The following is a 56,056-nucleotide window of genomic DNA, read 5'->3' as shown; positions in this document are numbered from 1 at the left end:
TGGCGGCCCTCCGCGCGCGGGGCATGCGGCGCATCCTCACCGAGGGCGGACCGACGCTGCTGGACTCGCTGATGCAGCGCGACATGCTCGACGAGCTGTGCCTGACGATCGCGCCCTGCCTGGTCGGCGGCCAGGCGCCGCGCATCGCGACCGGCCCGGGCCAGCTGCTCACCCGGATGCGGTGCGCCCACGTCCTGACCGACGACGCCGGCTACCTTTACACCCGCTACGTCAGGGCCTAGCTACTGTGGTCGGCATGAGTCGGCCGTCCACGTGCGCCACGATCCTGGTTGCGCTGACCGCGTTGCTGGCAGGCTGCGTCCCGGGCCTGGCCGCCGATCCGCGGTTCGCCACCAATTCCGGTGCGCGGCCGCAGGGGGCGGCGACCTCGAAGCCGGCGCCCAGCGGCCCGCCCGCGATCGCCGCACCAAAGAACGACCTGGCGTGGCACGACTGCACCTCACGGGTGTTCGCCGACGCGGCGGTCCCCGCCGCCGCGGGCGTCCAGCTGGATTGCGCGACCTACGACGCCGACCTGGATCCGGTCAACGGAGGGGGCGGCAGCCTCAGCATCGGCGTTGTGCGCGCCCGCTCCAACCAGACACCCCAGGACGCCGGGCCGCTGGTGTTCACCACCGGCTCCGATCTGCCGTCCTCGACGCAATTGCCGGTCTGGCTGTCACGGGCGGGCGGCGGCGTGCTCGCCACCCACCCCATCGTGTCCGTCGACCGCCGGGGCATCGGGATGTCGAGCCCCATCGACTGCCGCGACAAATTCGACCGGCAGCAGATGCGCGACCAGTCGCAGTTCCAGAGCGGCGACGACCCGGTGGCCAACCTGTCCGAGGTCTCCAACACCGCCACCACCAACTGTGGCGACGCCGTCGGGATCGGGCCGAACGCGTCCTCCTACGACGACGCGCACGCCGCGTCCGACATCGAGCGGTTGCGCACCGTGTGGGACGTGCCGGCCCTTGCGCTGATCGGCATCGGCAACGGCGCGCAGGTGGCGCTGGCCTACGCGGGCTCGCGGCCGGACAAGGTGGCCCGCTTGATCCTCGACTCGCCGGTTGCGTTGGGCACCAACGCCGAGGCCGCCGCCGAGCAACGCGTCAAGGGCCAGCAGGCCGCCCTCGACGCCTTCGCCGCGCAGTGCATCGCGGTGAACTGCGCGCTCGGTGCGGACCCGAAGGGCGCCGTCAGCGCACTGCTGGCCGACGCCCGCGCGGGCAAGGGGCCCGGTGGCGCGTCGGTTGCCCAGGTGGCCAACGCCATCACCGTCGCGCTCGGCTATCCCGCCGGCGGCCGCGTCAACGCCACCACCAACCTGGCCAACGCGCTCGCGGCCGCCCGCTCCGGCGACGCCAACGCGCTGAACAATTTGATCAACCACGCCAACGCCATCCAGGACTCCGACGGCCAGTTCGTCAACGTGTGTAGCGACGCGGTCAATCGCCCGACGCCGGACCGGGTGCGCGAACTCGTCGTCGCCTGGGGCAAGCTCTACCCCGACTTCGGCACCGTCGCCGCGCTCAGCATGGTCAAGTGCGTGCACTGGCCCACCGGCTCGCCGCCGCCCACACCCAAGACACTCAAGGTCGACGTGCTGCTGCTCGGTGTGCAGAGCGATCCGATCGTCGGGACCGACGGCGTCGCGGCGACCGCGGCCAGCATCATCAACGCCAGCGCCGCCAGCAAGCGGGTCATGTGGCAGGGCATCGGCCACGGCGCCAGCATCTTCTCCGGCTGCGCCGTTCCGCCGCTGATCGGCTACCTCAACAGCGGCAAATTGCCCAACACCGACACGTACTGCCCGGCCTGACGCTGCTTTCCGGCGTCCGTGGGCGCCGGTGTACGGTGCGCTGGTGACGGCAGCTGAATCGACCCGAACCGGCTTGCGTGAGCGGACCCTGGCCGCCTTTGGTCCCCGCACCGGCCCGCTGAGCACACCGACCGTCCTGCGGATGGCGCTGTGGCCGGTGGCCATCATGTCGGTGTTGCACCGCAGCATCATCCTCACCCTCAACGGCAACATCACCGACGACTTCAAACCGGTGTACCGCGCGGTCCTCAACTTCCGGCACGGCTGGGACATCTACAACGAGCACTTCGACTACGTCGACCCGCACTACCTGTATCCACCCGGCGGCACGCTGTTGATGGCGCCGTTCGGATACCTGCCCTTCACCCCGTCGCGCTACCTGTTCATCCTGATCAACACCGTGGCCATTTTGATCGCCTGGTACCTGCTGCTGCGGATGTTCAAATTCACGCTGGCTTCGGTGGCCGCTCCCGCCCTGCTGCTGGCCATGTTCTGCACCGAAAGCGTGACCAGCACCCTGGTGTTCACGAACATCAACGGCTGTGTGCTCCTGGCGGAGGTCCTGTTCTTTCGCTGGCTGCTGGACGGCAGGGTCGGGCGCCAGTGGTGGGCCGGCTTGGTGATCGGGCTGACGCTCACGCTCAAACCCGTGCTGGGCCCGCTGCTGTTGCTGCCGCTGCTGAATCGGCAGTGGCGGACGCTGGTGCCGGCCATCGCGGTCCCCGTCGTCGTCAATGTGGCCGCATGGCCGTTGGTGAGCGATCCCATGGACTTCGTCACGAAAACGGTGCCCTACTTCCTGGGCACCCGGGACTATTTCAACAGCTCCGTCGAGGGCAACGGCGTGTACTTCGGCCTGCCCACCTGGCTGATCGTGTTCATGCGAATCCTGTCCACGCTGCTGATGATCGGTGCGATGTGGCTGTTGTACCGCTACTACCGCACCCGAGACCCGTTGTTCTGGTTCACCAGCTCCTCGGGTGTGTTGCTGCTGTGGTCGTTCCTGGTGTCGTCGCTGGCCCAGGGCTACTACTCGATGATGCTGTTCCCGTTCTTGATGACGGTGGTGCTGCGGAATTCGCTGATCCGCAACTGGCCGGCGTGGCTAGGGATCTATGGCTTCATGGCGCTGGACGACTGGCTGATCTACAAGTACATGAGATACGGCCGCGCCTTGCATTACCTGAAGATCACCTACGGCTGGTCGCTGCTGCTGATCGTCGCGTTCACCGTGCTGCTCTTCCGCTACCTGGACGCCAGGGCCGAGAACCGGCTGGACGACGGCCTCGATCCCGCGTGGCTGACGCCCGAGCGCGAGCGAGCTAGCGTGGAGGCATGACCTCCCCCGACGTGTCGCAGCCCAAGGTGCAACTGAGCGACGACGAGTGGCGCAAGAAGCTCAGCCCCGAAGAATTTCACGTGCTGCGCCGAGCCGGCACCGAGCGGCCCTTCGTCGGTGAATACACCGACACCAAAACCGAAGGCGTGTACCAGTGCCGGGCCTGCGGCGCCGAATTGTTCCGCAGCACCGAGAAATTCGAATCGCATTGCGGTTGGCCGTCGTTTTTCGACCCGGCCAGATCCGACGCCGTGATTCTGCGGCCCGACCATTCGATGGGCACGACGCGCACCGAGGTGCTGTGCGCAAACTGCCACAGCCACCTGGGGCACGTATTCGCCGGTGAGGGCTATCCGACGCCGACGGATCAGCGCTACTGCATCAACTCGGTTTCGCTGCGGCTGGTGCCGGCGGGCGGCTGAGGGCGGCTGGTTTTTCGTCCGCGACACTTAACCAGTTGCGACGACACGCCGAAGTCGATCGCAACGCTTTACATCTCGCGGCAACCTCGACGGATGAGTGCGTCGCGCACGCGCCGCACGACGTCTTCGGGTTTGTCCTCGGCGATCACCCGGACGACGATCCAGCCGAGCTCTTCAAGCTTGCGTACCCGCCACTGGTCTCGGGCGTACTGGCGACGGTCGGCGCGGTGATGATCACCGTCATACTCGGCGGCCACTTTGTATCTCTCCCAAGCCATATCGAGCACACCAACCGTTCGCCAGTTCTCGTTCACGGGTATCTGCGTCTCGGGTGCGGGCAGTCCGGCATCGACCAGCAACAGGCGCAGCCAGGTCTCCTTGGGTGACGCGGCGCCGGGATCGATGAGCGGGAGCGCCGCGCGTAGGCGTCGCAGGCCCCGCGCGCGCGGGTGCCGCTTGGCCAGCAGCGACACCTGCTCGACGTCAAACGGCGTCGCGCGCATCAGCGCGTCGATCCGTGCCACCGCCTCGCCCCTGGGCAGCCGCCTGGCCAGGTCGTAGGCCGTTCTCGCCAAAGTGGTCACCGGCAATCCCGCGATGCGGGTGATCTCGTCCGGCTCAACTCGCTGATTGCGGGTGATCACGCCGGCCGGAGCATGCGGGTTACGCCAGATCAACTCGATGGGTTCGTCGTCGTCGATCCAATTCGAGCCGTGCAACTTCGCCGCGGCCAGTCCGGCGATCACGGCGCGCCGGCCCGACCACAGCCATGCCGCAACACATCGCGTTCGCAATGGCGGTGTGGCGTCGCCCGACAGATAGACGTCGGGGTAGATCGCACGGTGCTGGGTTCGCAGCTGATACGGGCTCAGGCTTCCCCGGCGCACAGCCTCGCTGCCTCTGAACACGTCTTCCACGCAATGAAGACGCGCTTGCCCGCTGCGGGGATCCACCAGACTTAAGCCAGCGCGACACGCGTCGGCGTGTCGTCGCAGCGGTGTAAGTGTCGTGACAAGCAGTGGGGCGCCGGGCGCCCGTCAGTCCACCCGGGTGGCGTGCACTTCCCAGAACGGGGCGTGTGCCCGGTCGCCCTCGAGCCACGGCTCGATCACCCGGAAGCGCTCCAGCAATTTCTCCGCCTGATCGGCCAGGTCCGGGTTGCGCTGGGCCATCGCCTCGATGGACTCGACGCTGACGTTGACCCGGTAGGTGGTCGTGCCCAGGTAGGTGATCTCCCAGCCGCCGTCCGGAAGCACGTCGCGAAAGTCGTTCTCCGACAACGACCTCAGCATCTTGAAGCCGTTGACGTTGTGTTCGCCGAACTCGAACATGTACAGCCGGGCGCCCGGCTTGGTGGCGCGGTGCAGTGCCTGCACATAGGACCTGCGCAGCTCGGCCTCGGTGCTGAAGGTGTGGTAAAACGCGCAATCGACCACCGTATCGAACCGGCCGTCGAAACCGTCCAGCTTCGTCGCGTCGGCCAGCTCGAAATTGACCGACACACCGGCTTTTTCGGCGTTCTGCCGGGCCCGCTCGATGGCTCCCGCCGAGCCGTCGATGCCGGTCGCCGAATATCCCTTGGACGCGTAGTAGATGGCGTGGTGGCCCGGACCGGTGCCCGGGTCGAGCACCTCGCCCTTGATCGCGCCCAGCGCGACGAGCTGCTGAACCACCGGCTGCGGGCCGCCGATGTCCCACGGTGTGGCGGCCGGCAGGCCGTGCCGCGTCCGCTGGTCGCGGTACATCTCCTCGAAGCGGGTGGGATCGGTCGGATCGAAAGGCGTTGTCATGGCAGGGCATTCACCAGCTGCTCGACCGCAACCCGGGGGCCGGTGAAGAACGGCGTCTCCTCGCGGGTGTGCCGGCGGGCGTCGGTGGCACGCAGTTCGCGCATCAGGTCGACGATGCGGTGCAGTTCGGGAGCCTCGAAGGCCAGCAGCCATTCGTAGTCGCCGAGCGCGAACGCCGGGACAGTGTTGGCGCGGACGTCCTTGTACTCACGCGCGGCCATGCCGTGTTCGGCGAGCATGCGGCGGCGTTCCTCGTCGGGCAGCAGATACCACTCGTAGGACCGCACAAAGGGATACACGCAGATGTAGGCGCCGGGTTCCTCGCCGGCCAGGAACGCCGGGATGTGGCTCTTGTTGAACTCGGCCGGCCGATGCAACGCCACGCTGCTCCACACCGGCGAACTGGCCCGCCCCAGCGCGGTGGTGCGCCGGAAGTCGGCGTAGGTGGCCTGCAGCGCCTCGACGCGTTCGGCGTGGGTCCAGATCATGAAGTCGGCGTCGGCGCGCAGGCCCGCGACGTCGTAGAGGCCGCGCACCACGACGCCGCGCTCCTCCTGCTGCTTGAAGAACGTCGACGCCTCATCGATGACGTCCTCGCGCTGGTCACCGAGCTCACCCGGCTCAACGGAGAACACCGAGAACATCAGGTAGCGGATCGTGGAGTTGAGCGAGTCGTAGTCGAGCTTGGCCATGGAACCTATCGTGCCACCTGCGCGTCCAAGTCTCCGATGGCCCTGATCACACGCTCGACCGCTCGACCGGCCGCGCCGACGCAGGCCGGGACGCCGATGCCGTCGAGGTAACTGCCGGCCACCTCGAGCGTCGGCGGCAGGCCGGCGCGCACCTCGGCGACCAGGTCGCCGTGGCCGGGCCCATATTGCGGCATCGCGTCGATCCAGCGCTGGATGCGGACGTCGACGGGGTCGATGGTCAGCCCGAACACCGTGGTCAGGTCGCCCAACGCCCACGTCAGCAGCTCGTCGTCGGACGTGTCGGCCGCCACGCGGTCGCCGAACCGGCCGAACGACAGCCGCAGCAGCTGCGCATCGCCTCGGACGCCCCACTTGCGCGACGACAGCGTGATGGCCTTGGCCCGCAACCGCTCACCGGTGGCCACCAGCACGCCCGAACACTCCGGGAACGCGGTATCGCCCGGCACGGCCAGCGCCATCACCACCGACGAGGCGCTGGTGATGCGCCTGGCCGCGGCGGCGCTGCGCGGGGCGATCCCGGCCAGCAGGCGGGCACACTCCCCCGCCGGCGCGGCCAGGATCACCGCGCCGGCGGCCCAGCGAGCGCCGGTGTCGTCGACCACCAACCAGCCGGCGCCGGCGCGCTCGAGCCGCGACACCGCGGCACGCACCCAGCGCGGCCGGGCGCGCGCGACCAGCTCATCGATCAGCACTCGGTAGCCGCCCTCCAGGGACCCGAACACGGGCGCGCCGGAGGCCGGCGGCAGCGCCTGCCCGACGGCGTCGGTCAGGCTGGTGGCGCCGCGGTCCAGTGCGGCCGCCACCGTCGGGGCGGCCGCACGCAGGCCGATGGTGGCCGCCGAGCCCGCATACACCCCGCTCAGCAGGGGATCCACCGACCGGGACACCACCTGGTCGCCGAATCGCTCACCCACCAGGTCGGCGACGGCGGGGTCGCTGCCCGGTTCCCACACCATCGGACGGGCGGGTTCGGCCTCGATGCGGGCCACCGTGGCCGCGTCGACCAGTCCCGCCACCGACGTCGCCGACGACGGGATCCCGACCACGGTGCCGGCCGGCAGCGGGCGCAACCCTTGCCCGCTGTAGACCAGCGGCCGCGCGCCGGTCGAAACCCGCTGGCGCTCGGACAGATTCAGCTCGGCCAGCAGGGCCGGCAGCTCGGGGCGACGCAGCACAAAAGCCTCCGCGCCCAGATCTATCGGCACCCCGCCGACCAGCTCGGTGCGCAGGACCCCGCCGAGCCTGTCTCCCGGATCGACCAGCGTGATCGTCGCGCCGTCGCCGACGGCCATGCGGAGCCGATAGGCCGCCGTCAGGCCCGAAACTCCGCCCCCCACAACACAATACGAGAGGGGACTCATAGGGAGTGGACCAGCGACACCAGATCGGTCAGCACGCCGGGATCCGTTTCGGGCAACACGCCGTGGCCGAGGTTGAAGACATGACCGGCGGCGCCCGCGTCGATCGCGCGGCGGCCGTCGTCCACGACGGCGCGTGCCGCACGTTCCACCACCGGCCAGCCCGCCAACACCACCACCGGATCGAGGTTGCCCTGCAACGCCGTACCGGGTTGTACGCGAGCGGCCGCGTCGGCCAGCGACGTTCGCCAATCCACGCCCACCACGTTCGCACCGACCGACGACATGGCGCCCAGCAGTTCGGCCGTGCCGACCCCGAAGTGGGTCATCGGCACGCCGTAGTCGGCGAGCGCGGCGAACACCCGGGCGCTGTGCGGCTGAACGTAGGTGCGGTAATTCGCCAGGGACAGCGTCCCGGCCCACGAGTCGAACACCTGGATGGCGTCCACCCCGGCCTCCAGCTGCACCCGCAGGAAGCCCACGGTGATGGCGGTCAGCTTCTCCATCAGCGCATGCCAGGTGTCGGGCTCGGAAAGCATCATCGCCTTGGTGCGTGCGTGGTGGCGACTGGGGCCGCCCTCGATCAGATAGGACGCCAAGGTGAACGGCGCACCCGCGAAGCCGATCAGCGGCACGTCGCCGAGCGCGGACACCAGCAGCGACACCGCGTCGGAGATCGGCTGAACACGTTGCCGCTCAAGGGGTTTGATGGCAGCTACGTCGGCTGCGGTGCGCACCGGCGAGTCGATCACCGGCCCGACCCCGGCGACGATGTCCAGGTCGATGCCCGCACCGAGCAGCGGCACCACGATGTCGGAGAACAAGATCGCCGCATCGACGTCGTGGCGGCGCACCGGCTGCAGGGTGATCTCGCAGACCAACTCGGCGTCGAAGCAGGCCGACAGCATGTCGGTCTGGGCCCGCAGCGCCCGGTATTCGGGCAGCGAACGGCCGGCCTGGCGCATGAACCACACCGGCACCCGGTTGGGTTTGCGGCCGGTCACGGCCGCGAGATACGGCGACTCGGGAAGGTCGCGGCGAGTACTCATCAGCCTCAATGCTGCCATGGCCGAAGGACACCGGACGCCGCTGCGTACTATCAACGACCGCAACCGTTTGAACGTCAGGAGCATCGGATGCCAGTGAGTCAGCCCCCAGCGAGTTACGACGAGTTTCCCAGCCTGCGCTGCGAGCTCGGCGAGAACGGCGTGCTGACGCTGGTTCTCGACTCCCCAGGGCTGAATTCGGTGGGGCCGCAGATGCACCGCGACCTCGCCGACATCTGGCCGGTGATCGACCGCGATCCCGCCGTGCGCGCGGTCCTGGTGCGCGGTGAAGGCAAGGCCTTCTCCTCCGGCGGCAGCTTCGACCTGATCGACGAGACCATCAACGACTACGAGGGTCGGCTCCGCATCATGCGCGAGGCCCGCGACCTGGTGCACAACATGATCAACTGCGACACCCCCGTCGTGTCGGCGATCCGGGGGCCGGCGGTGGGCGCGGGTCTGGTGGTGGCCCTGCTCGCCGACATCTCGGTGGCGGGCCGCACCGCGAAGCTGATCGACGGGCACACCAAGCTCGGCGTGGCGGCCGGTGACCACGCCGCCATCTGCTGGCCGCTGCTGGTCGGCATGGCCAAGGCCAAGTACTACCTGCTGACCTGCGAGACGCTGCTGGGCGAGGAAGCCGAGCGGATCGGGCTGGTGTCGGTCTGCGTCGACGATGACGACGTGCTGACCACCGCCACCCGCATCGCCGAAAACCTGGCGCAGGGCGCGCAGCACGCGATCCGGTGGACCAAGCGCAGCCTCAACCACTGGTACCGCATGATGGGCCCCACCTTCGAGACCTCGGTGGGCCTGGAATTCCTCAGTTTCAGCGGCCCGGACGTGCAGGAAGGCCTGGCCGCCCACCGCGAGAAACGCCAGGCGCGTTTCACCCGCTGACCGCGCCTGAGCTGCACATATAGCTTTGGTGGAGACCTGGTAACGGCTTGGTCGCGGCGGGTTTGAAACCCGGCGCGCCTGTCGCGGCGTGTCGGGCAGTAGGTCTACCGTCGATCCCTGTGACCCGTGCCGTGACGACGCAGAACGGTCGGGATGAACAGGAGCGGCGCCAAGTGACCTCATCCGAACCGGCCCCATTCCGCGAAGCGGTAGCGGCGATGAACGCCGTCGTCGTGCGGCCGGAGATCGAGTTGGGTCCCATCCGGCCGCCGCAACGCTTGGCTCCCCACAGCTACGCCCTGGGCGCCGAGGTCAAACATCCCGATCGCGACATCATTCCGGAGCGGTCCGACGGCGATGCCTTCGGACGGCTGATCCTGCTGTACGACCCCGAAGGGGCCGACGCGTGGGACGGCACCATTCGCATGGTCGCCTACATCCAGGCCGACCTTGACCCCAGTGAGGCGGTCGACCCGCTGCTGCCCGAAGTAGCGTGGAGCTGGCTAGTCGAGGCACTGGAGTCACGTATGGAACAAGTCGTCGCCCTGGGCGGCACCGTCACCGCCACCACATCGGTGCGCTACGGAGACATCTCCGGGCCGCCACGCGCCCACCAGCTCGAGCTGCGCGCGTCCTGGACCGCGACGTCGCCCGCGGTCGGAGGGCATGTCGAGGCGTTCTGCGAGGTATTGGAACACGCGGCGGGCCTGCCACCCGCGGGAGTCACCGACCTGAGCTCGCGGTCACGCGCCTAGCATGGCCGAACCGTCGGCCGACGGGCCGGGCAGCAGCGCGCCCGGCGACGTGAGCGCCGACCCCGCCCCGCTGCCACATCCGGCCGAAGGCGTCCCGCCCGTCTCGGTGAGCGTCCGCGAGATCGAGGCCGCCGCGCAGCGACTGGACCGCGGGCACGGCCCCTTCGCGGTGGACGCCGAGCGGGCCTCGGGCTTTCGCTACTCCAACCGCGCCTACCTGATCCAGATCCGGCGGGCCGGTTCCGGCACGGTGCTGATCGATCCGGTGAGCCACGGCGCCGACCCGCTGCAGGCCCTGCGGCCGGTGGCCGAGGTGCTGGGCACCGACGAGTGGATCCTGCACTCCGCCGATCAGGACCTGCCGTGTCTGGCGGAGGTGGGCATGCGGCCGCCGGCGCTGTATGACACCGAACTGGCCGGCCGGCTGGCCGGGTTCGAACGGGTGAACCTGGCGACCATGGTCGAGCGGCTGCTGGGCGTCGGGCTGGCCAAGGGCCACGGCGCGGCCGACTGGTCCAAGCGTCCCCTGCCCGCCGAATGGCTCAACTACGCCGCCCTGGATGTGGAACTGCTCATCGAACTGCGCGCGGCGATGGCCGGCGTCCTGGCCGAGCAGGGCAAAACCGATTGGGCCGCACAGGAATTCGACTACCTGCGCGACGCGGGTCTGAAGGATCCGGGTGCCGCGGTGCGACCGGACCGGTGGCGGCGAACGTCGGGCATCCATCGGGTGCGCGATCAGCGTGGTCTGGCCGCCGTCCGAGAATTGTGGTTGACCCGCGACCGGATCGCGCAGCGCCGCGACATCGCGCCGCGCCGCATCCTGCCCGACTCGGCCATCATCGATGCCGCCCTGGCCAACCCGACGACCGTCGAGGAGCTCGTCGCCTTGCCCGTGTTCGGTGGGCGCAACCAGCGGCGCAGCGCCGCGACGTGGTTGGCGGCGCTGGACGAGGCCCGGCGAACCAAGAACCCCCCGGCCGAAAGCGAACCGCCCAATGGGCCGCCGCCGCCGGCGCGGTGGAGCAGGCGCAAGCCGGAGGCCGCGGCCCGGTTGGAGGCCGCCCGCAAGGCGCTGTCGGAGGTCTCCGAGCGGGTCCACGTCCCCACCGAGAACCTGGTGTCGCCGGACCTGGTGCGACGGCTGTGCTGGGACTGGACGCCCGCGCCCGACCCGTTCGACGCCGTCGAGACGTTCCTGCGCGCCGGCCAGGCCCGGCCCTGGCAACGGGAATTGGTGGACCCGGTGCTGGCCCGGGCACTGCAGGCGCCGGAAGGCACCGACAACTAGTCGAGGTGCTCGCGGATCTCGGCCTCGGTGACGCCGCTGCCCAGCGCCGCTACCCAGCCGGTGATGCGACGGGCCACGTCCTGATCGGTGAGCGCCAGCTCCGAGAGCAACTCCCCGCGGGAGGCGTGCTCGTAGAACCGCTGCGGCAGTCCGACGTCGCGGCACGGAACGTCGATCTCGGCGCGGCGCAGGGCGGCCGACACCGCCGAACCCACCCCGCCGTTGACTCCGTTGTCCTCGCAGGTGACGACGAGCTTGTGTTGGGCCGCCAGCTCCAGCACGCTGTCCGAGACCGGCAGCACCCAACGCGGGTCGATGACCGTGACGCCGATCCCCTGGTCCTGCAGTCGCCCGGCCACCGCCAGCGCCATCGGCGCGAAGGCGCCGACACCGATCAGCAGCACGTCGTGGTTGCACCCGCCGGCCGGGACCGCGAGCACGTCGACACCCGAAATGCCCGATCCGCGGCGCTCGACCGCCGGGATGTCCTCGCCCACATCGCCTTTGGGGAAGCGCAGCGCGGTGGGGCCGTCGTCGACCTCGAGTGCCTCGCCGAGTTCCTCGCGCAGCCGGGTGGCGTCCCGGGGTGCGGCCACCCGCATACCGGGCACGATGCCCAGCATCGACATGTCCCACATGCCGTTGTGGCTGGCGCCGTCCGCACCGGTGATGCCGGCCCGGTCGAGCACCATGGTGACCGGCAGCTTGTGCAGCGCCACGTCCATCATGATCTGGTCGAAGGCCCGGTTGAGGAACGTCGAATAGATGGCCACCACCGGGTGCATGCCCCCCATGGCCAGGCCGGCGGCCGACGTCATCGCGTGTTGTTCGGCGATGCCGACGTCGAACAAGCGGTCCGGGAACTGCTGCCCGAACGGGGTCAGCCCGGTCGGGCCGGGCATGGCGGCGGTGATGGCCACGATGTCGCGGCGCCTCCTGGCGTAGCCGATGAGGGCGTCGGAGAACGCCGCCGTCCAGCCGGGCCCGGCGACCTTGGTCGCCCGCCCGGTGACCGGGTCGATGACGCCGCAGGAATGCATCTGTTCGGCTTCGTCGTCCTCGGCCGGGGCGAAGCCCATCCCCTTGCGGGTCACCACGTGCACGATCACCGGGCGGCCGAAGCCGCGGGCGTGCCGCAGCGCGGCCTCGACCGCGCGTTCGTCGTGCCCGTCGACCGGGCCCACGTACTTCAGACCGAGATCGGTGAACATCAGCTGCGGTGACAACGAGTCCTTGATGCCGGCCTTGACGCTGTGCATGACGCGGTAGGCGATCTTGCCGACCAGCGGCAGCGCGCGCAGGGCGTCGCGGCCCTTCTCCATGGCCTGCTCGTAGGCCGGCTGCAGCCGCAGCGAGGCGAGATGGTCGGCGACGCCGCCGATCGTCGGGGCATAGCTGCGGCCGTTGTCGTTGACCACGATGATGACCGGGCGACCGGAGGCGGCGATGTTGTTCAGCGCCTCCCAGCACATGCCGCCGGTGAGCGCGCCGTCGCCGACCACCGCGACCACATGGCGATTGCGGTGCCCGCTCAGTTCGAACGCCTTGGCCAGGCCGTCGGCGTAGGACAACGACGCGCTGGCGTGGCTGGACTCGACCCAGTCGTGCTCGCTTTCGGCGCGCGACGGATATCCCGACAGCCCGCCCTTCTTGCGCAGGCTCTCGAACTCGAGCGAGCGGCCCGTCAGCATCTTGTGGACATAGGCCTGGTGGCCGGTGTCGAAGATGATCGGATCGTGGGGCGAATCGAACACCCGGTGCAGGGCGAGCGTCAGCTCGACCACGCCCAGATTGGGGCCCAGATGCCCCCCTGTCGCAGCAACCTTGTGAATCAGGAACTCGCGAATCTCGGCGGCCAGTTCGCGAAGTTCGTGTTGGGAAAGGTGCTGCAGATCAGCGGGCCCGCGGATCTGTTCCAGCATCCAGTCAGTCTACGCAGCGCCCGCGACAACAACAGGCGACGTGGCGGGCGCTCACCACTTCTGCGCGGGTCCGAACAGTTCGGCCAGGGCGTCATGAAGTTCGGGATCGGCCAGGATGACGACCTCGTCCCCGGCCTCGAGTTCGGTGTCGCCCCGCACCGGCACGAGGCCGGTGGTGCGCACCACGATGCTCACCCAGATGTCACCGACCTGGTCACCGAGACCCTCGACGGTGGAACGCTCGGCGACAGAACCGGTCGCGACGCTGAAGCGATGGACACCCCGCGGTTCGTCGGCGAGTCGCACACCTATCTGCCAGGGCCGGGTCTCCACGGTGCGCATGGGCAGGTGCAACAGTCTGGCGACGCCAGGCACGGAGCTGCCCTGCACCAGCACCGAGAAGACGACGACGATGATCACGATGCCGTACAGGCGTTCGGCGTCGGCGAGGTGAGCGGCCCGCAGGAACTCGCCCAGCAGGATGGGCACCGCCCCCTTGAGCCCGGCGAAAAGAACGAAGCTGCGCTCGTTTCGGCGCAATCGGACTCCAACCAGGCAGGCGCCCACCGCCAACGGCCGAATCAGCACGGTCAGGGCCACAGCGAGGACGAGCCCCGGCACCCATACCTCGGGATGGCCGAGGACATCGAGGTCGACGGTCAACCCCAGGACGGCGAACGCGACGATTTCCGCCAGACCGGCCAGGGCGGCGTGGAATCGCTGGATCTCCGGCTTGTAGGGGGCGCGGGCGTCGCCGATCACGATGCCGGCGACGAACACGGCCAGAAATCCGGAGCCGTGCGCGAGCGTGGCAATGCCGTACAACATCAGACACGATGCCAGCGTTCGCAGCGAGTAGAGACCTTCACTCGGCAACGCGACGCGGCGCATGAAGACGAGTAGGACACGACCGCCGAGCACCCCGACGGCCAGGCCGACCGCCATTTGCAGAACGAATTGCGTTCCCACGCCGGCGAATCCGGCAGCGCTGAGACCGCCGGCGGCGATCAGGCTGGACATCAGGGAGATGCCGACCGGATCGTTGGCGCCCGACTCGCCCTCCAGGATGGTGCCGCTGCGGCCCCTGATCTCGCGTTTGCCCAGCACAGAGAAGACCACGGCCGGATCGGTCGGAGCCACGGCTGTGGCCACGAGAACCGCGGGAAACCAGCCGATTCCACATACGTAGTGCAGCACCAGTGCCGCGCCCGCCGCGGTGAGGGCGGTGCCCACGACGCCGACCGACAGGATGGGGACGGCCGCTGCGCGGAAGCGCGAAGGCCCGATGTGCATGCCGCCGTCGAACAACACCAACACCAACGCGATGGTGATCACCCGTTCCACGATTCGCTCGGAGGGGGGCTGCACCGCGGGCACAGCGTGCACCGCGACGGCAGCTCCGACGAGCACGAGCAGCGCGACGGGGATCTTGACCCGCTCGGTCAGTCGATTCGCCAGCACCGCGGCCAAACCGACTGCGCTGGAGAACAAAACCAACAGCGCGTAACGAACGGTCTCGTTCACACGCGCACCTTTCGGTCGGTCGACAATGTTTAAGACACCGCCGACCAGACTTCCCGGCACACCGCGACGCAGTCTAGCCGGTGATCAGATCCGCCCGCGCCGTATTGCGGTGACGGCCCGAGCGGCCGTCGAACATCCCTAGCGCGTCAGCAGCGCGACGCATTCGGTGTGATGGGTCAGCGGGAACGCGTCGAACACTCTGATCTTCTCGACGGAGTAGCCGTGGCCGCGGTAGATTCCGATGTCGCGCGCGAAAGATGCTGCCTCACAACCGATGTGCACCACCCGAGGGACGTCCGCGGCGGCCAGCAGATCGATGACCTCGCGCCCGGCGCCCGCCCGTGGCGGATCCAGCACCGCCACGTGGGCGCGCCCCCGCTGCGCCAGCAGCGCGCGGCGCACCGAGTCGGTGACGATGTGCACCTGGGTCAGACCGGCCAGGGTGACGCGGGCGGCCCGTGTCGACGCGCGCGAGGTGTCGACGCTGAGCACGCGTCCGGAGTGCCCGACGGCGTCGCCGAGCACCGCGGCGAAAACGCCTGCGCCGCCGTACAGATCCCACGCGCGCATCCCGCTGCTCAGCTGCGCCCAGTCGGCGACCAGCCGGCTGTAGACGTCCGCCGCGGCGCGGTGCGCCTGCCAAAAGGCGGTCACCGGCACCTGCCAGCTTCGCCCGGCCACGCGTTGCACCGCCTCGTAGCGACCCTCGACCACTTTGGTCGCGGTCTGCCTGCCCTGCCTGATGGTGCGCACCACGTGGCGCACGCCGTCGTCGTCGACGGCAACGTGCAGCTGGGCTCCCGGCGGCCACCTGGTGTCGGCGATCCCGTCGAGCATGCCCGCGGGCAGCTGGGCGCAACGCAAGTCGGTCACCAATTCCTCGCTGTGGTACCGGTGGAAACCCGCGCGACGGTCGGGGCCCACGCCGAGCCGGACGCGGGTGCGCCACCCGGTCGGCGCGGAATCCAGCGGCTCGGCCTCCCCATTCCACACATGCCCGCCGAGGCGCTCGAGCTGATTGGCCACGACTTCGCCCTTGAGTCGGCGGGCCACCTCGGGAGCGGCGAACGCCAGGTCGCAACAGCCGGCGCCGCCAACGCCGGCGATGGGGCACAGCGAGGTGACGCGGCCGGCCGCCGGGTCGACGACCTCGACAACCTCTGCGTGCCAATAAGATCCGCGATCCGCGGTGACCCGGACGCGAACCCGCTCACCGGGCAAGGCATAGCGGACGAACACCACCCGGCCCTCATGGTGCGCGACGCAACTGCCGCCGTTGGCCGGGGCATCGGTGGTCAGGGTCAGCTCCCCGATCGGGGGCGGCCCCGCGCGCGGCGCGCGAGTCGATTCGCGGGTCAATCGAAGATTCCCCGACGAGCGTCACCCGGCGCCACGTGCGGCTGCAAGGTTTTCCGCCGCTCGGACGAACTCAACTGCCACGGAACCGAAGTCACCATGACGCCCGGCATGAACAGCAGGCGGCCCTTGAGTCGAAGGGCGCTCTGGTTGTGCAGAACCTGCTCCCACCAATGGCCCACCACGTACTCGGGAATGAATACCGTCACCACCGTGCGCGGCGACTCTTCCCTGGCCCGCTTGACGTACTCCAGGACGGGACGGGTGACTTCGCGATACGGCGAGGCGATGACCTTGAGCGGGACGCTGATATCGCTTTCCTCCCACTTGTAGACAAGATCGCGGGTTTCCGCGTCGTCGACGCTGACCGTCACTGCCTCCAGCACATCGGGCCGGGTGGCCCTCGCGTAGGCCAGCGCCCGCAACGTCGGCAGATGCAGCTTTGACACCAGCACCACGGCGTGGTTACGACTGGGCAGCACCACGTCCTCCTGGGCGGCGGCCTGCTCCGCCAATTCGCGGTTCACCGTGTTGTAGTGCCGGTGAATCATTTTCATGATCCCGAACAGCAAGCTCATCGCGAACAGGGCGATCCACGCCCCGGCCGCGAACTTGGTCACCAGAACCACCAGCAGCACCGTGCCGGTGGACAGCAAGCCGACCGTGTTGACCACCCGCGAGCGCATCATCTTGCGCCGCGCCCGCGGATCGGTTTCGGTGCGCAGCAGCCGGGTCCAGTGCCGTACCATGCCGATCTGGCTCAGCGTGAACGAAATGAACACGCCGACGATGTACAGCTGGATCAACGCGGTGACCTCACCGCGGAACGCGATGATCGCCAGCAGCGCCGCACCGGACAGGAACAGGATTCCGTTGGAGAACGCCAATCGGTCTCCGCGGGTGTGCAATTGGCGTGGCAGGTAGCTGTGCTGCGCCAGGATCGAGCCAAGCACGGGAAAGCCGTTGAACGCCGTGTTGGCCGCCAACACCAGGATGAGGGCGGTCACCGTCGCGATCAGCAGGAAGCCGATGTGGAAGCTACCGAACACCGCTTGCGCCAGCTGAGTGACCAGGGTCTTCTGATAATAGTCCGCAGGCGCGCCGGTGAGCTGTCTCGCGGGATCCTCGACGAGCTTGACCCCGATCTTCTCGGCCAGCACGATGATGCCCATCAGCAGGGTCACCGCGATGCCCCCAAGCATCAGCAGCGTCGTCGCGGCGTTGCGCGACTTGGGTTTCTGAAACGCCGGCACCCCGTTGCTGATCGCCTCGACACCGGTCAGCGCCGCGCAGCCCGACGAGAACGACCGCGCCACCAGGAACGCCAACGCGAAGCCGACGACCTGGCCGTGCTCGGCATGCATTTCGAAACCGGCCGACTCGGCGCGTAGCGGATTGCCCAGCACGAAGATCCGGAACAGGCCCCAGCCGATCATGACGAGGACTCCGACGATGAACGCGTACGTCGGGATGGCGAACGCGAGCCCGGACTCGCGCACGCCACGCAGGTTCAGCGCCATCACCAACAGGATGGAGACCACGCAGAAGAACACCTTGTGCTGAGCCACGATCGGGATGGCCGACCCGATGTTCGCCATCGCGGACGCCGTCGAGACCGCAACGGTCAGAACGTAATCCACCATCAGCGCGCTGGCGACCACGAGGCCGGCGGTGTCGCCGAGGTTGGTGGTGACCACCTCGTAGTCGCCGCCGCCGGACGGGTAGGCATGGACGTTCTGCCGGTAGCTGGCCACCACCACCAGCATCACCGCGGCCACCGCGAGCCCGATCCACGGCGTCAGCGCGTACGCCGTCACTCCGGCCACCGACAGCATCAGGAAGACCTCCTCGGGCGCATACGCGACCGAGGACAGCGCGTCGGAGGCGAACACCGGCAAGGCGATCCGCTTGGGCAGCAGCGTGTGACTCAGCCGGTCGCTGCGAAACGGCCGACCGATAAGCAACCGACGGGTGGCGGTTGAAAATTTGGACACGAGAGCCAAGGGTAAGCCCCGGCGGGTTTGGCGGTAGCGTTCGTAGGAGAATGTTTGCCGACCGAAACGGCTGGCCGACGTGGGTTGCCGATGAGGGGCGCAGGACGCGGTCGAGAGGACTTCAAGTTGCGAGTAGTGGTGATGGGCTGCGGGCGGGTCGGCTCCTCGGTCGCCGACGGGCTCTCGCGGATCGGTCACGACGTCGCCGTCATCGACCGTGACAGCACCGCCTTCAACCGGCTCAGCCCCGAATACGCCGGCGAGCGGGTGCTGGGACAGGGATTCGACCGCGATGTCCTGCTGAGGGCACGTATCGAGGAAGCGGACGCGTTCGCCGCGGTGTCGTCCGGCGACAACTCCAACATCATCTCGGCGCGGCTGGCCCGCGAGACGTTCGGCGTCAAGCGGGTCGTCGCGCGCATCTACGACGCCAAGCGCGCCGAGGTCTACGAGCGGCTGGGAATTCCCACCATCGCGACCGTGCCCTGGACCACCGACCGCCTGCTCAACGCGTTGCTGCGTGAGTCCGAGACGGCCAAGTGGCGCGACCCCACCGGCACGGTCGCCGTGTCCGAGGTCGTCCTGCACGAGGACTGGATCGGGCATCGCGTCACCGATCTCGAGCAGGCCACCGGCGCCCGGGTCGCGTTCCTGATCCGCTTCGGGGCCGGGGTGTTGCCGGAGCCCAAATCGGTTATCCAATCCGGCGACCAGGTGTACGTCGCCGCGATCTCCGGTCGCGCCGCCGAGGCGGTCGCCATCGCCGCGCTACCACCCAGCGAAGACTTGTGATGGATTCCAACGAGCGGCTTGAGGAGCGGCGCACATGAAGGTAGCTGTCGCCGGCGCCGGCGCGGTCGGCCGCTCGGTCACCCGCGAACTCATCGGCAACGGCCACGATGTGACGCTGATCGAACGTAATCCCGATCACGTCGACGTCGACGCCATCCCGGCCGCGCACTGGCGCCTGGGTGACGCCTGCGAACTGAGCCTGCTCGAGTCGGTGCGCCTGCACGAGTTCGACGTGGTGGTCGCCGCGACCGGCGACGACAAGGCCAACGTGGTGCTGAGCCTGTTGGCTAAAACCGAGTTCGCGGTACCGCGGGTGGTGGCCCGGGTCAACGATCCCCGCAACGAATGGTTGTTCACCGACGCCTGGGGGGTCGACGTGGCCGTGTCGACGCCGCGCATGCTGGCCTCGCTGATCGAAGAGGCCGTCGCCGTCGGTGATCTGGTGCGGCTGATGGAATTCCGCAGGGGCCAGGCCAACCTCGTCGAGATCACGCTGCCCGACGACACGCCGTGGGGCGGCAAGCCCGTGCGCAAACTGCAGCTGCCGCGGGACACCTCGCTGGTGACCATCCTGCGCGGCCCCCGGGTGATCGTTCCCGAGGAGGACGAGCCGCTGGAGGGCGGTGACGAGCTGCTGTTCGTGGCCGTCGCCGAGGCCGAAGAAGACCTGCAGAAGCTGCTACTGGGCAGCCACAGCCCGGCCGGCGAGTAGTCAGTCGGTGACGGCGCCGGGTTCGATGTCGACCGCGGGAACACCGGCAGCGGCGATCGCCCGCTGCGCCGACTTGATCGCGGCATAGGTGGCCAACGCGGCCAGCACGGTCAGCGGCCAGCCCATCGCGATCCGCGCCACCGCCAGCCAGCCGGTCCGATCGGCGTCGTAGAGCAGACCCTGAACGACGAACCGGGCGGCGAACACCAGCACCCAGCCCACCGAGGCGATGTCGAACGCATAGACGGCCCGGGGCACGTCGCGCCAGCCGTCGCCCCGCCCGGTGGCCCAACTCCACGCGTAGCCGACCGCGGGCCGGCGGATCAGCACCGACGCCGCGACGACCACCGCCCACACCAACGACATCCAGATGCCCAGCAGGAAGTAGCCCTTGGACTCCCCCAGCACGTAGGCGATCAGCGCGCACAGCGCGACGCCGAAGAAACCGGACAAGGCCGGCTGTGCGGATTCGCGGCGAATGAGCCGCCACATCAGAATCAATGCGGCCACCCCCAGCGCGGCCACGATCGCGGGAACCAAACCGGAAACGCTCGAGACGATGACGAACACCACCACCGGCAGCGACGAATAGATGACGCCGCTGATCCCGCCTGCCTGAGCCAGCAGGCGTTCCGGGTCGATGCGGTTACTGGTCATGCTTTCCGACGCGGCCGGCTCCGGCGGGGTCGTCCCCAGATCTTCGGGGTCGGTCACCGCTGAATTTCGTAGTGCGGGTTGTAGATCGCCTTCGTTCCGTTCTCCAGCTTGCCGAGGCGACCACGCACTCGCAGCGTGCGGCCCGAGTCGATGCCCGGTATGCGACGCTGTCCCAGCCATACCAGCGTGACGGTGTCGCTGCCGTCGAACAGTTCGGCGCGTACCCCGCCGGAGCAGGCCCTGCCGTTGCACTCGACGCTACGCAGGGTGCCCACCATCGTGACCTCCTGGCCACGCTGACAGTCGATCGCGCGTTGCGCGCCGGTGCTTGCGACCTCGTCGGAGAGTTCCTCCGAGTCGAGTTGTTCCGGATCCTCCGTCAACCGACGGGTGAGCCGGCGCAGATACCCTTGGGCCCCCATGGCCACTCCTGACAAATGCTGATAAGCCTCGACGCTTCCATTTATGCCAACGGACACCGTAGACCTCTTGGTTCCCCAGCGCCAACTGACTCAAACGTCGTGTTGGAGGGCGGTTGAACGGCGGGGCACTATCTAAAGGTGGTGGTCGATCTGCGCGGTGTCACGACGGTGTTGTTGCCCGGCACCGGCTCCGACGACGACTACGTTCACCGGGCTTTTTTCCGCCCCTTGTCCCAGGTCGGCGCGCTGTTGGTAACCCCGGCGCCGCGGCCGGACCGGTTGATCGAGGGCTACCTGATGGCGCTGGACGACGCCGCTCGCACAGGGCCGATCGCTGTGGGTGGGGTCTCCATCGGCGCCGCGGTGGCGGCCGCCTGGGCGCTGGCGCATGCCGATCGGTCGGTCGCGGTGCTGGCCGCGCTGCCGGCCTGGGCCGGCGCGCCCGGGTCCGCGCCGGCGGCCCTTGCGGCGCGGTATTCGGCGTCGCGGTTGCGCGCCGACGGGCTGGCGGCGACCACGACCCAGATGCGGGCGTCCAGCCCCCCGTGGCTGGCCGACGAGCTGACCCGGTCGTGGGGCGCGCAGTGGCCGCATTTGCCCGACGCCATGGAAGAGGCGGCGGCGTACGTCGCGCCGAGCTGTGACGAGCTGGCCGCGCTGGCCGTGCCGCTGGGTGTGGCCGCCGCGGTCGACGATCCGATCCACCCGCTGCAGGCCGGACTCGACTGGGTCGCGGCGGCCCCGCGCGCCGCGCTGCGGACGGTGACGCTGGATCAGATCGGGGTCGATCCCGCCGCCCTGGGCGCGGCGTGTCTGGCCGCGCTGGCCGAGCTCTAGCCCGATGGTGGCGACCCGCAGCGCCCGGCCAAGCCGCGCTCGCGATCGCCACGTAGCCGGCTCAGCCCCCGGTGGTGGTGCGCAGCTGTTGCATAGCGGACCCGTCGACGCTGCGGCGTGCGGCCGGGTCGGTGGGCGGTGCCTGCTGCCCTTGCGCCTGTTGGGCGTCGACCTGCTGTGCAGCCTGTTGCGCAGCGGCCGCTTCGCGCAGCTGCTGGGCCATCGGCTCGGGCAGCTGCACGGCCAGCGGTGTCCGCACCGGCAGCGGCGTATCACCGCGCCGAACCACGGTGTCCGCCAAGGCCGCTCGCGCCTCCTGCTCCAGGGCTTCCATCGTCTCCTGGGAGCCGTTGATGACGCAGCGGATCATCCAGCGGTAGCCGTCGACGCCGATGAAGCGCACCACGCCGGCTGCGGTGCCCACGACTTCGCGTCCCCACGGCCCGTCCTTGATGCTGACTTGGGCCGAGTCGTTGCGCAGCGATTCGGCGAGCTCGCCGGCCACTTCACGCCACAGGCCAGCGGTCTTGGGCGCGGCGTAGGCGGCGATGGTGAAACGCCCGTTCGCCGTGACGACCCAGACCGCGCTCGGCACACCGGTTTCGGTCAGCTCGACCTGCAGCTGGCCGGCCTCCGGCATGGGGATCAGCACCGAGCCCAGGTCGAGCCGGGCCAGCTCGGCGACCGCGGGATCGTCGAAGTCCTCGATGTCGAACGGGCCCTCGAGCTCTTCGGGGGACGGTTCGTCGGCGTCGCCGGCAGCGACGTGGTCCGCCACCGGTGTGTCGGCGCCGGAGGCGTCCTCGTCTTTGGGTGTGCGTTTACCGAATGCCATCACAAACTCGCATGTCCGCCGGAGGAACCGTGACCACCGTCGCCACGGGATGTTTCGGCCAGCCCGGCCTCGTCGAACGACGAGACCTCGACCAGCTCCACTAATTCGACCCGCTGCACCAACAACTGGGCGATGCGGTCGCCGCGGTGCACCACGATCGGCTCGCTCGGGTCCAAGTTGATCAGCGCAACCTTGACCTCGCCGCGATAGCCCGCGTCGATGGTGCCGGGGCTGTTGACGATCGAAAGTCCAACTCGCGCAGCCAGTCCCGACCGTGGGTGCACCAAGCCGACCATGCCGAACGGGATGGCCACCGCGACCCCCGTGCGCACCAGGGCGCGCCGCCCGGGCTCCAGTTTGACGTCTTCGGCGCTGTAGAGATCGATGCCGGCGTCGCCCTCGTGGGCGCGGACGGGCAGCGGAAGCTCTCGGTCAAGACGGACGATGGCCAGACTGGTCGACACGGGGCCAAAGACTACCCTTGACTGCGTGTCCGAGACGCGCGTCGCGCCGCACAACGTGCGGTATCGCGAACGATTGTGGGTTCCCTGGTGGTGGTGGCCGCCGGCCTTCGCGCTGGCGGGCATCGTCGCTTTCGAGTTCAACATGGGCGTCACCCGCCAGTCGGTCTGGTGGCCGTACGCGGCGTTGTTCGCGGTGGCGGCCGCGGCACTGCTGTGGCTGGGCCGCATCGAGATCCGGGTGACCGAAGACCCGGCGGCGCCTGGCGAAGTGCAGCTGTGGGCCGGCCCGGCGCATCTGCCGGTCACCGTGATCTCCCGATCCGCCGAGATAGCGCCGTCGGCCAAGTCCGCCGCGTTGGGCCGCCAGCTCGACCCGGCGGCGTACGTCCTACACAGGGCATGGGTGGGGCCGATGATCCTGGCGGTACTCGACGATCCGGACGATCCGACGCCGTACTGGCTGGTGAGTTGCCGTCACCCGGAACGGGTGCTGTCGGCCCTGACACGGTGAGCGCAGCGATCAGGCCGCGCAGTCGGTACAGATCATCACGCCGTTCTTCTCGCTGGCCAGCCGACTGCGGTGTTGCACCAGGAAGCAACTCGAGCAGGTGAACTCGTCCGCCTGCTTGGGAACGACGCGCACCGACAGTTCTTCCCCGGAAAGGTCGGCACCCGGCAGTTCGAAGTTCTCAGCTGATTCAGATTCGTCGACATCGACGACGGCCGAAGCCGCCTCGTTCCGTCGCGCTTTGAGCTCCTCCAGCGAATCCTCCGAAACGTCGTCGGTCTCGGTGCGCCGTGGAGCGTCATAGTCGGTAGGCATTGCCCTGTCCCCTCACATGCCCTCGTTGTCCAAGCATCGCTTTGTACCAGCGTCGAACGCATCCACCAAATGATTCGTGCCCGTATCGCGACCCATTAAGGTGTGATTTACGTCACACAGCCATTTTTACCCTTGCGCTCGTCTCTGAACAGTGGGTTTAGCGTGCGGTTAGAGTGCAGCTGTGGTCACGCAAATCACCGAGGGTACAGCGTTTGACAAGCACGGTCGGCCCTTCCGGCGCCGCAACCCCCGGCCGGCCATCGTCGCGACCATAGTTCTCGCAGTGGCCACCGCCGTGATCTGGACGATCGCGCTGACGCGACCCGCCAAGGTGCACGAGGCCGCGGTGTGCAACCCGCCACCCCAGTCGGCCGGGTCGGCGCCGGCGCAGCTCGGTGAGCAGGTGTCGCGCAGCGCGATGATGGACGTCACTCCCGCCAAGCTCGCGGACACCAAGGTTCGCGTCCTCAACGCCAGCGGCCGCGGCGGCCAGGCCGGCGACGTCGCGGGCGCCATGAAGGACCTCGGCTTCGCGCAACCGACCGCCGCCAACGACCCCCTCTATGCGGGCACCAGACTCACCTGTCAGGGCCAAATCCGTTTCGGCACCGCCGGACAGGCCACCGCGGCCGCCGTGTGGCTGGTGGCGCCGTGCACCGAACTGTTCAACGACAACCGCGCCGACGACTCGGTCGACCTGTCCCTGGGCACCGACTTCTCCGCGTTGGCCCACAACGACGACATCGACGCGGTGCTCGCCACCCTGCGTCCCGGCGCCACCGAGCCCTCAGATCCCGCGCTGCTGGCCAAGATTCACGCCAACAGCTGCTGACGCGGGCGGTCAATCCAAGATCGGATCCAGGCCGTCGAAGCGCCGGAGCACGGACAGCAGTTCCTCGGCGATTCCGGGCGCGGCGGCCAGCGCCAGGCCGGCCCCGGCTACGCCGGGCGCGGGCAGCACCACCCGGGCCCCCGCCTCCGCCGCGATCAGCGCACCCGCCGCGCGATCCCACACCTGCAGACCGTGCTCGTAGAAAGCGTCGAGCCGGCCCGACGCGACCATGCACAGATCCAGTGCCGCCGAGCCGATCCGGCGAACATCGCGGACCACCGGCAGCATGCGCGCCAACAGCGCGGCCTGCGCCGCGCGGCGCTGCCGCGAATAGCCGAAACCGGTGCCCAGCAACGCCATTGACAAATCGTCGACGGCCGAGCACCGCAGCGCCTGCGTCCCCTCGCCGTCGGTGACGTGCGCACCCAGGCCCACCGCCGCCGAGTACACCCGGTGCCCGACGACGTCGGCGACCGCCCCGGCCACCGACTCGCCGTCGACCTGTGCGCCGACCGACACGGCGTAGGCGGGGATGCCGTAGACGAAATTCACTGTGCCATCGATGGGATCGAGGACCCAGGTGACCGAACCGGCCGGCGCGCCCGCCGGATCAGCAGGACCGCCGCCCTCCTCGCCGAGAATGGGGTCTCCGGGCCGCAATTCGGCCAGCCGCTCGCGCAACAGCCGTTCGGTTTCCGTGTCGACGACGGTCACCGGATCGGTCGGGGTGCTCTTCGACCGCACGGCGCCGCTGCCGTCACTGCCCGCATCGGCGCCGAAAACCTCTGCCCGCCGACGCCTCACGAACGCGGCGGCCTCCGCGGCCAACGTTTCGGCGACCGACCGCAGCCTCGCGAGCTCGTCATCGGAAGGGGTCACCGGTCTATCGGATCACAGTCGCCCCACTCGCGCAGACGCCACGGGCCGCGCCGTCGCGGCGTTAAGGTGAGCGGACAGCCCAGTGACGCCGAGGAGATTCGATGACCAGCACCGACTCGATCACGGATACGCCCGGCGCCGCCGCCGGCGACGGCAGGCCACAGCGTCGCGGATTCGGTATCGACGTCGGCGGCAGCGGCATCAAGGGCGGCGTCGTCGACATGGACACCGGGCAGTTGATCGGCGAGCGGGTCAAGCTGCTGACCCCGCAGCCCGCCACACCCTCGGCGGTGGCCAAGACGATCGCCGAGGTGGTCAACGCTTTCGGGTGGACCGGCCCCCTGGGCGTGACCTATCCCGGAGTCGTCACACACGGCATCGTGCAGACGGCGGCCAACGTGGACAAGGCATGGATCGGCAGCAACGCGCGCGACATCATCAGCGCGGAGCTGAACGGTCAGGACGTCGTCGTCCTCAACGACGCCGACGCGGCCGGGCTGGCCGAGGAGCATTACGGTGCGGGCAAAGGGCAGTCGGGCCTCGTGGTACTGCTCACCTTCGGCACCGGGATCGGCTCCGCGGTGATTCATAACGGGACGCTGATCCCCAACACCGAGTTCGGCCATCTCGAGGTCGGCGGCAAGGAGGCCGAACAGCGGGCGGCGTCTTCGGTGAAGGAGAAGAACGACTGGTCCTACAAAAAGTGGGCCAAGCAGGTCACCAAAGTGCTGGTGAGCATCGAGAACGCGGTGTGGCCGGATCTGTTCATCGCGGGCGGCGGAATCAGCCGCAAGGCCGACAAATGGGTGCCGCTGCTGACCAACCGCACCCCGGTGGTGGCCGCGGCCCTGCTCAACACCGCCGGGATCGTCGGCGCGGCGATGGCCGCCACCTCGGACGTCACCCACTGATTTCGCCCGGCAGAGCCGCAGTACCGCGCACTGTCGTTACAATGGTGCTCGGCGAACGCCCAACCGAATAGCGTGCGACTACTCACGCTGATACCAACGCCGACATCGACATAGCAGACACTTTCGGTTAACCATGCCCAATACCCACCGAAGGTGAGCCCAAACGAAGGGGTGTAAGTGGCAGCGACGAAAGCAAGCCCGGCGACGGACGGGCCGGTGAAACGCACCGCCACGAAGTCTCCGTCGTCCCCCGCCAAGCGACCGGCGGCCAAGGCTGCCAACGGCTCGGCGCCCGCCAAGCGGGCCGCCAAATCAGCGTCGCCGTCCACCAAATCCAAGGCCGAAGCGGCCGCCGACTCCAAGACCCGCGCCGCGGCCAAGGGCGACGCCAAGGCGCCGTCGGCGCGCGGAACCAAAGCCGCCAAGGCCGCGCCGGCGGATCCCGACGCCCTCGATTCCGACGGCGCCGTCGAGGATCTCGACAACGAACCCGATCTCGAGGGCGAGCCCGGTGAAGACCTCGACATCGACACCGACCTGAACCTCGACGACCTCGAGGACGACGTGGCGGCCGACGGCCAGGACGCCGACGAGAGCGAAACCGAAGCCGCCGAGGGCGAGGAAGAGGTCGTCGCGAAGCCGGCCACGGGTGGCGAGGCCGCGGCAGAGGACGACGAGGAGATCGCCGAACCCAGCGAAAAGGACAAGGCCTCCGGCGATTTCGTGTGGGACGAGGACGAGTCCGAGGCGTTGCGGCAGGCACGCAAGGACGCCGAGCTGACGGCGTCGGCCGACTCGGTTCGCGCCTACCTCAAGCAGATCGGTAAGGTCGCGCTGCTCAACGCCGAGGAAGAGGTCGAGCTCGCCAAGCGGATCGAGGCCGGGCTCTACGCGACCCAGCTGATGACCGAGATGACCGAGCGCGGCGACAAACTGCCCGCCGCGCAGCGTCGCGACATGGTGTGGATCTGCCGCGACGGCGACCGCGCGAAGAACCACCTGCTGGAAGCCAACCTGCGATTGGTGGTCTCGCTGGCCAAGCGCTACACGGGCCGAGGCATGGCGTTTTTGGACCTCATCCAGGAGGGCAACCTGGGTCTGATCCGCGCGGTCGAGAAGTTCGACTACACCAAGGGTTACAAGTTCTCCACCTACGCGACCTGGTGGATCCGTCAGGCCATCACCCGTGCCATGGCCGACCAGGCCCGCACCATCCGCATCCCGGTGCACATGGTCGAGGTGATCAACAAGCTAGGCCGCATCCAGCGCGAGCTGCTGCAGGACCTGGGCCGCGAGCCCACTCCCGAAGAGCTCGCCAAAGAAATGGACATCACGCCCGAAAAAGTGCTGGAGATTCAGCAATACGCCCGCGAACCGATCTCGCTTGACCAGACGATCGGCGACGAGGGCGACAGTCAGCTGGGCGATTTCATCGAGGACAGCGAGGCCGTGGTGGCCGTCGACGCGGTCTCGTTCACGCTGCTCCAAGACCAGCTGCAGTCGGTGCTGGAGACGCTGTCGGAGCGCGAGGCGGGCGTAGTACGGCTGCGCTTCGGTCTCACCGACGGCCAGCCCCGCACCCTGGACGAGATCGGGCAGGTTTACGGCGTGACCCGCGAGCGCATTCGCCAGATCGAGTCCAAGACGATGTCGAAACTGCGGCACCCCAGCCGCTCCCAGGTGTTGCGCGACTACCTGGACTGAGCGACACACCAGCGGCCCAACCCGCTCCCCGGCGCAACAAACGTCGGTACCGTACTGATCCATGCGTGGATGGATCCTCGAGGAATCACCGGGCGAGTACCGCTGGGGCGAGGTCCCGACTCCAGAGCCGGGACCGGGCGAGGTCCGCATCGAGGTCCGAGCATCCGCCCTCAACCACATTGATCTCTGGCTGACGCGGGGCATGCCCAAGCCGCGATCGTTTCCGCACGTGTCGGGCTCCGACGTCGCCGGTGTGATCGACAAGGTCGGTCCGGGTGTGGGCGATTGGCAGCCGGGCGATGAGGTCGTGATGGAAGCGGGCATCACCTCCCACCAGGCGATCCTCACCCGCGGCATCGACAGCATCGTCGACCCGGGGACGCACCTGCTCGGTGAGCATCAGTGGGGTGGTCATGCCGACTATGTCGTCGTCCCGGCGTGGCATCCGGTCCGCAAACCCAAGCACCTGTCGTGGGTCGAGTGCGCGGCGTATCCGGTATGTCACGTGACGGCGTGGCGAATGTTGCGCAAGGCCCGCGTGCAGGCCGGCACGAAGGTGCTCGTCGTCGGCGGCGGCGGGGGCGTGGCCGTCGCATCGCTGCTGATCGCCAACTACCTGGGCGCCGAGGTGTACGCGACGTCGCGGGACGAGGCCAAGCGCAAACGCGCCAAGGAGCTCGGCGCAGTCGAGGCGTTCGATTCCGCCGGGCCATATCCGGTCAAGGTCGAGGTCGTCGTCGACAGCGTCGGCGCCGCGACCTGGGAACCGGCGCTGCGGGCACTCGACAACGGCGGTCGCTTCGTGACCTGCGGCGCGACCGGCGGGGTCGAGGTGCCGCTGTTGCTGCCCCGGCTGTTCTTCAAGCAGCAGGAGCTGATCGGTGTGACGACGGGATCCCACCTCGAGTTCGTCCAGGTGACCGATCACATCGCCAGGGGTCTGCCGGTGGTCGTGGACGAGGTATTTCCCTTCGACGCCTATCCCGATGCGCTGACCAAGCTCGCCAAGTGCGAGCAAGTCGGCAAGCTCGTCCTGGAGCACTGAGGTCTCGGTCAAGCCTTACGACGAGAATCGTTGTCCCGCAGGCTGTTTCGGCACCCAGCGAGCGCTTTGGCCAAAGGGCCGCTGCCACCGGGAAATTCGGCTGCGCCGATGGCGCCGCCGCCGTACGGTGACTCCCATGTCGACCAATCGCAAAGTCGTTTCCGGGGAATCCGCCTTCGAGTCGGTGGTGGGTTATTCGCGCGCGGTGCGGGTCGGCCCGCATGTGGCGGTGGCCGGAACGACCGGTGTCGGGCCCGCCGGGGACATCGCCGCCCAGGCACGAGATGCGTTGCGCCGCATTGAGATCGCTTTGCACCAAGCGGGCGCCGCACTCGCCGACGTGGTGCGCACCCGCATCTATGTCACCGACATCTCGCGCTGGCGCGAGGTGGGGGCCGTGCACGAGCAGGTCTTCGGTGCGATACGGCCCGCGGCCACCATGGTCGAAGTCTCGGCGCTGATCGCGCCCGACCTGTTGGTGGAGATCGAAGCCGACGCCTACGTCGACCGCCCGGCGGAGCCGCCGTCGATCGGCGCGAAGGTGCCGTCGTCGGCCGGCGGGTAGGCGGTGACCCGGACCACGGCGGCCACCGGCAACGGGCCGTACAGGTGCGGGAACAACATGGAGTCCGGGTCGGTTGGTACTCCTTGTTCCCACCGCACGGGCGCGTCGAGCCGGGCGGGGTCGATGTGCAACAGAACCAGGTCGCCGCGACCGCGATAGAGACGGTTGGCCGGCAGGTGCACCTGCTCGGGCGTCGACAGATGGATGAACTCGCCGCCACCGGCGGTGTCCGGGTTCAGCCGTCCCACCTGCCGGGCCCGCGCCCACTGCTCGTCTCCGCACAGGTGCACCAGGACGTCACCAGCGATCGTCACAACCCGACACCCTAGACACCGCCCAAACCAAACCTGACCAGGCCGTGAGAAACGACACACCCGATAACGATCGGGGAACAAGGCGAAAACGCCATACGTCTGAGAAAGTGAATGTACGAGAACGGAGAAGCCATGAATGCAACTCTGACGAGTCCGGAACTGACCAGAGCCGACCGCTGCGACCGCTGCGGTGCTGCGGCTCGTGTGCGCGCCAAGCTGCCTTCTGGACTGGAGCTTCTCTTCTGCCAGCACCACGCCAACGAGCACGAGGCGAAGCTGACCGAGCTGGACGCCGTGCTGGAGATCAGCGAAAGCTAGCCCGCACCGAACTCGCCCATCGCCAATGTGGGCGGTGCGAGCGATCTTCGGTAATGCTGGACGGGTATGAGCGAGCAGGTCGCAAAACCGTCGCGCCACCATATTTGGCGGATCACCCTGAGGACTCTTTCCAAGAGTTGGGACGACTCGATTTTCTCCGAGTCGGCTCAGGCTGGTTTTTGGTCGGCGTTGTCATTGCCGCCGCTGCTGCTTGGGATGCTGGGCACCTTGGCCTACGTGGCGCCGCTGTTCGGCCCGGACATGCTGCCCAGCATCCTGCGTCAGCTGATTTCGACGGCACACAGCGTGTTCTCCCCCAGCGTGGTGAACGAGATCATCGAGCCGACCGTCCGCGATATCGCCAACAACGCGCGCGGCGAGGTGGTGTCGCTGGGGTTCATCATCTCGTTGTGGGCGGGGTCGTCGGCCATCTCGGCGTTCGTCGACTCGGTTGTCGAGGCGCATGACCAGACGCCGTTGCGCCATCCGGTGCGCCAGCGCCTGTTCGCGCTGTTCCTCTACGTGGTGGGGTTGATCGGCGTTGTCATGACCGCACCACTGATTGTCTTGGGACCGCGCAAGATCGGTGAACACATTCCGGTCAGCCTGGCGAACGTGCTGCGCTACGGCTATTACCCGGCATTGATCCTGGTGCTGATGTTCGGGGTGGTGATCTTGTATCGGGTATCGCTACCGGAACCGCTCCCGACGCATCGCCTGATCTTCGGCGCGGCGCTGGCCACCGCGGTGTTCGTCATCGCCACGTTGGGCCTGCGCATCTACCTGCAATGGATCACCAGCACCGGTTACACCTACGGCGCGCTCTCCACGCCCATCGCGTTCTTGCTCTTCTCGTTCTTCGGCGGCTTCGCGATCATGATCGGCGCCGAACTCAATGCCGCCATTCAGGAAGAGTTCCCCGCGCCGCGAACGCATGCGCACCGGCTGCGCAGGTGGCTGCTGTCGCGCTCGCCCGGGCTGGCGAAGGCGGCTGACACGCTGTCGAATCCGGTGACGACGAATCCCATCACCGCGCAACGCGACGTCGCGCCGGCCGAGCCGCCGGGCTGATCAGTCTTTCTTCATCCGGTCGTAGATCCGCTTGCAGTCCGGGCAGACCGGTGAGCCCGGCTTGGCCGCCTTGGTGACGGGAAACACCTCGCCGCACAGCGCCACAACGTGGTTGCCCAGCACCGCGCTCTCGGCGATCTTGTCCTTCTTGACGTAGTGGAAGTACTTGGGGGTGTCGCTGCCGGTCCCGTCGTCGACGCGTTCGTCGGTGTCGGTGCGTTCGATCGTTTGGGTCTGCATACCTGACATTGTGCACCGCCGGCAGGCCCCGAAAACCGGCCGAGCCGGAAACGGCGAGTTGTGGGACAGTGGAGAAATGAAGCACGGCTCCGATCCGGGGTTCGATGACTTTGACGGCAGCAAAAGCCGCCCTGTGCTCATCACCGCCGCCGCGACCTCGTACGACGAGCAGCACCGTGCGCGGGTCCGTAAGTACCTGACGCTGATGGCTTTCCGGATTCCCGCGCTGATCCTGGCCGCGGTCGCCTACGGCGCGTGGCACAACGGGCTGATCTCCCTGGCGATCGTGGCGCTGTCAATCCCGCTGCCCTGGATGGCGGTGTTGATCGCCAACGATCGGCCGCCGCGCAGCGCCGACGAGCCCCGCCGTTTCGACGCTGCCCGCCAGCACAACCGCCTGTTCCCCAGGGCGGAACGTCCGGCGCTGGAGGCCCCCCGAGACCCGCAGCCGGAGTGGCCGACGGGGTTTCGCGATGGAATCGATCACGGCTAGTCGCCGTTTCTCCTGAAGGTGCCGCGGCCGACGGACTTCTCAGGACATTCTCAGGTCTGTGGCACATTTCTGCACGTCAAGACGTGTGAGATGCGGGGTCGTTGGGAACTCTCAAAGCTGATCTGTCGTTGAACTCGATGACAGAACAAAGCCGAACGGGAGGTCGCTATGGCGAACGCCAGCACGAGCAGATTTGACGGCGATCTGGATGCTCAAAGCCCCGCAGCGGACCTAGTGCGCGTATATCTGAACGGAATCGGGAAGACGGCACTTCTCAATGCGGCCGGCGAGGTCGAACTCGCCAAGCGCATCGAAGCCGGGCTTTATGCCGAACACCTGCTCGCAACGCGTAAGCGCCTCGGGGAGAACCGTAAACGCGATCTGCAGGCCGTGGTGCGCGATGGTCAGGCGGCGCGCCGTCACCTGCTGGAGGCGAACCTGCGCCTGGTGGTGTCGCTGGCCAAGCGATACACCGGTCGCGGTATGCCGCTGCTGGACCTCATCCAGGAGGGCAACCTCGGATTGATCCGCGCGATGGAGAAGTTCGATTACACAAAGGGATTCAAGTTCTCGACCTACGCGACGTGGTGGATCCGTCAGGCCATCACCCGCGGCATGGCCGACCAGAGCCGCACAATCCGGCTGCCGGTCCATCTGGTGGAGCAGGTCAACAAGCTGGCGCGGATCAAGCGCGAGATGCACCAGAACCTGGGACGCGAGGCCACCGACGAGGAGCTGGCCGCCGAGTCCGGCATTCCGGTCGAAAAGATCAACGACCTGCTCGAGCACAGCCGCGACCCGGTAAGCCTGGACATGCCGGTCGGCTCCGAGGAAGAAGCCCCGCTGGGCGATTTCATCGAGGACGCCGAAGCGATGTCGGCCGAGAACGCGGTGATCGCCGAGCTGCTGCACACCGACATCCGCAGCGTGCTGGCCACCCTGGACGAGCGTGAGCACCAGGTGATCCGGTTGCGCTTCGGCCTGGACGACGGCCAGCCGCGCACGCTGGACCAGATCGGCAAGCTGTTCGGCCTGTCCCGCGAGCGGGTCCGCCAAATCGAGCGGGACGTAATGTCGAAACTGCGCAACGGGGAGCGCGCCGACAGGCTACGGTCGTACGCGAGTTAAGGCCTCACCCCCAAGCTAGGTAGCAGACAGTATGCCCGCCGCGCCAGCGGCGGGCATACTGCTTGTCGCCGACGCGTTACAACCATTCGCGCAGCTGGGCAAGTAGACTCAGCGTCGACGGAGGGTGCTGAATGAACGACCTGGTTGACACCACCGAGATGTACCTGCGGACCATCTACGACCTCGAAGAAGAGGGCGTGACGCCGCTGCGTGCCCGAATCGCCGAACGCCTCGATCAGAGCGGGCCGACTGTCAGCCAAACCGTGTCGCGCATGGAGCGGGACGGTTTACTCCACGTGGCCGGTGACCGCCACCTCGAGCTCACCGACAAGGGCCGCGCGCTGGCCATTTCCGTGATGCGCAAGCACCGCCTCGCCGAACGCTTGCTGGTCGACGTGATCGGCCTGCCGTGGGAAGAGGTCCACGCCGAGGCGTGCCGCTGGGAACACGTGATGAGCGAGGACGTCGAGCGGCGCCTGGTGAAGGTCCTCAACAACCCGACCACCTCGCCCTTCGGCAACCCGATCCCCGGGCTGCTGGACCTCGGCGTGGGTCCCGAGTCCTGGTCCGAAGACGGTCCCCTGGTCCGGCTGACCGAGTTGCCACCCGGCGCGCCGGTGGCCGTGGTGGTGCGCCAGCTCACCGAACATGTGCAGGGCGACATCGACCTGATCTCACGCCTGAAGGACGCCGGCGTCGTCCCCAACGCCCGCGTCACCGTCGAGACCGGCACCGCCGGGGTGACCATCGTCATTCCCGGCCACGAGAACGTCACCCTGCCGCACGAGATGGCGCACGCGGTCAAGGTCGAGAAGGTCTGACCCGGGCTGTCCGTGCCCCCTACCCGGCCCTGCGGCCGAACGGCCGGCGCGGCGGTAGCTGCACGCCGAACTGCTTGGCCAAGCGGTAGCCGGTGAGCGCCAGGTCCCTGATGTCCTCGGGCCGCAGGCCCGATTGCAAGGCGGTGTCCAGCATGCCGGCCATCCGATGGTCGGGCTCGCAGCGCAGCGCCTCCTGCAGCGACACCCCGGCGAGCGGGCCGTCGCCGCGCGCATAGGCGCTGAACGCCATCAAGACCAGCGCCTCGACCCGCCACGGCGAGGGCAACCTGCGCGCCAGCAGCGCCCACAACGACTCGACTTCGCCGGCGCTCTCGCCGACGGCGAGGGCATACAGGATGTCGCGCACCTGCGCGTCGCTGAGCGCGCAGCCCAGCGTCGCCAATTCGGTGTCGGACGGCGATTCCCCGGCCGCAACCCGGCTGGCGACGGACATCGCCGTCTCAACGTCGGCACGGGTGCAGCGAATCGGATGCGCACGATGCGCCGCCCTGCGCCGGGTGGCCTGGCGCCTGATTACACCGGCCAGCGCGTCGCTGCGCGCCTGATCGTCGGGCGTGACGACCGCCTGCAGGTCGGCACGCCGCGGATAGAGCCGCCTGCCTTCGAGCACCGCCGCGGCCGCCAGCGGCGAGGACGCGGGATCGTCGACCAGGCCGCTCGACCCGCAGCCCTCGGCGCAATGCCAGTGGCCGCCGAGGGCCACCTGGTCGACCAGATGCGTGGCCCACAGCTCGACGTTGTGCTGCGACAGGGCTTTTGCGAGCGCCACCGACAGCTGCCGGTATTCCTCGTTGCAGCTTGGGCAGTAGGCCCCGTCCGCGTCGACGATGACCGCGATCACGGCCTCGGGGGCCGCCGCGGCGGCGACCTCCGCCAGGTGCTCCACCCGGTCGGCAAGTTCCTCGGAGAGGTCCACACGCATCACCGAGCCGAGTTTCCCGTCGCCCAAAGACACTAATATCAATGAGTTTTCGGGTACGAAGCCGAGAACGGCCGGCAGCGCGGCGATGAGTGCGCCGGGGCGTAAAAGTTCGAAGTCTTCTCGATGCGTCGTCATGAGCACCCACGCTGACGGCCGCCACCGTCAACCGGTGCGCACGTCCACGGGCCCGGTAGCGGACCTGTGGATGAACCCAGCACTGTGCGTTGCGCTGCCTTACTGTTTAAGCCATGAGTTCGGCGCAGGAGTACGACATGGTCGTCATCGGGTCCGGGCCCGGCGGACAGAAGGCCGCCATCGCGTCGGCCAAGCTCGGTAAGTCGGTCGCCGTCGTCGAACGCGGCCAAATGCTCGGCGGTGTGTGCGTCCAGACCGGCACCATCCCGTCAAAGACGTTGCGTGAGGCGGTCCTGTACCTCACCGGGATGAGCCAGCGCGAACTCTACGGCGCGAGCTATCGCGTCAAGAAGAAGATCACCCCGGCCGACCTGCTGGCCCGCACCCAGCACGTGATCGGCAAGGAAGTCGACGTGGTGCGCAACCAGCTGATGCGCAACCGCATCGACCTGCTGATCGGCCACGGGCGTTTCGTCGACCCGCACACCATCGAGGTCGAGGACCCGTCGCGGCGCGAAAAGATAACGATCACCGGCAATTACGTCGTCATCGCCACCGGTACCCGGCCGGCGCGGCCGTCCGGCGTCGAGTTCGATGAACACCGGGTGCTCGACTCGGACGGGATCCTCGACCTCAAGTCGTTGCCCGCGTCGATGGTGGTGGTCGGCGCCGGCGTCATCGGCATCGAGTACGCCTCGATGTTCGCCGCACTGGGCACCAAGGTCACCGTGGTGGAGAAGCGCGCCGACATGCTCGACTTCTGCGACCCTGAGGTGGTCGAGGCGCTGAAGTTCCACCTGCGCGACCTGGCGGTGACGTTCCGGTTCGGCGAGGAGGTGACCGCGGTCGACGTCGGATCGGCGGGCACCGTGACCACCCTGGCCAGCGGCAAACAGATTCCGGCGGAGACGGTGATGTATTCGGCCGGGCGGCAAGGCCAGACCGACCATCTCGACCTGCACAACGCCGAGCTGGAGTCCGACAACCGCGGGCGGATCTTCGTCGACGACAACTTCCAGACCAAGGTGCCGCATATCTATGCGGTCGGCGACGTGATCGGCTTCCCCGCGTTGGCCGCGACGTCGATGGAACAGGGACGCCTGGCCGCCTATCACGCGTTCGGCGAAGCGTCCGACGGCATCACCGAGCTGCAACCCATCGGCATCTACTCGATTCCGGAGGTCTCCTACGTCGGCGCCACCGAGGTGGAGCTGACGAAGGACTCCGTCCCCTACGAGGTGGGCGTGGCCCGGTACCGGGAGCTGGCCCGCGGGCAGATCGCCGGCGATTCCTACGGGATGCTCAAACTGCTGGTGTCCACCGAGGACCTCAAGCTGCTCGGCGTGCACATCTTCGGCACCAGCGCCACAGAGATGGTGCACATCGGGCAGGCCGTGATGGGCTGCGGCGGCACCGTGGAATACCTGGTGGACGCGGTGTTCAACTACCCGACGTTCTCCGAGGCCTACAAGGTGGCGGCGCTCGACGTGATGAACAAGGTTCGGGCGCTCAACCAGTTCCGGCACTGAACCGCCGGGCTGGCGATCGGCACTAACAGGCGTCGGAAAGGTCGTTCGGGACGGGATCGCCGGGCCCCCCGGCCTCGGCGCGGGCCAAGAGTTCCGCGGTTTGTGCGTCGAACGGCGCCGAGTACGACATGTTCGCGGCGCAGCCGCCCCGCTCGAGACCGCCGATCACCCCGATGAGTGTGGTGCCGCTGACCCAGGGCGCACCGCTGGTGCCGTCCACCAGCCCCTCACACGCCAAGGAGGGGAACCCGGTGTCGGTGACCGACGTGCTGGCCTGGCATCCGATGGGCGAGCCGCCCACGCCTGCCGGGTATCCCAGCACGGTGACGCGGCTGCCCGGCGGAGGAGTCACTCCCAGTGTCAGCGCCAGGCCGGCCCGGGACTCGACGGGAGCGCCGGCCTCGTTGCTGACCCGCGCGATCGCGTAGTCGGCGTGCGGGTCCTTGCTCGCCGTCCAGCGTGGATCGAGGTAGACCGCGTCGGCCTTCCACACATCGGCCGGACCGGGTGCGGCGTCGCCGGCGAAACCGGGAACGAAGGTGATCAGCGAGGCTCCGGCCAGGCAATGCGCGGCGGTCATCATCAGGTTGCCGCCCGTCGAATGCACCACCGAACCGGTGCACACGTGCAGCGGGCCACCGTCGATGAAAATCGCCCCGATGCGCCGATCCGGCTCGACCGGACCCGCGATGGCCTTCTGCTCGGGCTGGCTGAGCCGCTGCACCGGCCCGCCGACGCGCGGGGCGGACACCGGAGCACCCGAAACATGCTCGACGGGACGGTGACACGACGTCAACGACGTCGCCACCCCCACCACCGAGCAGAGCATCAGGATCCGAATGCGCATCGCCTTCATCATGCCTGACCGGTCGGCGGCAGGCCGACTCCCACACATGACGGTGCGCCAACGGGCGTGCGGGCGACCCCCAGGATGTGGTTTGCGGATTACGAGTGAGAATTGTCGCGTTCCAGCTAAGAGCGTGAACGCGAAGTTCGCTGATAGATGTTGGTGCCGCCCGATTCGGGGGACACTCGGTAGGGCACCCTGGAGAGAACTTCGAGAGGAGGCGATCGGAGATGGCTCACCATCAGGAGCCGGATGATCAGTACCAGCCAGGCCAGGCCGGAATGTACGAACTCGAGTTCCCGGCGCCGCAGTTGTCGACGTCCGACGGCCGCGGCCCCGTGCTGGTGCACGCCCTGGAGGGCTTTTCCGACGCCGGTCATGCCATCAAGCTCGCCGCCGCGCATCTGAAAGCGGTGCTGGACACCGAGCTGGTCGCATCCTTTGCGATCGATGAACTGCTGGACTACCGCTCGCGGCGGCCATTGATGACCTTCAAGACCGATCACTTCACCCACTACGAGGACCCCGAGCTGAGCCTGTACGCGATGCGCGACACGGTCGGCACGCCGTTCCTGCTGCTGGCCGGCATGGAACCGGATCTCAAGTGGGAGCGGTTCATCACCGCGGTGCGGCTGCTGGCCGAGCGCCTCGGCGTGCGCCAGACCATCGGCCTGGGCACGGTCCCGATGGCGGTGCCGCACACCCGGCCCACCACGATGACCGCACACTCGAACAACCCGGAGTTGATCGCCAATTTCCAGCCGTGGATCTCCGAGATCCAGGTCCCGGGCAGCGCGTCCAACCTGCTGGAATACCGGATGGGCCAGCACGGTCATGAGGTCGTCGGCTATACCGTGCATGTCCCCCACTACCTCACGCAGACCGACTACCCGGCCGCCGCGCAGGCTTTGCTCGAGCAGGTCGCCAAGACCGCGTCGCTGGAGCTGCCTCTGACCGCGTTAACCGAAGCGGCCGAGGTGATTCGGGCGAAGATCGACGAGCAGGTGGAAGCTAGCGCGGAGGTCGCCCAAGTGGTGGCCGCGCTGGAGCGCCAGTACGATGCCTTCATCGACGCTCAGGAGAACAGATCGTTACTAGCTCGCGACGAGGATCTGCCTAGCGGCGATGAGCTAGGCGCAGAGTTCGAGCGATTTCTGGCCCAGCAGGCGGAGAAGAAGTACGACGACGACGACAAGCCCTGACCCACTCACGTGACGCCCTAGCCGGACCGCCCTCAGCCCGGCCCGACACCAAGGTTGGCGATATGACCGAGCGGAAGCGCAAACCTACGCTCCGCCCGGTGCGTGAAGTGACCGCACCCAAACTCGAGTTCCGCACCATCCACGGTTACAAGCGGGCCTACCGCATCGCCGGTTCCGGGCCGGCGATACTGCTGATCCACGGCATCGGCGACAATTCCACCACCTGGAATACCGTGCAGGCCAAGCTCGCCCAGCGTTTCACGGTGATCGCGCCCGATCTGCTCGGCCACGGGCAATCCGACAAGCCGCGCGCCGACTACTCGATCGCGGCGTATGCGAACGGGATGCGTGACCTGCTCAGCGTGCTCGACATCGAGCGGGTCACCATCGTCGGTCACTCGCTGGGTGGCGGTGTGGCTATGCAATTCGCCTACCAATTCCCGCATCTGGTGGAACGGCTGATCCTGGTCGGCGCCGGAGGCGTGACCAAGGACGTCAACTTCGTGCTGCGCTGGGCCTCGCTGCCGATGGGCAGCGAGGCGATCGCCCTGCTGCGCTTGCCGCTGGTGCTGCCGGCGGTCCAGATGATGGGACGTGTCCTGGGTGTGGCGCTGGGCAGCACCGGGCTGGGCCGCGATCTGCCCAACGTGCTGCGCATCCTCGACGACCTGCCCGAGCCGACGGCGTCGGCGGCTTTCAGCCGGACGCTGCGCGCGGTGGTGGATTGGCGCGGGCAGATCGTCACCATGCTGGACCGATGTTATTTGACCGAAGCCATCCCGGTGCAGATCATCTGGGGCACAAGGGATGTGGTGGTTCCCGTTCGGCACGCTTGGATGGCGCATGCCGCGATGCCGGGCTCCCGCCTCGAAATCTTCGAAGGCTCCGGGCATTTTCCCTTCCACGACGACCCGGCCCGCTTCATCGACGTCGTCGAGCGCTTCATCGATTCCACCGATCCCGCCGAGTACGACCAGGCCAGTCTTCGCGAACTGCTCCGCACCGGCGGCGGCGAGCAGGCCGTCTCCGGTTCCGCTCCCACGCGTGTCGCCGTGCTGAACGCCATGGGCTCCGACGAACGCAGCGCCACCTGATCGCCTCGATCGGTGCGGCCCGACGCGGCGCCGTAAAGTCGGCTCATGGGGATCGGCGTGACGGTGCTGCGGGTGTTCACCGATGCGGACGGCCACTTCGGTAATCCGCTGGGCGTGGTGGACGCCGCCCAGGTCGAGCCCGAGCACCGACAGCGGCTGGCAGCCCAATTGGGCTACAGCGAGACGGTTTTCGTGGACATCCCGGCCCCCGGCTCCGCCAGCGCGCACGCCACCATCTACACGCCGCGAACCGAACTGCCGTTCGCCGGCCACCCGACCGTCGGCGCGACATGGTGGCTGCGCGAGAACGGTTCGCCGATCAACACCCTGCGGGTGCGGGCCGGGATCTTGCAGGTGGGTTACGACGGCGACCGCGCCAGCATCAACGCCCGCGCGGAATGGGCGCCCGACTTCGCCCTGCACGAATTCCCCTCAGCCGACCAGGTTCTCGCGGCCGATGAGGCGGACTATCCCGACGACACCGCGCACTACCTGTGGGCCTGGACCGACCGGGCGGCCGGATGGCTGCGGGCGCGCATGTTCGCCGCCAACCTCGGTGTGGCCGAGGACGAGGCGACCGGGTCGGCGGCGATGCGGATCACCGACTACCTGAGCCAGAGCCTGCGGATCACCCAGGGCAAGGGCTCCGTGATCGACACCAGGTGGAGCGCCGAGGGCTGGGTGCGGGTGACCGGGCGGGTCGTCAATGACGGTGTGCGACAGATCGATTGACGACGGCCTAACTCGGACCTCAGCGCTGCCGGTGTAACACCGCCCCGAGGTGGTCCTGCAGCGGTTGCCCGACCGCGCCCATCTGCACCGTGTAGGAGAGTTCGTCGCCGTCGATGCGGAATGAACGGCCGAGCGCGGTCACCTCCTTGGCGCTGGGTGTCAGCCCCACCGACGTGGTCGACATCTGCATTTCGATGAGGTCACCGGTGACCGAGTAGGTGCCGACCTCGATTTCGGTGATGCCGCTGGGATGCGCCAGCACCAATTCGATGTGACCTGGTTGCGGCACCCGAATATAGCCGGTTTCGGCGTGCAACGGCTTCCCGTCGGCAACCGCCCTGGTTTTCTGTCCGTAGACGAGAAACGGCTTACCGACGTGGGCGAACACGACTTCTTCGAGATAGTCGAAGGGCGGGATCGTCGGGTATTTACCCGCACCCTGGCCGGACCAGGTCCCAAGGAGCGGGGCAAGCGCCGCGAGGTCGGGGTGCAAGTCCGTGGGCATGAAAGCGAGCCTAGCCCGGCGAGGTTGCGGGCAATCGGAGCCCGGCCCCGGTGTCAGCCCCGAGCTGCCACTCTGCGGTGATCCCGCATTGCCTGGATCTCGCGTTCGAAATCGTCCGCGGACTCGAACGACCGATAGACGGAGGCGAACCGCAAGTAGGCCACCTCGTCCAGGTCGCGTAGCGGCCCCAGAATGGCCAACCCGACCTCGTGACTGGGGATCTCCGGTGAGCCCGCCGCGCGCACGGTGTCTTCGACCTGCTGGGCCAGCAGGTTGAGCGCATCGTCATCGACCTGTCGCCCCTGGCAGGCCCGACGGACGCCGCTGACGACCTTCTCCCTGCTGAACGGCTCCGTGACGCCGCTGCGCTTGACCACCGCCAGGACCGCGGTCTCCACCGTGGTGAAACGCCGTCCGCACTCGGGACAGGATCGGCGACGCCGAATGGCCTGGCCTTCATCGGTTTCGCGGGAGTCGATCACCCGCGAGTCGGGATGGCGGCAGAACGGACAGTGCATGACCGCTCCTTCGTCGCGCCGACAAGATACCGCAGGACCTTGAGCGTACCCGCGCGCTGACCTGCACGGCTAACACATCCGTTTCGGCGCAACGCCACTCAGCCGACCGGAGCGATGAGGGTTTGGCCCGCCAGCAGGTTGGGCGAGTGTAGATCGTTGAGCTCGCGGATGCGATCGGCGACCTGGGGTGCCGGCGCGCCGGGCGCCACGCGGTGCGCGAAATCCTGGAGCGACTCCCCCGCGTCCACGCGGACGACGGCGAGCCGGTCGGGAACCTGGGTCGCCGAGTTCGTGGAGTCGCCGTTGAGCACCTGGCCGACGTTCGCGACGAGACCCAGCCACAGCGTGACCGCGCCGGCGGCCAGTGCCAGCCCGATGGTCGACGCCCAGGTGGTGGCGCGCCTGCGGTGCGGAGCGACGGACATTGCCACCCCGGTGCCGTAGTAGCGCGTGGCGGCGCCCGCGGGCCGCGACGGCGCGGGCCGGCGGGACCGGGCCAGCCCGTCCCGTCCGTAGCGAGGCCCCAGGACGGGTCCATTGATCGGGCGCCGAAGACTGCTGGTACGCGGCGCGGGCGTGTGGATGACTGTCATCTTCGTTCCTCCGGTCAACTAGCTCTCGCTCGTGTGTTCGACACTAATCGCTTGTATGTTCGAAACCGAACATTTGAGCGAAGCGTGTCGCACGAGCAAACGCTAGATCACACCACCGACAAGTTCGTCGGCCTCTACCACTGTCACGAGCACTCAAATACCCGATATCCCGAAGAGTTACACATCTGTAATTCGTCCGGCTTCGCGCTTGTTTTGCGCCGACGCGAACCGCCGCGACACGCCACTCGAACACATGTTTGATTCTTGTCCTCGGTGCGGCTACATTCGGTGCCATGGGCGACAGCAACGACGTTTCATCGGCCGGTCCCGAGGGTCGGCTGCACTCCGTGGATTCCTCGCTGACCGAACGGCAGCGCACCATTCTGAATGTCATCCGCGCCTCGGTCACCAGCCGCGGCTACCCGCCGAGCATCCGGGAGATCGGCGATGCCGTCGGTCTGACGTCGACGTCATCGGTGGCGCACCAGCTTCGCACCCTGGAGCGCAAGGGTTACCTGCGCCGCGACCCCAACCGCCCGCGGGCCGTCGACGTCCGCGGGGCCGACGACGACGTGGCGGCCCCCACCACCGAAGTGGCCGGTTCGGACGCCCTACCGGAACCCACGTTCGTCCCGGTGCTCGGGCGCATCGCGGCCGGCGGACCCATCCTGGCCGAAGAGGCCGTCGAAGACGTCTTTCCCCTGCCGCGCGAATTGGTCGGTGAGGGCACGCTTTTCCTGCTCAAGGTCGTCGGTGATTCGATGGTCGATGCCGCGATCTGCGACGGCGACTGGGTGGTGGTCCGTCAGCAGAACGTCGCCGACAACGGTGACATCGTCGCGGCGATGCTCGACGGCGAGGCCACGGTCAAGACGTTCAAACGCGCCGGCGGTCAGGTGTGGCTGATGCCGCACAACCCGGCGTTCGATCCCATCCCGGGCAACGACGCCAGCGTGCTGGGCAAGGTCGTCACCGTCATCCGCAAGGTCTGACGCGCGCCCGGCCTCGGTCAGTCAGCCCGGGTGAAGCCGTTGGCCTGAGCGACTTCTTCGCTCGACAACCAGAGCTCGGCGAGCGTGTCCTGATACAGGTCGCTACCCGGCATGTAGTACAAGCCGTAGCGAGCGCTGGCCTTGACGGGGTATCCGTCGGGCGCCTGGTACGGATCATCGAGCGGCAGGTGGATCGTGGGTCGCCCGTCCGGGGCCGCCAGGCCGTTTTCCGAGGCGTCATCGGCGGCGTGCCGACCGCTTCGCGCCGGAGGCCCGGCCGCGACCGCATCGGCGACCGCGGCGGCTCCCACCGCCGTGTCCGTCATGTCGGCCTCCGTCGCGGTGTCCGCTTCGGGTTCGACGTCCGGTTCCGGCGCCGCGAGGTCGAGGTATTCGTCTTCTGGCTCAGCGGTTTCCAGGAGGCCTTCCGCCGCGTCGCCCTCCGGCGGGATGCCGGAAACGGCGACGTCGGGGTACTCGTCTTCCGGATACGCCTCCTGCGGATAACCCGCATCGGGGCCGTCGGCGTCGACGTAGGCGGCGTCGTCCGCCGCCTCGGGCTCGGCGACCTCGGGGACGCCGTCGGTGTAGTCGGCGTAGTCGGCCCCCGCCTCGGCATACTCGTCCTCCGACAGCATCTCCGCGGAGACGACCGGGATCGAGTCGGTATCGACGGCGTCGGGGTCTTCCTCCTCGTGGAACCGATAGTCGCTATCGGCAGGAGCCTGACGTTGCCAGCTGACCCGCCCGGCGTCCGGTTCCGGCTCCGGTTGATGCGTCGCGCCGAGCCCGAACGGGTCGGCGCCGACGTCGGCATCGTCGTGGCCCCAGCGCTCGTCGGCGTCGTAGCCGAGGTTCCCCCCGCGACCGGGCGCGTAGGCCGCCGCCTCCTCGTGCGCAGGCCGGCGCCGCCCACCGAACAGCACCCACGCCATCAGCACGAGCAGCGCCAGCACCGGAATGGCGACCACCAGCCACCACCAGTGCCAGGAGGACTTCTTCGGGTGCGCCGGCAGGGCCGAATTGCTCGGCTGGTCCTGACCCGACACCTGCAGCCCGGACAGCAGCGGCGCCAGGTTGGACGGATCGGTGCTGAACGTGTTCTTCGCCCGGTTCCACGAAATCTTGCCGCCGGTGAACTGCTGGGAGATCACGTCGCCGTTGACGGCCTGGTCGCCGACCGGGGCGCCGAGCTTGCCCGCCGGAGCGCGCAGTTTGTCCCACGCCACCTTCATCGCCCCACGCACGACGAAGGCGCCGTGGTCGGGCGTCCAGAAGATGACCGGCTTGTCGGCAGCGGAGAAGGTGGCGACGCGGCTGGCACGCCCGATGTTGCCGTCGGTTTCGTTGGCGGTCGGGAATCCCAGGTCGCTGCCGACCGGTCCCCCCAGCGACTCGTATTTGGCCAGGATGTCGCTCTCGACCGCATTCGCGCCGGTGGCCGGGGTGAAGAACACCTTGCCGCCGGCAAAGTTCTGGGCGATTCCGTCGCCGCCGATCGGATACTGCCCGCCCTGCTTGGCGCCCAGGGGTCCGGTGGGACCGCCCGCCGCGCGCCAGGCGGTGTTGATCGCCGCGGTGGGATCGATCGCCACCTGCAGGCCCTTGAGTTGGTCGGCCAGCGCCGGCGGTTCGGTGGTGAACTGCTTGGTCTGCCTGTTCCACGAGACCTGGCCGCCGCTGAATTTCTGTGAGGACACCTCGCTGCTGTAGGTCTCGTCGCCGACCGGCACACCGAGCACCCCGCCCGAGCTGCCCAGCTTGTCCCAGGCGGCGTTCAGGGCGCCGCGCACCACGTGTGCGCCGTGCTCGGGCGTCCAGAAGATCACCGGCTTGTCGCTGGCGGAGAAGGTGATCACCCGGCTGTCCGGACCGGCGAGACCCGGAACTTCGTCGATCGCCGGGAAGCCCAGATCGCTGCCGGCCGGCCCGCCCAGCGACTCGTACTTGTCCAGGACAGGCCCGTAGGCGAATCTGGCCCCGGTGGCCGGGGTGAAGAACATCTTGCCGCCGTCGAAGTCCAGGGCGAAACCGTCCCCGACGGGGTACACGTCGCCCTTGCGGGCGCCCAATGGCGAGGTGTCGCCGCCGGCCTTGTCCCACGCGGCCATGATCGCCGCCTCGGCGTCGCCTATCGGACTCGCTACCGCGGTGGGGGCCAACAAGACCGCGGCCAGCGCCGTGGTCGTCAAGCTGACCAGCGCGCTTCCGATCAGCCTGCGCATGTGACCTCTCTGCACCTTCACCAAGCCTCCCAGCCGGCGGACATGGCTCTTTTAGCGGCGATGCCCTTATCTGCATAACCGGCGAGCGGGCGGTACTCGCGCCGGAAATGGACCCGCGCACGATCAGCCTTATCGTCGGGCTCGCATAACTTTGCTCCAAGCAACAAGAAATGCGAAGTCAAATCACGAATTTTACAAAAACGGATACCACACCGATGTCGAAATGATGCCTGCCCATGGCCCAATCGCGATCCGCCGTGCCACCGTTCGCGCGGTGTAGCGGATATCGCACGGGAGGGCGGCGGGAACGCACGATCGAGCGACGACGCCGGACTGCCGACTCGCACACCAGAATTGCGCGGCGCGCCTGAGCCGACGGCGCGATCGCGGGGCTGACTATGCGCGATGCCGCGGTCGGCGCACCGGAAACACATGCGCCGACGGTACGTGAGCCGGTGGTGCATTCACGGTCCGCCCCCCACACCCGCACCACGCGCATCGGTCGGTTTGTCGCTCACGGCAATAGGACCGTGCGAGACAACTCCCGAATGTCGGTCGCGTCCAGCGATTCGCGGATATTGCTGCCCCGATATCGCCCGCGGGTGGGAGGCCGCTATCCAGAAAACGAAACGCTAGACGCCGAGGCTGCGTCCGATGATTTCCTTCATGATCTCGGTCGTGCCGCCGTAGATCGTTTGCACCCGGGCGTCCAAAAAGGCACGGGCAACCGGATATTCACGCATGTAGCCGTAACCGCCGTGCAGTTGCAGGCAGCGGTCGATCAGCTGCACCTGCTTTTCGGTGCAGTACCACTTGGCCATTGCGGCCTGCTCCGCCGTCAGCTTGTGATCCAGGTGCAGGCGGACGAACTCGTCGACCATCATGCGGACCACGGTCGCCTCCGTCGCCAGCTCGGCCAGCACGAAGCGGCTGTTCTGGAAGCTGCCGATCGGCTTGCCAAATGCCTTGCGCTCCTTGGTGTATTGCAGGGTCTGCTCGAGCACCTGCTCCATGGCCGCGGCGGCCATGATGGCGATCGAGATGCGTTCCTGCGGCAGATTCTGCATGAGGTAGATGAATCCCATGCCCTCCTTGCCCAGCAGGTTTTCGGCCGGCACGTGCACGTCGGTGAACGACAGCTCGGCGGTGTCCTGGGCGTCGAGCCCGATCTTGTCCAAGTGGCGCCCGCGCTCGAAGCCCTCCATGCCACGCTCGACGGCGAGCAGCGAGAAACCCTGAGAGCCCTTTTCCGGGTCGGTCTGCGCGACCACGAGCACCAGGTCGGAGTTGATTCCGTTGGTGATGAACGTCTTTGAGCCGTTGAGCACGTAGTGGTCGCCCTGCTTGACGGCACGGGTCTTGATGCCCTGCAGGTCGCTACCCGTTCCCGGCTCGGTCATCGCGATCGCCGTAATCAGCTCTCCGGTGCAGAATTTCGGCAGCCAGCGCTGCTTCTGCTCTTCGGTGGCCAACGCCAACAGGTATGGCGCGACGATGTCGTTGTGCAGGCCGAATCCGATGCCGCTGTAGCGGCCGGCGGTGGTCTCCTCGGTGATGATCGCGTTGTACCGGAAGTCGGGGTTGCCGCCGCCGCCGTACTCTTCGGGCACCGCCATGCCGAGGAAGCCCTGCTTGCCGGCCTCGAGCCACACCCCGCGGTCGACGATCTTCTCTTTCTCCCACTCGTCGTGGTAGGGCGCGACGTGGCGCTCGAGGAAGCCCCGGTAGGACTCACGGAACAGGTCATGCTCTGACTCGAAAAGAGTGCGCTGATATTTGATGGCGCTGCTCATGGAAGACCTCCGGCGACTGGGAATACTGCAGCCCAAGATATACCAACCGGACGGTTGGTCGGCAGCCGGCGGGGCGCTAGCGGCCGTTGGCCGGCGGCCCGAGCTGCCGCGACACTGCAACTAGGCACAAGACACGCCGATGCGAGGGTGCGTGGTTGCAGTCTCGACGCACTAGCACGCGTTCAGCGCGCGGCGAACTCGCGCAGCCGGCCGGCCAGGGCCAGCGGAACCCGGGCCCGGATGCGGGTGCCCTCGGCGTTGTGCTCCTCCTGCTGGACGCGCCCATCGGCGTGCAGGCGAGCCACCAGGTCGCCGCGGTGGTACGGGATCACGACGTCGACGGGGGTGTCGGCGGGAACGGCGAGCTCGGCGATCCGGCGGCGCAGGGCGTCGATACCATCGCCGGTGCGTGCGGACACGAACATGGCACCGGGCAGCGCATGGCGGAGCTTGGCCAACGTCAAATCGCTTGCGGCGTCAACCTTGTTCACCACCACCAGCTCCTGCGGCACGGCACCGTCGTGGTCGGTCCCGTAATCGGCGACGACTTCGGAGACCACCTGGCGGACCGCGTTGATCTGTGCCAGCGGGTTGACGTCGGAGCCGTCGACGACGTGTACCAACAGATCGGCGTCGACGACCTCTTCCAGCGTGGAGCGAAAGGCTTCGACCAGCTGGGTGGGCAGATGCCGGACGAATCCGACGGTGTCGGTGAGCACGAACGGCCGGCCGTCATCGAACTCGGCGCGCCGGGTGGTGGGCTCCAGGGTGGCGAACAACGCGTCCTGGACCAGCACTCCGGCACCGGTCAGCGCGTTGAGCAGGCTCGACTTGCCGGCGTTGGTGTAGCCGACGATGGCGATCGCGGGCAGGTCGCTGTGCACCCGCCGGCTGCGCTGGGTGTCGCGGACCTGCTTCATGTCCTTGATCTCGCGGCGCAGCTTGGCCATGCGCTCGCGGATGCGCCGCCGGTCGGTCTCGATCTTGGTTTCACCGGGCCCGCGCAGGCCCACGCCTCCCCCGCTGCCGCCGGCACGGCCACCGGCCTGCCGCGACATCGATTCACCCCAGCCGCGCAGCCGCGGCAGCATGTATTCCATCTGGGCCAGCGAGACCTGCGCCTTGCCTTCCCGGCTGGTGGCGTGCTGGGCGAAGATGTCGAGGATCAACGCGGTGCGGTCGATGACCTTGACCTTGACGGCCTTTTCCAGTGCGGTCAGCTGCGCCGGGGACAGTTCACCGTCGCAGATGACGGTGTCGGCGCCGGTCGCCAGCACCACGTCGCGCAGTTCGGCGGCCTTGCCCGAACCGATGTACGTCGACGGGTCGGGTTTGTCCCGGCGCTGGATCAACCCCTCGAGCACCTCGGAGCCGGCGGTTTCGGCCAGGGCGGCGAGCTCGGCCATGCTGGCCTCGCTGTCCGCGGCGGTGCCGTCGGTCCACACGCCCACCAGGACGACCCGCTCGAGCCGAAGCTGGCGGTATTCGACTTCGGAGACGTCGGTGAGTTCGGTCGACAGGCCGGCGACGCGGCGCAGCGCCGACCGATCTTCGAGGGCGAGTTCGCCCGTGCTGGGCTCCGGGACGACCGAAGCGTGATCGCGAAATTCAGGTTCTGTCATAGGCAATACACGATGATGCACGCGAAACCGGTGTCACGCACCTGATTTAACGCTGCTGTTCGCGCCACCATTCCTCGCTGAGCTCTCCTTGGGCTACCAGTACGGACGGTCCGCGCAGGAAGCTGGTGGCGTCGGTGACGGTGACGACGACCTCGCCGCCGGGCACGCGAACGGTCAGGGCGCCGGTGGCCGCGCCGGCACCGGCCAGCGCGGCGACAGCGGCCGCGACCGTTCCGGTGCCGCACGAGCGCGTTTCGCCCACGCCCCGCTCGTGCACCCGCATGTGCACGGCCCCATCGGCCGGTGCGGTCAGGATCTCGACGTTCACCCCGTCCGGGAATTGGGCGGGATCGAAACTCACCGGCGCGGCGACGTCCAGCACCGCCAGCACCTCGGGAGTCAGTTCCGGGTCCACGCAGGCCAGGTGCGGGTTGCCCACATCGACCGCCAGGCCCGAGAACCGCCGGCCGCCGACGACCGCCTCGCCCGGGCCGAGCGTATTGGCCTTGCCCATGTCGACGCTGACATCGGCGGTGGTCGCATCGACGCGATGCACCGCGACCGGCCGCGGGCCGGCCAGCGACCCGACCACGAATTCGTCGCGGGACTCCATGCCGCTGGCGCGCAGGTAGTGCGCGAAGACCCGCACGCCGTTGCCGCACATCTGGGCGACCGACCCGTCGGCGTTGCGGTAGTCCATGTACCAGTCACCGGCGGCCACCCCGTCGGGCATCCGGTCGAGCACGCCGGCCGACAGCGCCGCGCCCGCGGTGGTGACCCGCAGCACCCCGTCGGCCCCGAGCCCGCGGCGCCGGTCGCAGAGCGCGGCCACCCGCGACTCGGTCAGGCTCAGCTCGGCCTGCGGGTCCGGCAGCACCACGAAGTCGTTCTGGGTGCCGTGGCCCTTCGCGAAATTCACCTGCTCAGGATACGTGGCGCCACACCCGCATGACGGCGTCGACGAGCCGGGCGGGATCGGCGGCATCCAGCCACTGCACGCGATGGTCCCGGCGAAACCACGACCGCTGCCGTCGCACGTAGCGTCGGGTGCCCACGAAGGTCTGCTCGCGGGCCTCGCCGAGTCGCTCCGGACCGCCTCCGGCGTCGAGGGCCGCGAGCACCTGCGCGTAGCCCAGCGCGCGCGAGGCGGTGACCCCGTCGCGCAATCCCCGGTCCAGCAGCGCGACCACCTCGCCGACCAGGCCCTGGTCGAACATCGCGTCGGTGCGCCGGGCCAGCCGCTCGTCGAGAAGTGATGTGTCGCAGTCCAGCCCGACGATGGCGGTGTCCCACCTGGGCGCGCCGATCTGCGGCGCGGACGCGGCGAACGGCTCACCGGTCAGTTCGACCACTTCCAGGGCCCGCACCGTGCGGCGAGCGTCGGTCGGCAGGATGGCCGCGGCCGCGGCGGGATCGCGGCGGGCCAGCTCGGCGTGCAGCTCGCCTACCCCGATCTCGGCGAGCCGCTGCTCCCAGCGCGCGCGCACCGCGGGATCGGTGGCGGGAAACGACCAATCGTCGAGCAGCGACTGGACGTAGAGCATGGAGCCGCCCACGATGATCGGCACCGCACCCCGGGCCGCGATCGCTTCGACGTCGTCGGCGGCGGCGCCCTGATAGCGGGCGACCGTCGCGGTCTCGGCGACGTCGAGGACGTCGAGCTGGTGATGCGGGATGCCGCGACGGGCGGCGACGGGCAGCTTGGCGGTGCCGATGTCCATGCCGCGGTAGAGCTGCATCGCGTCGGCGTTGACGATCTCGGCGCGGACGCCGAGCCGCTCGACCCGTTCCGCGAAGTCGAGGGCCAACTGCGACTTGCCGGTGCCGGTCGGGCCGATGATCGCGACGGGGCGCACGGCGGCCGTCACAGCTGCCAGGCGCCCGCGAAGTAGCCCACCCCATAGGGCGCTCCGCGGTACAGCTCCTTGGCCGATCGGGGTCCGGGATCGGCCAGCCCGGCCAGCACCTGAAACGCGACCCGCCCCAGGATCTGGCGCGGCAGCCGGCGCAGCGCGGCGATATCGCCGACGGCCAGCGCATCGTCCAGCGCCTCTTGCGCGTCGGCGTTGTCCGGGTCGTATCCGCCGGGGGCCGCCGGAGTCAGCGTGTTCGCGCCGTCGGCGACGACCAGCGCCCCGACCGGCTCGGCCAGCCGGTCTATTTCGGCCCGCAGAGCCGCGCCGAGGCGCAGTGCGGCGTCGGCTTCGCGATCCGCGCGATAGATCCGGACCTGCGCGCTGGCGTGCGGCTGGGCCCGTTCGCGCACCCAGCCGGCCAGCAGCGCGCAGACCGGAAACGCGACCGGTGGGGCGGTGTCGTCGGCCTGCGGGGAAAGCCGGACGCGTACGTCGGCGCCGAAACCCGCGAAGGTGCCCACCGCGTCGGGACCCAGCACGGCGTCCTGGGGCCCCACCCCTATCGCCACCCAGCGGTCGGGCAGCAGCGCGGCCGCAGCCAGCGTCGCCGCCTCCAGGTCGGCCACTTCGGCGGCGGCCGCCCCGGCGAGTTCGGGGACGAGGACAGGCGCCGAAGGGACGATCGCGATCGCGCTCAGCACGCCACCAAACTAACGTGACCGCGGCCGCGGTCCGGCATCAGTTCGGTTTGCCCGGGCTCCCGACGTCAGAGGCGAAAGCTGTCCGCCACTACCAGACGGTCGCTGCGAGGGCCGAAGTCGTCGTCTTCGGTCACCCCCCGGGCCGGTACTTCTCGCGGGGCACCACCTGACCCTTGCTCGGCGCGGTCGATGGTGGCGGCTTCGCCGCGGGCCAGGGCGATCGTGGCGATGAGGACCACCGCCACTGCGCCGACCAGCACGAAGGCCTTGGGACCGGTGGCATGCAGCGTCTCGTTCAGCACCAGCACGCCGAGCAGGCCGGCGACCACCGGCTTGGCCACCGTCATCGTCGGCAACGACGCGGTCAGCGCGCCGGCGCGGAACGCCGACTGCTGGAAGATCATCCCGGCCAGCGCCACCAACAGCCAGGGCACGAACTCCGGCGACGTGACCACGCGCAGCAGGCCGTGCTCGGACATCTCGACGATGCCCTTGGTCAGGACCGCGAACAACGCCAGCGACGAACCCGCCACCACCGCGAGCAGCATGGCCGCAAACGGGCTGCCGGCCCGCAGCCGCGCGGCCACCACGCAGGTCACCAGCAGCGGCACCATGACCAGGGCGACGATGAGCCAGATCCGCAGCGGCGCGCGCTGGTCACCGGCAGCCGGGTCGCCGACGATGATGACGACCGCCAATGCGGCGGCCAGGATCAGCGCCCACATCCATTCCCGCGGCTGCACCCGGTGGTGGGCGAGCCGCGCGTAGATGGGCAGTGCGAACAGAAGGGCCGTCACCTGCAGGGCGGTCACCAAGACGACCGACCCCCATGCCAGGGCCGCGGCCTGCAGGCTGTAGTTGGTGATCGCGGCCAGGCCACCCAGCCACCACCGGGTGTCGCGCAGCGACATGCGGAACAGTTCGAGGTGCCCGACCGGCTTGTCGGTGATCTCGTGCGCGGAGCGCTGACGGATCACGTCGCCGACCGCAGATGCCAGCGCCGCGCATAAGGCAAGTAACGCCGCGACATCAACTTTTGACATTGATCGATCCCTCCGCCCGACGGCCGTCCGACCCAGCTTTCCCCGTGGCCCAAGCAAATACACGCACAATTGGCGTTCAGTTCAACTACGAATCTATGACGTTGCACACGTTGCTAATAACGCCGCGGGTAACCGTTCAACTAATACTTCAGCAATCTATGTAACCCGTGGGATAACTCTAAGAGAGCTACACAGCTAGCTGTGAGCGCTGGCTGAGCCCCCTCGCAGCGCGCCGTCGGCCTGCCTCGTCGGGCCGGTCGGGAACGGCAAGGTGGCGGCACGTGCCAGAGCAAGCTGCTTGAATACTGTTAAGAACCTGTTGGGGGCCCCGGCCACGGGCATCCGGCAGACGCAGGAAAACGGTGCCGCTACGCGCGGCAGGCGCGCGGGACGCGGACCGCGCGGAAGGGTTGCGAAAGGGTAGTGACGAGCGCATGACGGCTGACGAGCCTCGCGACGATTCAGCTAGGCCGGTGCCCCGCCCGGGACCGCGCCCCGGTCCCCGGCCGACTCCGCGACCCAGCACCGCTCACCCGCTGGTGATGCCGCCGCCCAGCAATCCGCACCAGTTCGGACGCGTGGACGACGACGGCACGGTGTGGCTGATCAGCTCTGCCGGCGAGCGCATCGTCGGCTCCTGGCAGGCCGGCGACCGGGAGGCGGCGTTCGCCCACTTCGGCCGGCGCTTCGATGACCTGGCCACCGAGGTCACCCTGATGGAGGAGCGCCTGGCCTCCGGGAGCGGTGACGCGCGCAAGATCAAGGCGCACGCGGCCCAGCTGACGGAGGCGTTGCCGACGGCGGCCGTGCTGGGCGATGTCGACGCGCTGGCGGGCCGGCTGAGCGCCATCGTCGAACACGCCGAGGCGGCCGTCGCCGCGGACCGCTCCCGGCGCGAGGAGCATCGGGCCACCCAGACCGCTCGCAAGGAGGCGCTGGCCGCAGAGGCCGAGGAGTTGGCCGCCAACGCGACGCAGTGGAAGGCCGCGGGCGATCGGTTCCGCGCGATCCTCGACGAATGGAAGACGATCAGCGGGGTGGACCGCAAGGTCGACGACGCGCTGTGGAAGCGCTATTCCGCGGCCCGGGAGGCCTTCAACCGGAGGCGGGGATCGCACTTCGCCGAACTGGACCGGGAACGCTCGGGAATCCGCCAGGCCAAGGAACGGCTGTGTGAGCGGGCCGAAGCGCTGTCCGACTCGACAGACTGGACCGCGACCAGCGCCGAATTCCGCAAGCTGCTCACCGAGTGGAAGGCGGCCGGGCGGGCGACCCGGGAGGTCGACGATGCCCTGTGGCGGCGTTTCAAGGCCGCCCAGGACGTGTTCTTCACCGCGCGCAACGCGGTGACGGCGGAAAAGGACGCCGAGTTCCGCGCCAATGCGACCGCCAAGGAGGCGTTGCTGGCCGAGGCGGAGAAGCTGGACACCAGCAATCACGACGCCGCCCGCGCGGCGCTGCGCACGATCACCGAGAAGTGGGACGCGATCGGCAAAGTGCCGCGCGAGCGGTCCGCCGAGCTCGAGCGGCGGCTGCGCGCGGTCGAGAAGAAGGTGCGCGACGCGGGCGACGTCGGCTGGTCTGACCCGCAAGCTCAGGCTCGCGCCGAGCAATTCCAGGCCCGCGCCGAGCAATACGAACAGCAGGCGCAGAAGGCCGCGGCGGCGGGGCGGACCAAGGAGGCCGAAGAGGCCAAAGCCAACGCCGAGCAGTGGCGGCAGTGGGCGCAGGCGGCCGTCGAGGCGCTGACCCGCAAGCCCTAGTGGCGATCAGTCCCCTTTGTCGCCGGGCTCGTCGCGGGTCTGCGGCGCCGGGTTGTCCAGCCCGTCCAGCAGGGTGATCGACTGTTGCGCCGCCGCGACGCGGCGCCGCTGCTCCTCGGCGGCCAGCTGCACGATGGTGCGCGACCAGACCACGCGGGCCCAGTGGTAGATGAGCACGAGCACGGTCAGCCAGGCGACGATCAGGCCCCAGCCCGGCCCCGGGTGCCCCGCGGAGACGGTCTGCCGCGACCAGATCGCCAGCATGCCCGCGGCGCCCGCGATCGCGGTGCCCGCCAACGCAACCCAGGCCAGCGCCCAACGCCGCGTCACCAGGGCAAGCATCGAGAAGCCCACGCCGAACACCAGGGCCAGCCAGGCGAACACGCGCGACGGCAGGGCGACGGCGGCCACGCCGGCGTGGTGGCTACCGAACAGCACATCCCAACCGCGCACGTCACCGGTGTGCGGCAGGATGAAGGACGCCAACAGCACGAACACCAGGATCGACACGAAGAAGGCGCGAGGGCCCGGGTCGAATCCGCGCGCCACCCGGCGCTCGGCGGCCTCGATCTCGGTCCGCAGGGCGTCGAGCTGTGCGTCGTTGTTGATTTCTTTTCTCATAGTGCACATCCAAGGGGTTCGGGCGGGCCGGCGGGCGGCCCGACGGCGGGCATGCCGAGGCCGATGCCGCCCGGGCGCTGCCCGGCCGCCTGCGCATCACCCGCCCGGGTGCGGCGATGCGTGACGATGCCCGCGTCGGCGATGAGGTGGTGCGGTGCGGCGTCGGTGATCACCGTGGTGATGATGTCGCCGGGCCGCACCGGGGTGTCGGCGGGCGCGCCGACGGCTTCCCCGACCGCAAAGTGCACCAACCGGCCGTCGCGGGCCCGCCCGGTCATCCGCGCGGTGCGGCTGTCCTTGCGCCCTTCGCCCGTGGCGACCAGCAGTTCGACGGTCTGCCCGATGAGGGCCTGGTTACCCTCCAGCGAGATCGCCTCCTGCAACGCGATCAGCCGGTCATAGCGTTCCTGCACAACGGCTTTCGGGATCTGCCCGTCCAGGTCGGCGGCCGGGGTGCCGGGCCGCTTGGAGTACTGGAAGGTGAACGCGGCCGAGAACCGGGCCCGGCGCACCACGTCGAGCGTGGCGGCGAAGTCCTCTTCGGTCTCTCCGGGAAAGCCGACGATCAGGTCGGTGGTGATGGCGGCGTGCGGCATGGCGGCCCGGACCCGGTCGATGATGCCCAGGTAGCGCTCGGCACGGTAGGACCGTCGCATCGCGCGCAGCACCCGATCGGATCCGGACTGCAGCGGCATGTGCAGGGCGGGGCAGACATTCGGCGTCTGCGCCATGGCCTCGATGACGTCGTCGGTGAATTCGGCCGGGTGCGGCGAGGTGAACCGCACCCGCTCCAGCCCGTCGATGTCGCCGCAGGCCCGCAGCAGGCGGGCGAAGGCGCCGCGGTCGCGGGGCAGGGCCGGGTCGGCGAAGGACACCCCGTAGGCGTTGACGTTCTGGCCCAGCAGCGTGACCTCGAGCACGCCGTCGTCGACCAGCGAGGCGACCTCGGCCAGGACGTCGTCCGGACTGCGGTCGACCTCCTTGCCCCGCAACGACGGGACGATGCAGAACGTGCAGCTGTTGTTGCACCCAACCGAGATGGAAACCCAAGCGGCGTAGGCGGATTCGCGCGCGCTGGGCAGGGAAGACGGAAATTGCTGCAGCGCCTCGGCGATTTCGACCTGGGCGACCTTGTTGTGTCGGGCGCGTTCCAGCAGCGTGGGCAGCGACCCGATGTTGTGGGTTCCGAAGATGACGTCGACCCAGGGCGCCTTGCGCAGCAACGCGTCCCGGTCTTTTTGGGCCAG

Annotated in this window: 57 protein-coding genes and 1 pseudogene (2 of these 58 only partly in view); 27 read left to right on the top strand and 31 right to left on the bottom strand. The window is 68.5% G+C overall.

Features of this window, described 5'->3' with window-relative positions; genetic code table 11:
- The 4 genes in view from AC5Y30_RS15470 to msrB are tightly spaced (at most 28 nt apart) and all read left to right on the top strand, a layout consistent with a single transcriptional unit that may run on beyond the window.
- Positions 1–242: the final stretch of a pyrimidine reductase family protein gene (locus AC5Y30_RS15470; protein ID WP_499919451.1), read on the top strand. The gene continues 520 nt to the left of window position 1, outside the view; only the last 242 of its 762 coding nucleotides appear in the window; the start codon falls outside the window, past its left edge; the stop codon is at positions 240–242.
- Between the two features lie 14 nt (positions 243–256).
- Positions 257–1,822, top strand: a complete 1,566-nt coding sequence (locus tag AC5Y30_RS15465; RefSeq protein WP_499919450.1) for an alpha/beta fold hydrolase — start codon at positions 257–259, stop codon at positions 1,820–1,822.
- Positions 1,823–1,850: 28 nt separating this feature from the next.
- Complete coding sequence (gene aftC / locus AC5Y30_RS15460; protein ID WP_499919448.1) at positions 1,851–3,161, top strand: arabinofuranan 3-O-arabinosyltransferase; 1,311 nt, start codon at positions 1,851–1,853, stop codon at positions 3,159–3,161.
- Positions 3,158–3,583, top strand: coding sequence for a peptide-methionine (R)-S-oxide reductase MsrB (msrB, locus tag AC5Y30_RS15455; protein WP_499919446.1), 426 nt, complete (start codon positions 3,158–3,160; stop codon positions 3,581–3,583). Before aftC ends, msrB begins: the two co-directional genes overlap by 4 nt.
- A 68-nt stretch (positions 3,584–3,651) precedes the next feature.
- On the opposite strand, the gene AC5Y30_RS15450 is transcribed toward msrB, so the two are convergent.
- The 5 genes from AC5Y30_RS15450 to hemE form a co-directional block, all read right to left on the bottom strand.
- Positions 3,652–4,500, bottom strand: a complete 849-nt coding sequence (locus tag AC5Y30_RS15450; RefSeq protein ID WP_499919444.1) for an endonuclease domain-containing protein — start codon at positions 4,498–4,500, stop codon at positions 3,652–3,654.
- 120 nt (positions 4,501–4,620) lie between these two features.
- Entirely contained in the window at positions 4,621–5,373 is a 753-nt protein-coding gene (locus AC5Y30_RS15445) for a class I SAM-dependent methyltransferase (protein WP_499919442.1), read from the bottom strand.
- Positions 5,370–6,065, bottom strand: coding sequence for a hydrogen peroxide-dependent heme synthase (gene hemQ / locus AC5Y30_RS15440; protein ID WP_499919440.1), 696 nt, complete (start codon positions 6,063–6,065; stop codon positions 5,370–5,372). The genes AC5Y30_RS15445 and hemQ overlap by 4 nt, the downstream gene beginning before the upstream one ends.
- Positions 6,066–6,070: 5 nt before the next feature.
- Entirely contained in the window at positions 6,071–7,447 is a 1,377-nt protein-coding gene (locus AC5Y30_RS15435; protein WP_499919434.1) for a protoporphyrinogen oxidase, read from the bottom strand.
- A complete protein-coding gene (gene hemE / locus AC5Y30_RS15430; protein ID WP_499919431.1) occupies positions 7,444–8,493 on the bottom strand; it encodes a uroporphyrinogen decarboxylase in 1,050 nt (349 codons plus the stop codon). The genes AC5Y30_RS15435 and hemE overlap by 4 nt, the downstream gene beginning before the upstream one ends.
- 87 nt (positions 8,494–8,580) lie before the next feature.
- Here hemE and AC5Y30_RS15425 point away from each other — a divergent pair, with 87 nt between their 5' ends.
- From AC5Y30_RS15425 to AC5Y30_RS15415, 3 genes and pseudogenes are all read left to right on the top strand, one after another.
- Complete coding sequence (locus AC5Y30_RS15425; protein WP_499919428.1) at positions 8,581–9,390, top strand: enoyl-CoA hydratase/isomerase family protein; 810 nt, start codon at positions 8,581–8,583, stop codon at positions 9,388–9,390.
- An 88-nt stretch (positions 9,391–9,478) separates the two neighbouring features.
- Positions 9,479–10,145: pseudogene (locus tag AC5Y30_RS15420) on the top strand (DUF3000 domain-containing protein).
- 1 nt (position 10,146) lies between these two features.
- The gene (locus tag AC5Y30_RS15415) at positions 10,147–11,436 is read left to right on the top strand and encodes an HRDC domain-containing protein (protein ID WP_499919426.1); all 1,290 of its coding nucleotides are present in this window, start codon (positions 10,147–10,149) and stop codon (positions 11,434–11,436) included.
- Here the strand turns inward: AC5Y30_RS15415 and dxs are convergent.
- The 4 genes from dxs to AC5Y30_RS15395 form a co-directional block, all read right to left on the bottom strand.
- Complete coding sequence (dxs, locus tag AC5Y30_RS15410; RefSeq protein WP_499919425.1) at positions 11,433–13,358, bottom strand: 1-deoxy-D-xylulose-5-phosphate synthase; 1,926 nt, start codon at positions 13,356–13,358, stop codon at positions 11,433–11,435. The two genes, AC5Y30_RS15415 and dxs, sit on opposite strands and share 4 nt — an antisense overlap.
- Positions 13,359–13,409: 51 nt before the next feature.
- The gene (locus AC5Y30_RS15405; protein WP_499919424.1) at positions 13,410–14,882 is read right to left on the bottom strand and encodes a cation:proton antiporter domain-containing protein; all 1,473 of its coding nucleotides are present in this window, start codon (positions 14,880–14,882) and stop codon (positions 13,410–13,412) included.
- 138 nt (positions 14,883–15,020) lie between these two features.
- On the bottom strand, positions 15,021–16,196 hold the full coding sequence (locus AC5Y30_RS15400; protein ID WP_499919823.1) for a class I SAM-dependent RNA methyltransferase: 1,176 nt from the start codon (positions 16,194–16,196) through the stop codon (positions 15,021–15,023).
- Between the two features lie 41 nt (positions 16,197–16,237).
- Complete coding sequence (locus tag AC5Y30_RS15395) at positions 16,238–18,232, bottom strand: APC family permease (protein ID WP_499919423.1); 1,995 nt, start codon at positions 18,230–18,232, stop codon at positions 16,238–16,240.
- A gap of 126 nt (positions 18,233–18,358) precedes the next feature.
- Here AC5Y30_RS15395 and AC5Y30_RS15390 point away from each other — a divergent pair, with 126 nt between their 5' ends.
- Both AC5Y30_RS15390 and AC5Y30_RS15385 read left to right on the top strand, forming a co-directional pair.
- Positions 18,359–19,024 carry a potassium channel family protein gene (locus tag AC5Y30_RS15390; RefSeq protein ID WP_156656060.1) on the top strand — a complete coding sequence of 222 codons (666 nt, stop codon included), beginning with the start codon at positions 18,359–18,361 and terminating at the stop codon, positions 19,022–19,024.
- Between the two features lie 34 nt (positions 19,025–19,058).
- The gene (locus tag AC5Y30_RS15385; protein ID WP_499919421.1) at positions 19,059–19,736 is read left to right on the top strand and encodes a potassium channel family protein; all 678 of its coding nucleotides are present in this window, start codon (positions 19,059–19,061) and stop codon (positions 19,734–19,736) included.
- Here the strand turns inward: AC5Y30_RS15385 and AC5Y30_RS15380 are convergent, their stop codons facing one another.
- Positions 19,737–20,393, bottom strand: a complete 657-nt coding sequence (locus AC5Y30_RS15380) for a DUF3159 domain-containing protein (protein WP_499919822.1) — start codon at positions 20,391–20,393, stop codon at positions 19,737–19,739.
- Positions 20,394–20,446: 53 nt separating this feature from the next.
- Entirely contained in the window at positions 20,447–20,815 is a 369-nt protein-coding gene (locus AC5Y30_RS15375; RefSeq protein WP_112710439.1) for an OB-fold nucleic acid binding domain-containing protein, read from the bottom strand.
- A gap of 138 nt (positions 20,816–20,953) precedes the next feature.
- Here AC5Y30_RS15375 and AC5Y30_RS15370 point away from each other — a divergent pair, with 138 nt between their 5' ends.
- Positions 20,954–21,652: an alpha/beta hydrolase gene (locus AC5Y30_RS15370; RefSeq protein WP_499919420.1), complete on the top strand. Its 699-nt coding sequence runs from the start codon at positions 20,954–20,956 to the stop codon at positions 21,650–21,652.
- Positions 21,653–21,713: 61 nt separating this feature from the next.
- Here AC5Y30_RS15370 and AC5Y30_RS15365 read toward each other — a convergent pair whose 3' ends face one another.
- Both AC5Y30_RS15365 and dut read right to left on the bottom strand, forming a co-directional pair.
- Entirely contained in the window at positions 21,714–22,487 is a 774-nt protein-coding gene (locus AC5Y30_RS15365) for a DUF3710 domain-containing protein (protein WP_499919419.1), read from the bottom strand.
- Entirely contained in the window at positions 22,487–22,951 is a 465-nt protein-coding gene (dut, locus tag AC5Y30_RS15360; RefSeq protein ID WP_499919417.1) for a dUTP diphosphatase, read from the bottom strand. The genes AC5Y30_RS15365 and dut overlap by 1 nt, the downstream gene beginning before the upstream one ends.
- 25 nt (positions 22,952–22,976) lie before the next feature.
- Between dut and AC5Y30_RS15355 the strand changes: the two genes are divergently transcribed.
- Positions 22,977–23,462, top strand: a complete 486-nt coding sequence (locus AC5Y30_RS15355; RefSeq protein WP_499919416.1) for a DUF3093 domain-containing protein — start codon at positions 22,977–22,979, stop codon at positions 23,460–23,462.
- A 9-nt stretch (positions 23,463–23,471) separates the two neighbouring features.
- On the opposite strand, the gene AC5Y30_RS15350 is transcribed toward AC5Y30_RS15355, so the two are convergent.
- Complete coding sequence (locus tag AC5Y30_RS15350) at positions 23,472–23,774, bottom strand: DUF4193 domain-containing protein (RefSeq protein WP_008258544.1); 303 nt, start codon at positions 23,772–23,774, stop codon at positions 23,472–23,474.
- Positions 23,775–23,955: 181 nt separating this feature from the next.
- Here AC5Y30_RS15350 and cei point away from each other — a divergent pair, with 181 nt between their 5' ends.
- The gene (gene cei / locus AC5Y30_RS15345; RefSeq protein ID WP_499919415.1) at positions 23,956–24,606 is read left to right on the top strand and encodes an envelope integrity protein Cei; all 651 of its coding nucleotides are present in this window, start codon (positions 23,956–23,958) and stop codon (positions 24,604–24,606) included.
- Between the two features lie 9 nt (positions 24,607–24,615).
- Here cei and AC5Y30_RS15340 read toward each other — a convergent pair whose 3' ends face one another.
- The gene (locus tag AC5Y30_RS15340) at positions 24,616–25,485 is read right to left on the bottom strand and encodes an inositol monophosphatase family protein (protein ID WP_499919412.1); all 870 of its coding nucleotides are present in this window, start codon (positions 25,483–25,485) and stop codon (positions 24,616–24,618) included.
- Between the two features lie 101 nt (positions 25,486–25,586).
- Between AC5Y30_RS15340 and ppgK the strand changes: the two genes are divergently transcribed.
- The 4 genes from ppgK to AC5Y30_RS15320 all read left to right on the top strand — a co-directional run bounded on the left by ppgK (position 25,587) and on the right by AC5Y30_RS15320 (position 29,710).
- Positions 25,587–26,396 (top strand): polyphosphate--glucose phosphotransferase, encoded by an 810-nt coding sequence (gene ppgK / locus AC5Y30_RS15335; RefSeq protein ID WP_499919409.1) that lies wholly within the window; start codon positions 25,587–25,589, stop codon positions 26,394–26,396.
- Between the two features lie 177 nt (positions 26,397–26,573).
- Positions 26,574–28,100 carry an RNA polymerase sigma factor gene (locus AC5Y30_RS15330; protein WP_499919407.1) on the top strand — a complete coding sequence of 509 codons (1,527 nt, stop codon included), beginning with the start codon at positions 26,574–26,576 and terminating at the stop codon, positions 28,098–28,100.
- A gap of 61 nt (positions 28,101–28,161) precedes the next feature.
- A complete protein-coding gene (locus AC5Y30_RS15325; RefSeq protein ID WP_499919404.1) occupies positions 28,162–29,145 on the top strand; it encodes an alcohol dehydrogenase catalytic domain-containing protein in 984 nt (327 codons plus the stop codon).
- 136 nt (positions 29,146–29,281) lie between these two features.
- Complete coding sequence (locus tag AC5Y30_RS15320) at positions 29,282–29,710, top strand: RidA family protein (protein ID WP_499919401.1); 429 nt, start codon at positions 29,282–29,284, stop codon at positions 29,708–29,710.
- Here the strand turns inward: AC5Y30_RS15320 and AC5Y30_RS15315 are convergent.
- Positions 29,644–30,024 carry a DUF952 domain-containing protein gene (locus AC5Y30_RS15315; RefSeq protein ID WP_499919398.1) on the bottom strand — a complete coding sequence of 127 codons (381 nt, stop codon included), beginning with the start codon at positions 30,022–30,024 and terminating at the stop codon, positions 29,644–29,646. The two genes, AC5Y30_RS15320 and AC5Y30_RS15315, sit on opposite strands and share 67 nt — an antisense overlap.
- Positions 30,025–30,156: 132 nt before the next feature.
- Here AC5Y30_RS15315 and AC5Y30_RS15310 point away from each other — a divergent pair, with 132 nt between their 5' ends.
- Both AC5Y30_RS15310 and AC5Y30_RS15305 read left to right on the top strand, forming a co-directional pair.
- The gene (locus AC5Y30_RS15310) at positions 30,157–30,342 is read left to right on the top strand and encodes a DUF7455 domain-containing protein (RefSeq protein ID WP_067346704.1); all 186 of its coding nucleotides are present in this window, start codon (positions 30,157–30,159) and stop codon (positions 30,340–30,342) included.
- Positions 30,343–30,408: 66 nt separating this feature from the next.
- Complete coding sequence (locus tag AC5Y30_RS15305; protein WP_499919393.1) at positions 30,409–31,413, top strand: YihY/virulence factor BrkB family protein; 1,005 nt, start codon at positions 30,409–30,411, stop codon at positions 31,411–31,413.
- Here AC5Y30_RS15305 and AC5Y30_RS15300 read toward each other — a convergent pair whose 3' ends face one another.
- A complete protein-coding gene (locus tag AC5Y30_RS15300; RefSeq protein WP_499919390.1) occupies positions 31,414–31,653 on the bottom strand; it encodes a DUF3039 domain-containing protein in 240 nt (79 codons plus the stop codon).
- A gap of 58 nt (positions 31,654–31,711) precedes the next feature.
- Here AC5Y30_RS15300 and AC5Y30_RS15295 point away from each other — a divergent pair, with 58 nt between their 5' ends.
- The 3 genes from AC5Y30_RS15295 to AC5Y30_RS15285 all read left to right on the top strand — a co-directional run bounded on the left by AC5Y30_RS15295 (position 31,712) and on the right by AC5Y30_RS15285 (position 34,095).
- Positions 31,712–32,146, top strand: coding sequence for a DUF3099 domain-containing protein (locus AC5Y30_RS15295; protein ID WP_499919821.1), 435 nt, complete (start codon positions 31,712–31,714; stop codon positions 32,144–32,146).
- A 168-nt stretch (positions 32,147–32,314) separates the two neighbouring features.
- Entirely contained in the window at positions 32,315–33,274 is a 960-nt protein-coding gene (sigB, locus tag AC5Y30_RS15290; RefSeq protein ID WP_067127016.1) for a sigma-70 family RNA polymerase sigma factor SigB, read from the top strand.
- Positions 33,275–33,405: 131 nt separating this feature from the next.
- Entirely contained in the window at positions 33,406–34,095 is a 690-nt protein-coding gene (locus AC5Y30_RS15285; protein WP_499919389.1) for an iron-dependent transcriptional repressor DtxR, read from the top strand.
- 19 nt (positions 34,096–34,114) lie between these two features.
- Here the strand turns inward: AC5Y30_RS15285 and AC5Y30_RS15280 are convergent, their stop codons facing one another.
- A complete protein-coding gene (locus AC5Y30_RS15280; RefSeq protein ID WP_499919386.1) occupies positions 34,115–35,173 on the bottom strand; it encodes a DUF4192 domain-containing protein in 1,059 nt (352 codons plus the stop codon).
- Positions 35,174–35,286: 113 nt separating this feature from the next.
- Here AC5Y30_RS15280 and sthA point away from each other — a divergent pair, with 113 nt between their 5' ends.
- Positions 35,287–36,702, top strand: coding sequence for a Si-specific NAD(P)(+) transhydrogenase (gene sthA / locus AC5Y30_RS15275; RefSeq protein WP_499919384.1), 1,416 nt, complete (start codon positions 35,287–35,289; stop codon positions 36,700–36,702).
- Between the two features lie 22 nt (positions 36,703–36,724).
- On the opposite strand, the gene AC5Y30_RS15270 is transcribed toward sthA, so the two are convergent.
- A complete protein-coding gene (locus AC5Y30_RS15270) occupies positions 36,725–37,561 on the bottom strand; it encodes a trypsin-like serine peptidase (protein WP_499919382.1) in 837 nt (278 codons plus the stop codon).
- 218 nt (positions 37,562–37,779) lie between these two features.
- Here AC5Y30_RS15270 and AC5Y30_RS15265 point away from each other — a divergent pair, with 218 nt between their 5' ends.
- The 3 genes from AC5Y30_RS15265 to AC5Y30_RS15255 all read left to right on the top strand — a co-directional run bounded on the left by AC5Y30_RS15265 (position 37,780) and on the right by AC5Y30_RS15255 (position 40,577).
- A complete protein-coding gene (locus AC5Y30_RS15265) occupies positions 37,780–38,751 on the top strand; it encodes a proteasome assembly chaperone family protein (protein ID WP_499919380.1) in 972 nt (323 codons plus the stop codon).
- A gap of 62 nt (positions 38,752–38,813) precedes the next feature.
- Positions 38,814–39,845 (top strand): alpha/beta fold hydrolase, encoded by a 1,032-nt coding sequence (locus AC5Y30_RS15260; protein ID WP_499919379.1) that lies wholly within the window; start codon positions 38,814–38,816, stop codon positions 39,843–39,845.
- Positions 39,846–39,890: 45 nt separating this feature from the next.
- Positions 39,891–40,577: a PhzF family phenazine biosynthesis protein gene (locus AC5Y30_RS15255; protein WP_499919378.1), complete on the top strand. Its 687-nt coding sequence runs from the start codon at positions 39,891–39,893 to the stop codon at positions 40,575–40,577.
- Between the two features lie 19 nt (positions 40,578–40,596).
- Here the strand turns inward: AC5Y30_RS15255 and AC5Y30_RS15250 are convergent, their stop codons facing one another.
- From AC5Y30_RS15250 to AC5Y30_RS15240, 3 genes are all read right to left on the bottom strand, one after another.
- The gene (locus tag AC5Y30_RS15250; protein ID WP_499919377.1) at positions 40,597–41,082 is read right to left on the bottom strand and encodes a peroxynitrite isomerase; all 486 of its coding nucleotides are present in this window, start codon (positions 41,080–41,082) and stop codon (positions 40,597–40,599) included.
- Positions 41,083–41,135: 53 nt separating this feature from the next.
- Positions 41,136–41,600: a transcriptional regulator NrdR gene (gene nrdR, locus AC5Y30_RS15245; protein ID WP_499919375.1), complete on the bottom strand. Its 465-nt coding sequence runs from the start codon at positions 41,598–41,600 to the stop codon at positions 41,136–41,138.
- Positions 41,601–41,698: 98 nt separating this feature from the next.
- A complete protein-coding gene (locus AC5Y30_RS15240) occupies positions 41,699–42,193 on the bottom strand; it encodes a LysM peptidoglycan-binding domain-containing protein (protein WP_499919373.1) in 495 nt (164 codons plus the stop codon).
- A 293-nt stretch (positions 42,194–42,486) separates the two neighbouring features.
- Here AC5Y30_RS15240 and lexA point away from each other — a divergent pair, with 293 nt between their 5' ends.
- Positions 42,487–43,185 (top strand): transcriptional repressor LexA, encoded by a 699-nt coding sequence (lexA, locus tag AC5Y30_RS15235; RefSeq protein WP_499919370.1) that lies wholly within the window; start codon positions 42,487–42,489, stop codon positions 43,183–43,185.
- A gap of 17 nt (positions 43,186–43,202) precedes the next feature.
- Here lexA and AC5Y30_RS15230 read toward each other — a convergent pair whose 3' ends face one another.
- The 7 genes from AC5Y30_RS15230 to AC5Y30_RS15200 form a co-directional block, all read right to left on the bottom strand.
- Positions 43,203–45,410, bottom strand: a complete 2,208-nt coding sequence (locus AC5Y30_RS15230) for an LGFP repeat-containing protein (RefSeq protein WP_499919366.1) — start codon at positions 45,408–45,410, stop codon at positions 43,203–43,205.
- Positions 45,411–46,042: 632 nt separating this feature from the next.
- Entirely contained in the window at positions 46,043–47,203 is a 1,161-nt protein-coding gene (locus AC5Y30_RS15225) for an acyl-CoA dehydrogenase family protein (protein ID WP_499919361.1), read from the bottom strand.
- Between the two features lie 182 nt (positions 47,204–47,385).
- On the bottom strand, positions 47,386–48,825 hold the full coding sequence (hflX, locus tag AC5Y30_RS15220; RefSeq protein WP_499919357.1) for a GTPase HflX: 1,440 nt from the start codon (positions 48,823–48,825) through the stop codon (positions 47,386–47,388).
- A gap of 46 nt (positions 48,826–48,871) precedes the next feature.
- On the bottom strand, positions 48,872–49,744 hold the full coding sequence (gene dapF / locus AC5Y30_RS15215) for a diaminopimelate epimerase (RefSeq protein WP_499919352.1): 873 nt from the start codon (positions 49,742–49,744) through the stop codon (positions 48,872–48,874).
- 4 nt (positions 49,745–49,748) lie between these two features.
- Positions 49,749–50,681, bottom strand: a complete 933-nt coding sequence (gene miaA / locus AC5Y30_RS15210; RefSeq protein ID WP_499919820.1) for a tRNA (adenosine(37)-N6)-dimethylallyltransferase MiaA — start codon at positions 50,679–50,681, stop codon at positions 49,749–49,751.
- 8 nt (positions 50,682–50,689) lie between these two features.
- Positions 50,690–51,382, bottom strand: coding sequence for a class III extradiol ring-cleavage dioxygenase family protein (locus tag AC5Y30_RS15205; protein WP_499919346.1), 693 nt, complete (start codon positions 51,380–51,382; stop codon positions 50,690–50,692).
- Between the two features lie 65 nt (positions 51,383–51,447).
- Positions 51,448–52,425: a DMT family transporter gene (locus AC5Y30_RS15200; RefSeq protein ID WP_499919344.1), complete on the bottom strand. Its 978-nt coding sequence runs from the start codon at positions 52,423–52,425 to the stop codon at positions 51,448–51,450.
- 434 nt (positions 52,426–52,859) lie between these two features.
- Here AC5Y30_RS15200 and AC5Y30_RS15195 point away from each other — a divergent pair, with 434 nt between their 5' ends.
- Positions 52,860–54,188 carry a DUF349 domain-containing protein gene (locus AC5Y30_RS15195; protein WP_499919343.1) on the top strand — a complete coding sequence of 443 codons (1,329 nt, stop codon included), beginning with the start codon at positions 52,860–52,862 and terminating at the stop codon, positions 54,186–54,188.
- 6 nt (positions 54,189–54,194) lie between these two features.
- Here the strand turns inward: AC5Y30_RS15195 and AC5Y30_RS15190 are convergent, their stop codons facing one another.
- Together AC5Y30_RS15190 and miaB are read right to left on the bottom strand one after the other, a co-directional pair.
- The gene (locus AC5Y30_RS15190; protein WP_499919342.1) at positions 54,195–54,809 is read right to left on the bottom strand and encodes an Rv2732c family membrane protein; all 615 of its coding nucleotides are present in this window, start codon (positions 54,807–54,809) and stop codon (positions 54,195–54,197) included.
- Positions 54,806–56,056, bottom strand: the 3' portion of a protein-coding gene (miaB, locus tag AC5Y30_RS15185; RefSeq protein ID WP_499919819.1) for a tRNA (N6-isopentenyl adenosine(37)-C2)-methylthiotransferase MiaB. 303 nt of this gene lie beyond the right edge of the window; the window shows 1,251 of its 1,554 coding nt (coding positions 304–1,554); its start codon lies beyond the right edge, outside the window; the stop codon is at positions 54,806–54,808. Before miaB ends, AC5Y30_RS15190 begins: the two co-directional genes overlap by 4 nt.

This window comes from Mycobacterium sp. NGS27 (assembly GCF_059813005.1).
The sequence above is the reverse complement of the archived record's forward strand: the minus strand, read 5'-3'. Positions and strand labels throughout refer to the sequence as shown.

Bases quoted from the DNA above. Each gene is read 5' to 3' on its own strand.
- AC5Y30_RS15465 (WP_499919450.1), top strand. From the start codon at position 257: ATGAGTCGGCCGTCCACGTGCGCCACGATCCTGGTTGCGCTGACCGCG.
- msrB (WP_499919446.1), top strand. From the start codon at position 3,158: ATGACCTCCCCCGACGTGTCGCAGCCCAAGGTGCAACTGAGCGACGAC.
- AC5Y30_RS15445 (WP_499919442.1), bottom strand. From the start codon at position 5,373: ATGACAACGCCTTTCGATCCGACCGATCCCACCCGCTTCGAGGAGATG.
- hemQ (WP_499919440.1), bottom strand. From the start codon at position 6,065: ATGGCCAAGCTCGACTACGACTCGCTCAACTCCACGATCCGCTACCTG.
- AC5Y30_RS15435 (WP_499919434.1), bottom strand. From the start codon at position 7,447: ATGAGTCCCCTCTCGTATTGTGTTGTGGGGGGCGGAGTTTCGGGCCTG.
- hemE (WP_499919431.1), bottom strand. From the start codon at position 8,493: ATGAGTACTCGCCGCGACCTTCCCGAGTCGCCGTATCTCGCGGCCGTG.
- AC5Y30_RS15425 (WP_499919428.1), top strand. From the start codon at position 8,581: ATGCCAGTGAGTCAGCCCCCAGCGAGTTACGACGAGTTTCCCAGCCTG.
- AC5Y30_RS15415 (WP_499919426.1), top strand. From the start codon at position 10,147: ATGGCCGAACCGTCGGCCGACGGGCCGGGCAGCAGCGCGCCCGGCGAC.
- dxs (WP_499919425.1), bottom strand. From the start codon at position 13,358: ATGCTGGAACAGATCCGCGGGCCCGCTGATCTGCAGCACCTTTCCCAA.
- AC5Y30_RS15385 (WP_499919421.1), top strand. From the start codon at position 19,059: ATGAAGGTAGCTGTCGCCGGCGCCGGCGCGGTCGGCCGCTCGGTCACC.
- AC5Y30_RS15380 (WP_499919822.1), bottom strand. From the start codon at position 20,393: ATGACCAGTAACCGCATCGACCCGGAACGCCTGCTGGCTCAGGCAGGC.
- AC5Y30_RS15375 (WP_112710439.1), bottom strand. From the start codon at position 20,815: ATGGGGGCCCAAGGGTATCTGCGCCGGCTCACCCGTCGGTTGACGGAG.
- AC5Y30_RS15365 (WP_499919419.1), bottom strand. From the start codon at position 22,487: ATGGCATTCGGTAAACGCACACCCAAAGACGAGGACGCCTCCGGCGCC.
- AC5Y30_RS15350 (WP_008258544.1), bottom strand. From the start codon at position 23,774: ATGCCTACCGACTATGACGCTCCACGGCGCACCGAGACCGACGACGTT.
- ppgK (WP_499919409.1), top strand. From the start codon at position 25,587: ATGACCAGCACCGACTCGATCACGGATACGCCCGGCGCCGCCGCCGGC.
- AC5Y30_RS15325 (WP_499919404.1), top strand. From the start codon at position 28,162: ATGCGTGGATGGATCCTCGAGGAATCACCGGGCGAGTACCGCTGGGGC.
- AC5Y30_RS15320 (WP_499919401.1), top strand. From the start codon at position 29,282: ATGTCGACCAATCGCAAAGTCGTTTCCGGGGAATCCGCCTTCGAGTCG.
- AC5Y30_RS15310 (WP_067346704.1), top strand. From the start codon at position 30,157: ATGAATGCAACTCTGACGAGTCCGGAACTGACCAGAGCCGACCGCTGC.
- AC5Y30_RS15305 (WP_499919393.1), top strand. From the start codon at position 30,409: ATGAGCGAGCAGGTCGCAAAACCGTCGCGCCACCATATTTGGCGGATC.
- AC5Y30_RS15300 (WP_499919390.1), bottom strand. From the start codon at position 31,653: ATGCAGACCCAAACGATCGAACGCACCGACACCGACGAACGCGTCGAC.
- sigB (WP_067127016.1), top strand. From the start codon at position 32,315: ATGGCGAACGCCAGCACGAGCAGATTTGACGGCGATCTGGATGCTCAA.
- AC5Y30_RS15285 (WP_499919389.1), top strand. From the start codon at position 33,406: ATGAACGACCTGGTTGACACCACCGAGATGTACCTGCGGACCATCTAC.
- AC5Y30_RS15280 (WP_499919386.1), bottom strand. From the start codon at position 35,173: ATGACGACGCATCGAGAAGACTTCGAACTTTTACGCCCCGGCGCACTC.
- sthA (WP_499919384.1), top strand. From the start codon at position 35,287: ATGAGTTCGGCGCAGGAGTACGACATGGTCGTCATCGGGTCCGGGCCC.
- AC5Y30_RS15270 (WP_499919382.1), bottom strand. From the start codon at position 37,561: ATGATGAAGGCGATGCGCATTCGGATCCTGATGCTCTGCTCGGTGGTG.
- AC5Y30_RS15265 (WP_499919380.1), top strand. From the start codon at position 37,780: ATGGCTCACCATCAGGAGCCGGATGATCAGTACCAGCCAGGCCAGGCC.
- AC5Y30_RS15260 (WP_499919379.1), top strand. From the start codon at position 38,814: ATGACCGAGCGGAAGCGCAAACCTACGCTCCGCCCGGTGCGTGAAGTG.
- AC5Y30_RS15255 (WP_499919378.1), top strand. From the start codon at position 39,891: ATGGGGATCGGCGTGACGGTGCTGCGGGTGTTCACCGATGCGGACGGC.
- AC5Y30_RS15250 (WP_499919377.1), bottom strand. From the start codon at position 41,082: ATGCCCACGGACTTGCACCCCGACCTCGCGGCGCTTGCCCCGCTCCTT.
- nrdR (WP_499919375.1), bottom strand. From the start codon at position 41,600: ATGCACTGTCCGTTCTGCCGCCATCCCGACTCGCGGGTGATCGACTCC.
- AC5Y30_RS15240 (WP_499919373.1), bottom strand. From the start codon at position 42,193: ATGACAGTCATCCACACGCCCGCGCCGCGTACCAGCAGTCTTCGGCGC.
- lexA (WP_499919370.1), top strand. From the start codon at position 42,487: ATGGGCGACAGCAACGACGTTTCATCGGCCGGTCCCGAGGGTCGGCTG.
- AC5Y30_RS15230 (WP_499919366.1), bottom strand. From the start codon at position 45,410: ATGCGCAGGCTGATCGGAAGCGCGCTGGTCAGCTTGACGACCACGGCG.
- AC5Y30_RS15225 (WP_499919361.1), bottom strand. From the start codon at position 47,203: ATGAGCAGCGCCATCAAATATCAGCGCACTCTTTTCGAGTCAGAGCAT.
- hflX (WP_499919357.1), bottom strand. From the start codon at position 48,825: ATGACAGAACCTGAATTTCGCGATCACGCTTCGGTCGTCCCGGAGCCC.
- AC5Y30_RS15200 (WP_499919344.1), bottom strand. From the start codon at position 52,425: ATGTCAAAAGTTGATGTCGCGGCGTTACTTGCCTTATGCGCGGCGCTG.
- AC5Y30_RS15195 (WP_499919343.1), top strand. From the start codon at position 52,860: ATGACGGCTGACGAGCCTCGCGACGATTCAGCTAGGCCGGTGCCCCGC.
- AC5Y30_RS15190 (WP_499919342.1), bottom strand. From the start codon at position 54,809: ATGAGAAAAGAAATCAACAACGACGCACAGCTCGACGCCCTGCGGACC.